The sequence below is a fragment of the Priestia sp. TRM10 genome (assembly GCF_057808375.1).
The window spans coordinates 230,687-288,357 of record NZ_JBJZOT010000011.1 but is presented as its reverse complement, the minus strand read 5'-3'; the positions used below and the strand labels follow the sequence as shown (position 1 = coordinate 288,357).

General features: G+C 36.8%; 55 protein-coding genes and 1 riboswitch (2 of these 56 running past the window's edge). Of the genes, 8 read left to right on the top strand and 47 right to left on the bottom strand.

What is annotated here, in order from left to right; translation table 11 throughout:
- The 9 genes from ACK3CR_RS09770 to ACK3CR_RS09730 form a co-directional block, all read right to left on the bottom strand.
- Positions 1 to 58 carry the start of a phage holin family protein gene (locus ACK3CR_RS09770; protein WP_019394915.1) on the bottom strand. It extends 302 nt beyond the left edge of the window, so the window shows 58 of its 360 coding nt (coding positions 1-58); its start codon is at positions 56 to 58; its stop codon lies beyond the left edge, outside the window.
- A gap of 3 nt (positions 59 to 61) precedes the next feature.
- Positions 62 to 253, bottom strand: a complete 192-nt coding sequence (locus tag ACK3CR_RS09765) for a PspC domain-containing protein (RefSeq protein WP_019394914.1) — start codon at positions 251 to 253, stop codon at positions 62 to 64.
- 3 nt (positions 254 to 256) lie between these two features.
- The gene (locus ACK3CR_RS09760) at positions 257 to 1,351 is read right to left on the bottom strand and encodes a DUF4097 family beta strand repeat-containing protein (protein ID WP_488975306.1); all 1,095 of its coding nucleotides are present in this window, start codon (positions 1,349 to 1,351) and stop codon (positions 257 to 259) included.
- A gap of 15 nt (positions 1,352 to 1,366) precedes the next feature.
- On the bottom strand, positions 1,367 to 1,681 hold the full coding sequence (locus ACK3CR_RS09755; protein WP_243516572.1) for a magnetosome magnetite crystal formation protein family: 315 nt from the start codon (positions 1,679 to 1,681) through the stop codon (positions 1,367 to 1,369).
- Positions 1,682 to 1,809: 128 nt separating this feature from the next.
- Entirely contained in the window at positions 1,810 to 4,686 is a 2,877-nt protein-coding gene (gene uvrA / locus ACK3CR_RS09750) for an excinuclease ABC subunit UvrA (protein WP_488975305.1), read from the bottom strand.
- A 7-nt stretch (positions 4,687 to 4,693) separates the two neighbouring features.
- Positions 4,694 to 6,673, bottom strand: a complete 1,980-nt coding sequence (uvrB, locus tag ACK3CR_RS09745) for an excinuclease ABC subunit UvrB (RefSeq protein WP_243516568.1) — start codon at positions 6,671 to 6,673, stop codon at positions 4,694 to 4,696.
- Positions 6,674 to 6,872: 199 nt separating this feature from the next.
- Positions 6,873 to 7,838 (bottom strand): tripartite tricarboxylate transporter substrate binding protein, encoded by a 966-nt coding sequence (locus tag ACK3CR_RS09740; protein WP_243516566.1) that lies wholly within the window; start codon positions 7,836 to 7,838, stop codon positions 6,873 to 6,875.
- Between the two features lie 13 nt (positions 7,839 to 7,851).
- Positions 7,852 to 8,538 (bottom strand): response regulator, encoded by a 687-nt coding sequence (locus ACK3CR_RS09735; RefSeq protein ID WP_243516564.1) that lies wholly within the window; start codon positions 8,536 to 8,538, stop codon positions 7,852 to 7,854.
- A gap of 14 nt (positions 8,539 to 8,552) precedes the next feature.
- On the bottom strand, positions 8,553 to 10,151 hold the full coding sequence (locus ACK3CR_RS09730) for a sensor histidine kinase (protein WP_328122124.1): 1,599 nt from the start codon (positions 10,149 to 10,151) through the stop codon (positions 8,553 to 8,555).
- A gap of 226 nt (positions 10,152 to 10,377) precedes the next feature.
- Between ACK3CR_RS09730 and ACK3CR_RS09725 the strand changes: the two genes are divergently transcribed.
- On the top strand, positions 10,378 to 10,563 hold the full coding sequence (locus ACK3CR_RS09725; protein WP_019394906.1) for a PspC domain-containing protein: 186 nt from the start codon (positions 10,378 to 10,380) through the stop codon (positions 10,561 to 10,563).
- Between the two features lie 33 nt (positions 10,564 to 10,596).
- On the opposite strand, the gene ACK3CR_RS09720 is transcribed toward ACK3CR_RS09725, so the two are convergent.
- The 3 genes from ACK3CR_RS09720 to ACK3CR_RS09710 form a co-directional block, all read right to left on the bottom strand.
- The gene (locus tag ACK3CR_RS09720) at positions 10,597 to 10,917 is read right to left on the bottom strand and encodes a four-helix bundle copper-binding protein (RefSeq protein ID WP_243516560.1); all 321 of its coding nucleotides are present in this window, start codon (positions 10,915 to 10,917) and stop codon (positions 10,597 to 10,599) included.
- A gap of 56 nt (positions 10,918 to 10,973) precedes the next feature.
- Positions 10,974 to 12,272, bottom strand: coding sequence for an MFS transporter (locus tag ACK3CR_RS09715; RefSeq protein ID WP_488975304.1), 1,299 nt, complete (start codon positions 12,270 to 12,272; stop codon positions 10,974 to 10,976).
- 152 nt (positions 12,273 to 12,424) lie between these two features.
- Positions 12,425 to 15,499 (bottom strand): efflux RND transporter permease subunit, encoded by a 3,075-nt coding sequence (locus tag ACK3CR_RS09710; protein ID WP_488975303.1) that lies wholly within the window; start codon positions 15,497 to 15,499, stop codon positions 12,425 to 12,427.
- Between the two features lie 257 nt (positions 15,500 to 15,756).
- Between ACK3CR_RS09710 and ACK3CR_RS09705 the strand changes: the two genes are divergently transcribed.
- Complete coding sequence (locus tag ACK3CR_RS09705) at positions 15,757 to 16,635, top strand: TetR/AcrR family transcriptional regulator (protein WP_488975302.1); 879 nt, start codon at positions 15,757 to 15,759, stop codon at positions 16,633 to 16,635.
- A gap of 32 nt (positions 16,636 to 16,667) precedes the next feature.
- On the opposite strand, the gene ACK3CR_RS09700 is transcribed toward ACK3CR_RS09705, so the two are convergent.
- The 10 genes from ACK3CR_RS09700 to ACK3CR_RS09655 form a co-directional block, all read right to left on the bottom strand.
- Positions 16,668 to 17,843, bottom strand: coding sequence for a PDZ domain-containing protein (locus ACK3CR_RS09700; RefSeq protein ID WP_243516551.1), 1,176 nt, complete (start codon positions 17,841 to 17,843; stop codon positions 16,668 to 16,670).
- A 148-nt stretch (positions 17,844 to 17,991) separates the two neighbouring features.
- Complete coding sequence (locus tag ACK3CR_RS09695; protein WP_243520682.1) at positions 17,992 to 19,410, bottom strand: S41 family peptidase; 1,419 nt, start codon at positions 19,408 to 19,410, stop codon at positions 17,992 to 17,994.
- Between the two features lie 188 nt (positions 19,411 to 19,598).
- A complete protein-coding gene (locus tag ACK3CR_RS09690) occupies positions 19,599 to 20,876 on the bottom strand; it encodes a murein hydrolase activator EnvC family protein (protein ID WP_243516549.1) in 1,278 nt (425 codons plus the stop codon).
- 130 nt (positions 20,877 to 21,006) lie between these two features.
- Positions 21,007 to 21,906, bottom strand: coding sequence for a permease-like cell division protein FtsX (gene ftsX, locus ACK3CR_RS09685; protein WP_111924039.1), 900 nt, complete (start codon positions 21,904 to 21,906; stop codon positions 21,007 to 21,009).
- Positions 21,896 to 22,582, bottom strand: coding sequence for a cell division ATP-binding protein FtsE (gene ftsE, locus ACK3CR_RS09680; RefSeq protein ID WP_243516547.1), 687 nt, complete (start codon positions 22,580 to 22,582; stop codon positions 21,896 to 21,898). Before ftsE ends, ftsX begins: the two co-directional genes overlap by 11 nt.
- 307 nt (positions 22,583 to 22,889) lie before the next feature.
- The gene (gene cccB / locus ACK3CR_RS09675) at positions 22,890 to 23,219 is read right to left on the bottom strand and encodes a cytochrome c551 (protein WP_243516545.1); all 330 of its coding nucleotides are present in this window, start codon (positions 23,217 to 23,219) and stop codon (positions 22,890 to 22,892) included.
- 271 nt (positions 23,220 to 23,490) lie between these two features.
- Positions 23,491 to 24,592 (bottom strand): peptide chain release factor 2 gene (gene prfB / locus ACK3CR_RS09670; protein ID WP_243516543.1). Its coding sequence is split into 2 segments (ribosomal slippage): positions 23,491 to 24,519 and positions 24,521 to 24,592, totalling 1,101 coding nucleotides; the frame shifts between segments, so codons are not numbered across the junction.
- A gap of 71 nt (positions 24,593 to 24,663) precedes the next feature.
- Positions 24,664 to 27,180 (bottom strand): preprotein translocase subunit SecA, encoded by a 2,517-nt coding sequence (gene secA / locus ACK3CR_RS09665; protein ID WP_243516541.1) that lies wholly within the window; start codon positions 27,178 to 27,180, stop codon positions 24,664 to 24,666.
- Between the two features lie 198 nt (positions 27,181 to 27,378).
- Entirely contained in the window at positions 27,379 to 27,909 is a 531-nt protein-coding gene (locus tag ACK3CR_RS09660; RefSeq protein ID WP_243516533.1) for a chromate transporter, read from the bottom strand.
- Positions 27,906 to 28,472, bottom strand: coding sequence for a chromate transporter (locus ACK3CR_RS09655; protein WP_243516531.1), 567 nt, complete (start codon positions 28,470 to 28,472; stop codon positions 27,906 to 27,908). The genes ACK3CR_RS09660 and ACK3CR_RS09655 overlap by 4 nt, the downstream gene beginning before the upstream one ends.
- A gap of 244 nt (positions 28,473 to 28,716) precedes the next feature.
- Here ACK3CR_RS09655 and ACK3CR_RS09650 point away from each other — a divergent pair, with 244 nt between their 5' ends.
- Positions 28,717 to 28,935, top strand: coding sequence for a hypothetical protein (locus tag ACK3CR_RS09650; RefSeq protein ID WP_243516529.1), 219 nt, complete (start codon positions 28,717 to 28,719; stop codon positions 28,933 to 28,935).
- A 31-nt stretch (positions 28,936 to 28,966) separates the two neighbouring features.
- On the opposite strand, the gene ACK3CR_RS09645 is transcribed toward ACK3CR_RS09650, so the two are convergent.
- Positions 28,967 to 30,100: an AbrB family transcriptional regulator gene (locus ACK3CR_RS09645; RefSeq protein ID WP_243516527.1), complete on the bottom strand. Its 1,134-nt coding sequence runs from the start codon at positions 30,098 to 30,100 to the stop codon at positions 28,967 to 28,969.
- 168 nt (positions 30,101 to 30,268) lie between these two features.
- Here ACK3CR_RS09645 and ACK3CR_RS09640 point away from each other — a divergent pair, with 168 nt between their 5' ends.
- The gene (locus ACK3CR_RS09640) at positions 30,269 to 31,138 is read left to right on the top strand and encodes a LysR family transcriptional regulator (RefSeq protein ID WP_243516525.1); all 870 of its coding nucleotides are present in this window, start codon (positions 30,269 to 30,271) and stop codon (positions 31,136 to 31,138) included.
- Between the two features lie 43 nt (positions 31,139 to 31,181).
- Here ACK3CR_RS09640 and hpf read toward each other — a convergent pair whose 3' ends face one another.
- The 6 genes from hpf to brnQ form a co-directional block, all read right to left on the bottom strand.
- Entirely contained in the window at positions 31,182 to 31,745 is a 564-nt protein-coding gene (gene hpf, locus ACK3CR_RS09635) for a ribosome hibernation-promoting factor, HPF/YfiA family (protein ID WP_243516523.1), read from the bottom strand.
- Positions 31,746 to 31,944: 199 nt separating this feature from the next.
- Positions 31,945 to 32,289 (bottom strand): flagellar protein FliT, encoded by a 345-nt coding sequence (gene fliT / locus ACK3CR_RS09630; RefSeq protein ID WP_243516520.1) that lies wholly within the window; start codon positions 32,287 to 32,289, stop codon positions 31,945 to 31,947.
- Positions 32,286 to 32,681 carry a flagellar export chaperone FliS gene (gene fliS, locus ACK3CR_RS09625; RefSeq protein WP_328122175.1) on the bottom strand — a complete coding sequence of 132 codons (396 nt, stop codon included), beginning with the start codon at positions 32,679 to 32,681 and terminating at the stop codon, positions 32,286 to 32,288. Before fliS ends, fliT begins: the two co-directional genes overlap by 4 nt.
- Positions 32,682 to 32,688: 7 nt before the next feature.
- Positions 32,689 to 34,176: a flagellar hook-associated protein 2 gene (locus tag ACK3CR_RS09620; RefSeq protein WP_488975301.1), complete on the bottom strand. Its 1,488-nt coding sequence runs from the start codon at positions 34,174 to 34,176 to the stop codon at positions 32,689 to 32,691.
- 131 nt (positions 34,177 to 34,307) lie between these two features.
- Positions 34,308 to 36,161, bottom strand: coding sequence for an acyltransferase family protein (locus ACK3CR_RS09615; RefSeq protein WP_488975300.1), 1,854 nt, complete (start codon positions 36,159 to 36,161; stop codon positions 34,308 to 34,310).
- A 410-nt stretch (positions 36,162 to 36,571) separates the two neighbouring features.
- Positions 36,572 to 37,927 carry a branched-chain amino acid transport system II carrier protein gene (gene brnQ, locus ACK3CR_RS09610; RefSeq protein ID WP_243516515.1) on the bottom strand — a complete coding sequence of 452 codons (1,356 nt, stop codon included), beginning with the start codon at positions 37,925 to 37,927 and terminating at the stop codon, positions 36,572 to 36,574.
- A 624-nt stretch (positions 37,928 to 38,551) separates the two neighbouring features.
- On the opposite strand from brnQ, the gene ACK3CR_RS09605 reads away from it, so the two are divergent.
- Positions 38,552 to 39,361 (top strand): MBL fold metallo-hydrolase, encoded by an 810-nt coding sequence (locus ACK3CR_RS09605; protein ID WP_488975337.1) that lies wholly within the window; start codon positions 38,552 to 38,554, stop codon positions 39,359 to 39,361.
- Positions 39,362 to 39,399: 38 nt separating this feature from the next.
- Here the strand turns inward: ACK3CR_RS09605 and ACK3CR_RS09600 are convergent, their stop codons facing one another.
- Positions 39,400 to 39,654 carry a GlsB/YeaQ/YmgE family stress response membrane protein gene (locus ACK3CR_RS09600; protein WP_019394882.1) on the bottom strand — a complete coding sequence of 85 codons (255 nt, stop codon included), beginning with the start codon at positions 39,652 to 39,654 and terminating at the stop codon, positions 39,400 to 39,402.
- 354 nt (positions 39,655 to 40,008) lie between these two features.
- Between ACK3CR_RS09600 and ACK3CR_RS09595 the strand changes: the two genes are divergently transcribed.
- Positions 40,009 to 40,176 (top strand): hypothetical protein, encoded by a 168-nt coding sequence (locus tag ACK3CR_RS09595; protein WP_019394881.1) that lies wholly within the window; start codon positions 40,009 to 40,011, stop codon positions 40,174 to 40,176.
- Positions 40,177 to 40,372: 196 nt separating this feature from the next.
- Here ACK3CR_RS09595 and tenA read toward each other — a convergent pair whose 3' ends face one another.
- The 15 genes from tenA to ACK3CR_RS09520 all read right to left on the bottom strand — a co-directional run bounded on the left by tenA (position 40,373) and on the right by ACK3CR_RS09520 (position 52,516).
- Positions 40,373 to 41,050: a thiaminase II gene (gene tenA / locus ACK3CR_RS09590; RefSeq protein WP_243516512.1), complete on the bottom strand. Its 678-nt coding sequence runs from the start codon at positions 41,048 to 41,050 to the stop codon at positions 40,373 to 40,375.
- A complete protein-coding gene (locus ACK3CR_RS09585) occupies positions 41,047 to 42,330 on the bottom strand; it encodes an acetylornithine deacetylase (protein ID WP_488975299.1) in 1,284 nt (427 codons plus the stop codon). Before ACK3CR_RS09585 ends, tenA begins: the two co-directional genes overlap by 4 nt.
- A gap of 85 nt (positions 42,331 to 42,415) precedes the next feature.
- A riboswitch (TPP riboswitch) is annotated at positions 42,416 to 42,517 on the bottom strand.
- A gap of 41 nt (positions 42,518 to 42,558) precedes the next feature.
- Positions 42,559 to 42,816, bottom strand: a complete 258-nt coding sequence (locus tag ACK3CR_RS09580) for a hypothetical protein (protein WP_243516508.1) — start codon at positions 42,814 to 42,816, stop codon at positions 42,559 to 42,561.
- A gap of 83 nt (positions 42,817 to 42,899) precedes the next feature.
- On the bottom strand, positions 42,900 to 43,127 hold the full coding sequence (gene csrA, locus ACK3CR_RS09575) for a carbon storage regulator CsrA (protein WP_243516506.1): 228 nt from the start codon (positions 43,125 to 43,127) through the stop codon (positions 42,900 to 42,902).
- 11 nt (positions 43,128 to 43,138) lie between these two features.
- Positions 43,139 to 43,573 carry a flagellar assembly protein FliW gene (gene fliW, locus ACK3CR_RS09570; protein ID WP_243516504.1) on the bottom strand — a complete coding sequence of 145 codons (435 nt, stop codon included), beginning with the start codon at positions 43,571 to 43,573 and terminating at the stop codon, positions 43,139 to 43,141.
- Between the two features lie 81 nt (positions 43,574 to 43,654).
- Positions 43,655 to 44,536: a flagellar hook-associated protein FlgL gene (gene flgL, locus ACK3CR_RS09565; protein WP_410914490.1), complete on the bottom strand. Its 882-nt coding sequence runs from the start codon at positions 44,534 to 44,536 to the stop codon at positions 43,655 to 43,657.
- A 13-nt stretch (positions 44,537 to 44,549) separates the two neighbouring features.
- A complete protein-coding gene (flgK, locus tag ACK3CR_RS09560) occupies positions 44,550 to 45,983 on the bottom strand; it encodes a flagellar hook-associated protein FlgK (RefSeq protein WP_243516493.1) in 1,434 nt (477 codons plus the stop codon).
- A gap of 20 nt (positions 45,984 to 46,003) precedes the next feature.
- The gene (locus ACK3CR_RS09555; protein ID WP_488975297.1) at positions 46,004 to 46,477 is read right to left on the bottom strand and encodes a flagellar protein FlgN; all 474 of its coding nucleotides are present in this window, start codon (positions 46,475 to 46,477) and stop codon (positions 46,004 to 46,006) included.
- Positions 46,478 to 46,480: 3 nt separating this feature from the next.
- Positions 46,481 to 46,759, bottom strand: coding sequence for a flagellar biosynthesis anti-sigma factor FlgM (flgM, locus tag ACK3CR_RS09550; protein WP_243516478.1), 279 nt, complete (start codon positions 46,757 to 46,759; stop codon positions 46,481 to 46,483).
- A gap of 172 nt (positions 46,760 to 46,931) precedes the next feature.
- A complete protein-coding gene (locus ACK3CR_RS09545) occupies positions 46,932 to 47,300 on the bottom strand; it encodes a hypothetical protein (protein ID WP_243516476.1) in 369 nt (122 codons plus the stop codon).
- Positions 47,301 to 47,392: 92 nt separating this feature from the next.
- Positions 47,393 to 48,094, bottom strand: coding sequence for a ComF family protein (locus ACK3CR_RS09540; protein ID WP_488975296.1), 702 nt, complete (start codon positions 48,092 to 48,094; stop codon positions 47,393 to 47,395).
- Positions 48,091 to 49,563, bottom strand: a complete 1,473-nt coding sequence (locus ACK3CR_RS09535; protein ID WP_488975295.1) for an ATP-dependent helicase ComFA — start codon at positions 49,561 to 49,563, stop codon at positions 48,091 to 48,093. The genes ACK3CR_RS09540 and ACK3CR_RS09535 overlap by 4 nt, the downstream gene beginning before the upstream one ends.
- Positions 49,564 to 49,663: 100 nt before the next feature.
- Positions 49,664 to 50,506 carry a DegV family protein gene (locus ACK3CR_RS09530; RefSeq protein ID WP_243516470.1) on the bottom strand — a complete coding sequence of 281 codons (843 nt, stop codon included), beginning with the start codon at positions 50,504 to 50,506 and terminating at the stop codon, positions 49,664 to 49,666.
- Between the two features lie 130 nt (positions 50,507 to 50,636).
- Entirely contained in the window at positions 50,637 to 51,323 is a 687-nt protein-coding gene (locus tag ACK3CR_RS09525; protein WP_061804744.1) for a response regulator, read from the bottom strand.
- A gap of 35 nt (positions 51,324 to 51,358) precedes the next feature.
- Positions 51,359 to 52,516 carry a sensor histidine kinase gene (locus ACK3CR_RS09520; RefSeq protein WP_243516467.1) on the bottom strand — a complete coding sequence of 386 codons (1,158 nt, stop codon included), beginning with the start codon at positions 52,514 to 52,516 and terminating at the stop codon, positions 51,359 to 51,361.
- 468 nt (positions 52,517 to 52,984) lie between these two features.
- Between ACK3CR_RS09520 and ACK3CR_RS09515 the strand changes: the two genes are divergently transcribed.
- Both ACK3CR_RS09515 and ACK3CR_RS09510 read left to right on the top strand, forming a co-directional pair.
- A complete protein-coding gene (locus tag ACK3CR_RS09515) occupies positions 52,985 to 53,620 on the top strand; it encodes a YigZ family protein (RefSeq protein ID WP_328122108.1) in 636 nt (211 codons plus the stop codon).
- 169 nt (positions 53,621 to 53,789) lie between these two features.
- A complete protein-coding gene (locus ACK3CR_RS09510; RefSeq protein WP_243516463.1) occupies positions 53,790 to 54,782 on the top strand; it encodes an LCP family protein in 993 nt (330 codons plus the stop codon).
- Between the two features lie 72 nt (positions 54,783 to 54,854).
- On the opposite strand, the gene ACK3CR_RS09505 is transcribed toward ACK3CR_RS09510, so the two are convergent.
- Positions 54,855 to 55,904 (bottom strand): glycosyltransferase family 4 protein, encoded by a 1,050-nt coding sequence (locus tag ACK3CR_RS09505; protein ID WP_019394862.1) that lies wholly within the window; start codon positions 55,902 to 55,904, stop codon positions 54,855 to 54,857.
- Positions 55,905 to 56,390: 486 nt separating this feature from the next.
- On the bottom strand, positions 56,391 to 57,671 hold the 3' portion of the coding sequence (gene murJ / locus ACK3CR_RS09500) for a murein biosynthesis integral membrane protein MurJ (protein WP_488975294.1). It continues 243 nt past the right edge of the window; the window shows 1,281 of its 1,524 coding nt (coding positions 244-1,524); its start codon lies beyond the right edge, outside the window; its stop codon occupies positions 56,391 to 56,393.

Below are 57,671 nucleotides of genomic sequence, written 5' to 3'. Positions count from 1 at the left end.
ATACAATCATGAGGCTTAATGCATTCACAACAATGCTAATAACCCATCTTTTCCACATACGTTATTCTCCTTCATTTGGAACGATGAAAATCCATATTAGGTAAATCCACCCAATCGATCCTACTCCACCAATAAATGCAACAATAAAAATAATACGAAGAAGGCTGCTGTCCATATTTAAATAGTCAGCAAGTCCACCGAGTACTCCACCTAACTTACGGTCCTTTACAGAACGATACAGCTTTGTCTTCAATTGCTACACTTCCCTTTCATACAGTCCGATAGCTCCTGTTCTAGACTCAGCCACTATTTTCGTGACGCTTTCCCCACTATTAATAGAGCGGAACTTTAAAACCTTTTGGATTTTCTCATTCTTTTCTTCTAATATATGAACATTTGGAAGGTTACATGTAAGGTTGCCAAAGTTTGAGCGAATACTTCCATCAATAAAAGCTCCAGGTGCAAAGAAAGTTTTGATGCTTCCTGCTGTTGATTTTAGAAATACGTATTGAGAAGGCTGTATTAAATACTGTTCAATACTTCCATTGAACGTCTGCAAATCAACATGTCTTGCTTCTCCCCTTAGATTAATAGCTCCATTGATTGTCTCTCCTTCACACTTATTGAGTGAAATATTTTGTAGTGAAAGAGCTCCGTGTACTGTCTCAAACTCCCCTTTTTCTCCGCGTATATTCTTAAATGATAAGCTGCCGTTCGCCGTTTTAGCTTTTAAATTTCCTATTTTTAAATCTTTCCCAACGATAGGACCGTTAAACGTGCGCAATATGATTTCATTATACTCTACATTTGGAATAAACAGGTGCGCTTTGACTTTAATCCCTTTATTTTGAACATTGAAACGAATCTTTCCTTCTTCAGTAGAAAATATTGTTTCTTGAGAGAAAAGTTTTTTGGCTTCTTCTTGGCTATTTACTTTATAAACTTTTGCTGAACATTCAATACGAACCTCATTTTGTGACCAAGGCTCAATTTTTACATTTCCGTTTGCAATATCAAGGTCAAGGCTACGAGCTTCCACATCACTATGTTGAAAAATTTGATTAACATCGTAAGAAGTACCAAAGTTAAAATCTAAATCTGTATCTTTAATCTTCTTTACAGTTTGATCTAAAAATGAAAACACTTTTTTCTTTAAATCACGTTCACGAGGAGGCTCTTCCTTTTGAAAAGCTTTCTCGTCTAAAAAAGGAGAAACTTCTACTGCTTTTTCTTCCTTCTGTTTTGCTTCTTTTTCTTCTCTTTCCATTGCTTCAAGTAATTTAAATGCTTCATCAGCAGAAATTCGACCTTCTTCAATCATTTTCAGAAGCTGTTTACGTTGGTTTTCCATTATATTTCCTCCTTATTAACGATCAATGATGACTTTAATTCCTTTGACAACATTCCAAATTGCAACTCCAAACGAGAGAACAAGACACAGGATAGCAACAAAAATAATCCATACGGCTGATAAGCCATAGTGACCTGAGAAATATGGGATAAGGTAAAGGAAAAATAAAGGTATTGATAACACTGGTAATATATGAGAGAACAATGCCCATTTTGCATCATCCTTAACTCTTTTATCTTGGGTAACAAAGTAGATGATAATTGGCAAGAGAAAGGGAGCAAAGAAAAGACTAAAATAAGAAAGGGCTGACAAGACTTTATTAGACTCCATGTTTGTTTTTTCATCTCCTTTATCTGTATTACGTTTTTATGTTGAAGTAAGTTTCAACATTCGAAAAACTTTCCTTAGCTCTATAAAAAAAGGATAAGCCACTTTTTAGTAGACTTACCCTTTTCACATTATGATTTAACCGTTTCTGCTCCTTTTAAACGATCTTCCATTCTTTTACGATCTCGCTCAAGAATAGGCGCAAGATAACGGCCTGTATAAGATCCTTCAACATTTGCAACTTCTTCTGGTACTCCTGTTGCTACAATTTGTCCACCTTTATCCCCACCATCAGGACCAAGATCAATAATATAATCAGCAGTCTTAATAACATCTAAGTTATGTTCAATAACAAGCACAGTGTCTCCATTGCCAACTAAGCGCTGAAGAACTTTTAGTAAACGAGCAATATCATCAACATGCAAACCTGTTGTTGGTTCATCTAAAATATACATTGTACGTCCTGTTGAACGACGGTGAAGTTCTGATGCAAGCTTCACACGCTGTGCTTCGCCTCCTGAGAGAGTTGTAGCAGGTTGACCAAGTGTAATGTAACCTAGGCCAACATCTTCAATTGTTTGAAGCTTACGCTTGATTTTAGGAATATTTTCAAAGAATTCAATTGCATCTTCAACAGTCATTTCTAAAACATCTGCAATGTTCTTTCCTTTATATTTCACCTCAAGCGTTTCACGATTATATCGCTTCCCATGGCAAACCTCGCATGGAACATACACATCTGGAAGGAAGTGCATTTCGATTTTGATAATTCCATCTCCTCGGCACGCTTCACAACGTCCTCCCTTTACATTAAAGCTAAAACGTCCTTTCTGATATCCGCGTGTTTTTGCTTCATTTGTTTGAGCAAATAAGTCACGAATATGATCAAACACACCTGTATATGTTGCCGGATTTGAGCGAGGCGTTCTACCAATAGGTGATTGATCAATATCAACAATTTTATCAAGGTGATTAATTCCCTTAATTTCTTTATGCTCCCCTGGCTTCTGTTTCGCATTATTCAACTTTTGTGACAGTGATTTCCTTAGCACCTCATTGATAAGCGTACTCTTCCCTGAACCTGATACGCCTGTTACAGCAAGAAATAAACCTAGTGGAAGCTTTACTTTTACATTTTTTAAGTTATTTTCTTTTGCCCCTACAATTTCAAGCATTCGCTCTTTATCAACAGCTCTTCGCTCTGTCGGAAGTGGGATGAATTTCTTTCCTGATAAATATTGACCTGTTAAAGAGTTTTCGTCATGCATTACTTCTTCAGGCGTGCCTGCTGAAACAACTTTTCCTCCATGAATCCCTGCTCCAGGTCCAATATCAATAAGATAATCAGCTGCCATCATGGTATCTTCATCATGTTCAACAACAATAAGTGTATTTCCTAAGTCGCGCATGCTCTGCATTGTTTCGATAAGACGATCGTTGTCACGTTGATGAAGTCCGATTGATGGTTCATCTAAAATATATAAAACGCCTGATAAACGAGAACCAATCTGAGTTGCCAAACGGATGCGCTGTGCCTCGCCTCCTGAAAGCGTTCCTGCAGATCTATTCAACGTTAAATAATCAAGACCAACGTTGTTTAAAAATCCTAGACGCTCTGTAATTTCTCTTAAAATCATTTGAGCAATTTGCATCTCTTTTTCAGAAAGACTAAGGGTTGCAAAAAACTCATATGCTTCTTGTACAGAAAAACTCGTTACCTTCCCAATATGCTTACCATCAATTAAAACAGCAAGCGTTTCTTTCTTAAGACGGTTTCCTTTACATTTTGGGCAAGGCTGTTCTCCCATATATTTTTCCATCTGCTCCCGAATGTAGTCTGAGCTTGTTTCACGATAACGACGCTCAATGTTTGGGACAACCCCTTCGAACTCAATATCGTTTTCACGAATTTGTCCAAAATCATTTTCATAGCGAAAATGAATGCGCTCTTTATCACTCCCATAGAGCACTTTGTCTAACAAATGCTTAGGAATATCGCGAACAGGAATGTCCATATCGATTCCATAATGTACACAAACAGCTTTTAAAAGCTGTGGATAATACTGTGAGCTTGTTGGCTCCCAAGGGGCAATTGCATGTTCTTTGAGCGATAAATCATAGTTTGGAATCACAAGATCTAAATCAACTTCAAGCCGAACCCCTAATCCATCACAGCTTGTACAAGCTCCAAATGGGCTGTTAAACGAAAACATTCTTGGCTCAAGTTCACCGATTGAGAAACCACAATATGGACATGCGTGATGTTCACTGAAAAGAAGCTCTTCTTCTCCGATAACATCAATAACGACTTTTCCTTCCCCTAACCGAAGTGCCGTTTCAAGAGAGTCTGCTAACCTTGTTTCTACTCCTTCTTTTACAACAATACGGTCCACAACTACTTGAATCGTATGTTTTTTATTTTTTTCAAGGTTAATGTCATCGCCAAGATCATACATTTCTCCATCAATTCGAACGCGTACGAAGCCTTGCTTTTTAATATCTTCAAGCACTTTTACATGCATACCTTTACGTCCATCAATAACAGGAGCGAGCACCTGAAGCTTCGTGCGCTCTGGATATTCTAAAATGCGGTCAACCATCTGTTCAATTGTTTGAGATGTAATTTCAATACCGTGATTTGGACACGTTGGACGTCCAACGCGCGCAAACAGCAAGCGTAGATAATCATAAATTTCTGTGACTGTCCCAACTGTTGAGCGCGGATTACGACTTGTTGTTTTTTGGTCAATTGAAATTGCTGGTGACAGACCTTCAATAGAATCCACATCAGGCTTATCCATCTGCCCCAAAAACTGACGAGCGTACGCTGATAAAGACTCAACGTAACGACGCTGTCCTTCCGCGTAAATCGTATCAAAAGCTAATGAAGATTTCCCTGAACCAGATAAACCCGTCATTACGACGAGTTTATCTCTAGGAATTGTAACATCAAGATTATTTAAATTATTGGCTCTAGCTCCTTTTACAACAATGCGATCTGTTGCCATAAGACAATCATCCCTCCGCTTTCAACTCTAAAATAGTATCACGAAGCTGTGCGGCACGTTCGAAATCAAGCGCTTTTGCAGCTTCTTTCATTTCTCTTTCCATGTTCTCAATAACTTCTGCACGCTCTCGTTTCGTCATCTTCTTCAAGTCTGGACGATTTTCATACTGTTCTTCATCTTCTGCAACCATTGTTGCTCGAATAGAATCACGTACTTTTTTCTGAATCGTCTGCGGAGTTATACCATGTTCTTCGTTGTAAGCTATTTGCGTTTCACGACGACGTTTTGTCTCGTTAATAGCAATGTCCATTGATTTTGTAATTTTGTCAGCATACATGATAACATGACCATTTTCGTTCCTTGCAGCACGACCAATCGTTTGAATAAGAGAACGTTCTGAACGTAAAAATCCTTCTTTATCTGCATCAAGGATAGCTACAAGAGAAACTTCTGGAATATCTAGCCCTTCTCTTAATAAGTTAATCCCAACAAGCACATCATATGTGCCAATGCGAAGCTCACGAATTGTTTCAATACGTTCTAATGTTTTTATTTCTGAATGAAGGTAGTTGACTTTAATACCAAGCTCTTTTAAGTAGTCTGTTAAATCTTCCGACATTTTTTTCGTTAACGTTGTTATAAGTACCCGCTCATTTCGTTCAGTACGCTGACGAATTTCGTCTACGAGATCATCAATTTGTCCTTTAATTGGACGCACGTCAATTGTTGGATCAAGCAACCCTGTCGGTCTAATAATCTGCTCAATGAATTCTGGTGCTTTTTCCATTTCATAAGGTCCTGGCGTTGCTGAAACATAAACCATTTGAGAAATATGTTTCTCGTATTCTTCAAAGCGAAGCGGACGGTTGTCAAGAGCAGAGGGCAACCGAAATCCGTGATCAACGAGAACCTGTTTACGTGCTTGGTCACCGTTGTACATGCCCCGTATTTGTGGCATTGTTACATGTGACTCATCCACAATCATTAAAAAGTCATCTGGAAAGAAATCTAAAAGCGTATACGGAGTTGATCCTGGTGGACGAAGCGTTAAATGACGAGAGTAGTTTTCAATCCCTGAACAAAATCCCATTTCGCGCATCATTTCGAGATCGTAGCGCGTACGTTGTTCTAGTCGCTGCGCTTCTAGCAACTTGCCGTTATCCTTTAATACTTTAAGACGATCTTCCAACTCTTTTTCGATATTTTGAATAGCAACACGCATTTTTTCTTCACGAGTAACGAAGTGGGAAGCAGGATAAATTGCTACATGGTTACGGTCACCGATAATTTCCCCTGTCAAAGCATCCACTTCTCGGATACGATCAATTTCATCTCCAAAAAATTCAACGCGTATACAATGTTCATCCCTTGAAACTGGGAAAATTTCAACTACATCACCACGAACGCGAAACGTACCGCGTTTAAAATCAATATCATTTCGTTCATACTGAATATCCACGAGATTGCGCAAAAGCTCATTTCGTTCTCTTTCCATGCCCACTCTTAATGATAGAACCATTTCTTTATATTCTTCAGGCGAACCTAGACCATAAATACAAGAAACGCTGGCAATGATAATAACGTCATTTCTTTCAAACAAAGAAGACGTTGCCGAGTGACGAAGCTTATCAATTTCATCATTAATACTCGCATCTTTCTCAATAAATGTATCTGTTTGAGGAACATACGCCTCTGGTTGATAGTAATCATAATAACTAACAAAATACTCCACAGCATTGTTTGGGAAGAATTCCTTAAACTCGCTGTAGAGCTGTCCAGCTAGTGTTTTGTTATGAGCAATAACAAGCGTTGGCTTGTTAATTTCTTTAATTACATTTGAAACAGTGAACGTTTTGCCTGTGCCTGTTGCTCCAAGCAATACTTGATGCTGTTTACCTTCTTTAATCCCTTGGACAAGCTTATCAATAGCCTTAGGCTGATCACCTTGAGGTTGATAAGAAGAAACAAGTTCAAACTGATTGTCCACACTAAACACCCCGCTCTTACACAAATTATAGAAATATCTTATCACAATAAATGAAGAAAAACCAAAAATATGTTCGCATTTTCTTGTAATTTTTTACCGAACTTTTTTCTGTTTGTAGTACACACTTTTCCCTTTTTCCCTTTAAAACATGCAAAAAAACGAAGGGGCTGTTTCCCTTCGTCCTCAAAATATACAAATATTAAAATCCATTTACTAGTTTTTTGTAGAATAAGGCCTCTTCTTGCAAAAATACTTTTGTTTCTTCATGATTTTTATAGAAAGATTCCCACTCGTTCTCTTTCAGAATTTGTTGCCATTCCTCTGTCTCTACCATTTCTTTAATCTTCTCATCCCAATATTTTATTTGCTCATCTGTCATACCCTTTGGTCCCATTACTCCTCTCCAATGTGAAAAAACAACATTAAGACCTTGTTCTTTCCATGTTGGAACTTCTTTAAAGTTTTCAATCCGTTTCTCAGATGAAATAGCAAGCATTTTTATTTTTCCTTCTCTATAATATGGCTTTGCTTCAGAAAGAGGCATAATTGTCACATCAAGCTTCCTCTTAAGTAATGCTGAGAGAAGTGACGAACGATCTTCATACACACTGAAATCAAGCTTTGCGCCATTGATTCCATACTGATTGATGCCTTGAATAAAAGATAGATGATCGTCATTTCCGATGCCAGGGGAAATACCCAATTTTAATGAGGCAGGATCTTCCTGCAGCTTTTTAATAATATCTTTCACTTCTTTAATATCACTGTTTTTGCTCACAACAATAACTTCCCATTCCGTGGAAAGCATTGCAATTGGTGTAAAATCACGATAAGTTAGAGCACTTTGCCCAATAAGGTTATTTGTTAAAAGAAGACTTGAATTCATTGCGACAGAATGACCATCTTGTGATTGAAGATACTTCCATCCCTTCTCCCCATTTCCGCCTAAAAGAGAAGTAAGCACAACAGATTGATCTGTAATGCTTTCGTTTGTTAGAATGGACTGCATCCCTTTAGCTGTCTGTCCCCATCCTCCCGTAGAGGCGCCTGGTATGACAATTTCTAACTCACGCGTTGGAAAAGCTTCTTTGTCGTTTTCTTTCTCGGCACAGCCTGATATATAAACGAGCATAAACAAACTGATAAACAGCATTATTTTTCTCATTTAATACCTCCACTCATTCTTCACTCACAATCAAGTAGTATTTCCGCTCCGGTCTTCCCACAATGCCGTATTCTAATTCTGCTCTTAGCCGTTGAATGGATACAAGGTATTCTAAATAACGTCGAGCTGTTGTACGAGAAGCCCCCATTGCTTCACTTACTTCTTCAATTGAAGCCCCCTTATGAAATTGATTCATAACTTTAGTGATTTTCTCTAGCGTCAGTGGATCAATTCCAGAAGGAAGCTGCTTCTCAGCTACTGAAGCTTCGTGGATACCTTGGAAGAAAAGTTCTACAAACGTTTGATCAATCTCTTCAGCAGATTGAAGCATTTCTTTCTTCTTTTTATATTTTTTAATTGCCTCTGTAAACTTTTCAGCACTTACAGGTTTGATTAAATAGTTCTCAACCCCTATTTTTAAAGCTCTTTCTAATAACTCTTTTTCCCTTGCTGCTGTGATCAAGATCACATCTAAGTCTCTAAACTCCTGCTTTAAATTAGGCAGAAGATCAATTCCTGTTTGATCTGGAAGGTAGATATCAAGTAAAAGCAAATCAGCTTCATTCTCTCTCAAAAGCTCCATTGTTTGTTCTGCATTAAATGCTTTTCCTACAACCTCTGTTTCTTCTATTTTTAAAAGAAATTTCTCTTGAATATCAGCGATTCGGAAATCGTCTTCTGCAATTGCTACTCGTAACATGTTTGACTCCCCTTTTATGCCCCTTTAATTTCTTTTGGTAGATAGACTGTAAAAATAGTCCTCTTTCCTTTCTCACTTTGAACTTCAATTTCCCCATGAAGGTGAGCAACAGCTCTCTTCACATTTGTTAATCCATATCCCCTATCTTTTCCTTTCGTAGAGAAAGCTGATTGAAAAATAACTGAAATCTGTTCATCAGATATTCCTTCTCCATTATCCTCTACTTCAATAATAATGTCCTGTCCAAGGTCAGTGATAAAAAAACTCACCTTTTTTTCCCTATCCATGCTTCTAACAGCTTCAAAAGCATTATCAATTAGGTTCCCAATAATCACCGTCAGCTCAGGAGTTTCAATATGTTCTGGAATCTGATGCAATGAACTGTTTTCATCAATTGTAAAGTGAATTTTTTTCTCAGATGCCTTACCAATTTTCCCAAGTAACATACCTTGGACTTTGTGATCCACTATTTTTTGAAAAAGAGCCTCATTTTGAGATTTTTGAAACCCATATTCCTCCTCAATAAAAGCAATTGCTTCATCATAGTAGCCTAACTGAAGCAATCCGAGGAGAAGGTGGAGCTTGTTTGCAAACTCATGGGTTTGAGCTCTTAGATCTTCAGAGTACTTTTTCACTTCAGAAAGCTTATCAACTAGTTTCTTAAGCTCTGTTTTGTCTCGAAAACTAGCAACTCCTCCGATGATTTTCTCTTTTCGCATAATTGGCGTTACATTTATAATAAGAAGCTTATCATTTATTAAACACTCTTCATTGCTTTTACTTTCTCCTGTCATAAGCACATCCTTCATCCCAATTTGAGGGTAGATATGCTCTAGTAGCTGACCTGAATCCGCTTCTTCCAGTCCAAGTAATTCTTTTGCTGATTGATTAAACGTTGTAATATAGCCCTCTCTATCGATTGACACAATTCCTTCTTTAATGGATTGAATAACAGCCTGCCTTTCTCTATATAAAGAAGAGATTTCAGCTGGTTCTAAACCTAATGTGTCTTTTCGAATGCTTTTGGTTAAGAGGATACCTCCCCAAATGCCCAATAGCACAACAACTAGAGAAGAAAATAATACAACATGAAGTTTATTCCAAATTTCTTTGTATATAGATTTCTTTGAAAACTCCGCTGTAACAACACCAATGATTTTTTCACTATCCTCATTTTCTTGTACAATTGGTGCCTTTGCGATATAAGACGGGCCATTAACGCCTTTTCCCTCTTTTAAATAGTAACCTCCAAAAGTTAGTGCTTTATAATTTATAGGATCATAAACATTAGATATCGTAGAACCTCTTGTAGGGTATGAATAAGACTTTCCTTCTTTACTTGTAATCCTCAGCGCATCTGCTCCAACTTGAGTTCTCATCTGCTGAAGAATGATTTTTGCATCTTCAGGTGAATGTTCGAATGCATGTTGAATAGGAGGTAAAAAAGAAAGCGTTTTCACCACTTGCAATGAGAGCTTTTCAACCTTATCGCGTTCATCTTGAATTTCATTGTAAATATAGATTGTTGTTAAAAGAAGAACAATCCCTAAAATAAGCCCAATAATAAGAGTTAGAATTTTAGTTTTTAGCGATATAAACGATTTCTGTTTCATTATTAACTCCTCATTCACTTCCACTTATATTCTAATCTAGACGTATTAAACCTATTTTTCAATACTAAATGTTTGGAATTTATAGAATAATGAAAAGTTAATGGCTTGTTGGAGAATGTTCACTTTTTAACTTTTACGATTGTTAATAGAAGGGTATACATATAGTAGCTGAATAAATAACCATTCCTTTTCACTAATTATAGCTATATACGAAAGGAGAAAAAACTTGAATTCATTATATCGATCTAAGAGAAGAAAAGTATTGCTTGGTGTTTGTGGAGGACTATCAGAAAAGTTCGGTATTAGTGCTTCACTCATCCGAATTTTAGTTGTCATTCTATGTTTTGTTACAGCTTTTCTACCTGTTGCGCTTGTATACGGTGTGTTAGGCGCTGTTCTCCCGAAGCAGTAAATAAAAAAGCCCTCATTTTATATGAGGGCTTTTTTAGGCTATCAGTTCTCTGCAAGCTGCTGCACAAACCTTACATGCTTGAGCACATTCCTTACAATGAGGATGGTCATGTTTTTCACACTCTTTTGCACATTGATTACAAACCATGGCACAAAGCTCACATGTTTCCTTAATAAATGAACCTTCAAGCTCAATTGTTTTCATTGTTAGAGAGACAATCATTGCACATTGGCGGTCTAGTTTAATACATTCTCGCATATGATTGATATCTTCTTCTTTTAAACACTCTATATAACAGGTATTACACGCTGCTAAACATTGCCCGAGTGCTTTTAAACATTCTTGCTTTGTCATTTGATTCCCCTCCTGATTTATAGAGAGTTTTTCTACAACGTCTTTAAGATCCATGTTTATCTCTCTTCTGTCAGATTAATTTTCTTAATATCACCAAGCACAAAGAGATAGAAAAGAAGCCCAATAAGCAACACAGCACCTGCTACAAGAAAACTAGAGTCAAATGAGCCTGTTAGATCAAAAAGATAACCTGTTAGAGCTGCTGCTATAATACCACCAAATAAGTTGTTCGCAAGGTTGACAATTGAACTCAACAGTGCAGTTGTACCTGGAGGAGCTATTTCAGCAGAAATGGACCAGCCAACAGGAGCTGTAGCTGATATACCTGCTAATCCAATTGAAATACACACGATAGAAACAATTGCACTGCTTGTAAAAATAGAGCCTAGAAAAACAAAACCAAGCAGCATCCCGCACAAAATAATTCGACGGTACACTTTAGCTGGTTCATGCCCTTTCTTCACAAAGTAATCCACAAGCCATCCACCTACTAATATTCCCGAAACGGTTGAAATCAGCCATGGAATGGCTGTATAAAGCCCAGAAGACATCAGATCTAAATTAAACTCTTCTTTAAAAAAAGTAGGCATCCAAGTTAAAAGCAAGTTGAACGTATAACCATATCCAGTGAAGCCAATCATCAGCCCCCATACTTTGCGGTGACGAAACAGCTTACTTAATACCTTCCTTGTCCCATAGGGCATTTTATCTTCAGTAATTGCATTGTACTTTTGAATATAGTTAAGCTCTTCCGAAGAAATTCGCTTATGGCGATTAGGCTGCTCATAGTACCACCAAAAAACTAAGGTAAATAAAACGTTAATAATTCCAATTGTAAGAAACGTTATTCGCCAATCAAATCTTGTAATCATAAAAGCTACAAAAGGAGCTCCAAGTACGTTGGCGAACTTAGCAGCAGAGTCAAAAAAGGAATTGGCTAAGCTTCGCTCACTTGGTGGAAACCACATTGCCGTTGCTTTCGATGCAGCTGGAAAAGCAGAGGCTCCTGTTAATCCAATTAGAAATCTTATTGTATACAATAAAAGTTTCCCTTGTAAGAAAGCCATCGTAATGGTTAACAAACTCCAAAGTACCATTCCAATTCTTGTCACCCAAGAGACACCGAACCGATCAAGAAGGCTTCCAACTGGAAGCTGCATCATGGTATATGAATACGTATAAATAGAGAATACAAGCCCAATCTCTGTAGCGCTTAGATGGAATGACTCTTGAATAGCTGGTGCTGCAACAGAAATGGCTACACGATCAAAATAGTTTAAAATAATTAAGCTGCTTAAAAGTGAAGAAATTAGCCAGCGTGTACGACCAGGTCGTTCAATCTTATCAACTCCCATATTAACGTTCACCTCCTTTTTCTTAGAATGTTCTTTTTTAAAACACATGATTCTTTAAAATACTTGTGAAAATATTCACCAAGTGTAAAAAGGAGCGTAACATAAAAAAGCCTGTTCAAAAAAATTTGAACAGGCTCTCAATATGCTATATTTTATTTTCTTCTTCTTCTCGTTAATTTCATTAATGCTTCATAAACGATTGGAACAATTAGAAGAGTAATAAGTGTTGAACTTGTTAATCCTCCAATAACTGTAACAGCTAATCCTTTTGAAATAAGACCACTGCTTTCCATTCCAAATGCCATTGGAATAAGAGCTCCAATTGTGGCAATAGCCGTCATTAAAATTGGACGAAGGCGGGTTGAAGCTGCTTCTAAAAGGGCTTCTCTTGTTGTAATGCCTTCTTTCTCTTTCTCAATAACTCGGTCAATTAACACAATTGCATTTGTTACAACAATTCCAATTAGCATGAGCATTCCAATCATCGCTGATACGCTAATTGTTTCTCCTGCGATAAAGAGACCAAGCAGACCACCAATAATAGTGAAAGGTAGAGAGAATAGAATAGCAAATGGCGCTAATCCTCCTCCAAATGTTAAGACGAGTACAAAATAAACAATTCCAATTGCAGCAAGCATAGCTAGCCCTAATTGTGTAAATGAATCGTTAATTTGCTCAGTAACACCACCCATTTCAACACTTACGTTTTTCGGAAGATCTAACTTATCAACTTCTTTTTGGATAGCTGTAGACTCTGCTCCAACATCCTGACCCTTAAACTCTCCACTTACTGTTGCATACATTTTTCCGTCAAGCTTCGAAATCGTTGCTGGCGCTTTGCCTTCTTCAACTTCCACAACATCGCTTAGTGGAACTTCCTGACCTAGTGGAGACGTGATAGTCTCTTCTTCAAGCTCATTTATTGAACTATAGTCTTGCTTATCTGTTTGAATATAAACATTAAGGTCTTTTCCATCCTTATTAAGAGTTGTTAAGACTGGGCGTTCCCCAAGCTGACTAAGCTTCATTCCAATTTGACCTGCGCTAAGTCCACGCTTTGCTAGTTCTTCTTGGTTAGCTACAAGCGTATATTGGTCGTTCTGTTCCGAAAGACTTGATTCTACTTTATCTAAATCTTTGCGGTCATCCATAATATTTTGGACTTTTTCTGTGGCAGCTTGTAAATCTTCGGTATTTTCTCCATAAACACGAAGTTCAATTGAGTTATTTCCCATCCCTGAAATATCAAGGGAATTCCACTCACCAATCGACTGCCCTTTATTTAAGTCTTCAACAATCTGCTCTTTTTCATCATTGAAGTTTGGTGTATCTTCTTTATACTCCACATAGAAAAGTGCTTGATTTTGAGCACCTGGATCAAAAGGATTTCCACCGCCAATAGAGTATTGAACAGTTTTAACATTCTTTTTATCTAAGAAATATTTCTCAGCCTCTGCTGCCTCTTCTTTCACATCTTCTTCAAGCTCACCTGGATTTGGGTTAAAGGTTACGTTAACCGTTTTAATTTCTTGCTCAGGCAAAAAGCTTGTGCCAACAAGTGGTGCTAAAAATAAGCTGGCAATAAGAATGATGATAGAAAGACCTGAAACGATCCATTTATGGTTAAGAGACCATTGAAGAACGCTCTTATAGAATGAAGATAAGCGTCCAGCATTTTCTTCATGATTTTTGCTTTTAACTCCTTTTTTAAATAAAGAATGAGCAAGCATCGGAACAATTGTAATCGCAATAATTAATGAAGATAAAAGGGCGAATACAATGGTTAAAGCAAATGGTAAAAATAGCTCCCCAACAGGTCCTGTTACAGTGCCTAATGGTAAGAAAACGGCGATTGTAACAATTGTAGAGGAAAGAATTGGCTTAAACATCTCTTTTGTTGCTTCACGAATTAAATCTTTTCCTCTTAACTTCTCTTCTTTTAAAGCCATTCGTCTGTAGATATTTTCAATAACAACGATAGAATCATCCACAACACGCCCGATAGCAACAGTCATAGCCCCAAGCGTCATGATGTTAAGTGATATATCCATCTGCTTTAAGAAAATCATGGCCATTAAAAGTGACAGTGGAATGGAGATAATTGAAATAATTGTTGAACGAATATCACGTAAAAACAGTAAGATAATGATTACAGCGAATAAGGCTCCAAATAACGCTTTCTCAATCATTGTTGAAACAGACTTATTAATCTCAACAGATTGATCAAGGGTTGTTGCAATCTTCAAACCGCTGTTATCTTCCTTAATATCTTTTAAAGCATCCATTACGGCATTTGTTACGTCAACTGTGTTTCCTTCAGACGTTTTTACAACTTGCACACCAATAGAACGCTCACCATTTGTTTTAGATAGTGATTCAGTTATTTGAGCTACTTTAATATCTGCGATATCTCTTAACTTAACGGTTGGAATTCCTGAAGAAACTGACCCAGCAGTCATTTCACCTGAAGGAGCTGATTGAGATGGAGTAACTGGAATCTCAAGGTTTTTTAAATCCTCAACAGTTTCAATATTTCCGTCTAGTACAATTGTTTTTTCTTTTTCTTCCATATTGAAAGTGCCTAATGGATAAGAGACTTTCGCTCCTTTAATAAGGTTTTCGACAGTTTCTTTATCTAAACCATATTCCTTTAGTTTATCTTCTTTGTAAGTAAACTGAACTTCTTGCTTTTGCTCTCCAGCAGTTTCAATAGAGGAGACTCCTTCAACTCCTTCGAGTACAGGAACAATCTCTTCTTCTGTTAATGTTGTTAACTCTTCTACTGATTTCTTATCATCTGAAATACTTAAACTTAAAATTGGAAAGTCATCAATACTTTGCTGAGCAATTGATGGCTCTTCAATATTCTCGCCAAGATCAAGGGTGTTAACAGCTTCCTTCGCCTCATCAAGAGCTTTGTCCATATCTTTATCAAATGCATATTGAACTTGAATGATAGACATGTTTTCCCTTGAAGAAGAACTTACTGTATCAACCCCAGATAAATTTGATACTGCTTGCTCAACAGGATCTGTTACTTTCTTTGAGACTTCTTCTGGTGAGGCTCCTGGATATGTAGTTGTAATAGACAACACAGGATTTGTAATACTTGGTATTGTCTCAAGCTTCATACTTGTGCCCGCATATAAGCCTGCAATTGTTACAAGAATGGTTAAAATCCATAAAGCAAACTTATTTTTTAACGAAAAGTTAATAATGTGCTTCATTTAAGGCGCTCATTCCTTCCCTTTTTCATTATACAAATGATTCTCTCTCTAATGACTATATGGTCATTCCTTCAAAAGTATATAATTTACTGACCTGTGAGTCAATTATAATCCCCTTAACTCTTTCTTAATTCATAAACCTTACTTATCAAGAATAAGATGTTGTCCTCTTTACATCACTATTAACGTAACGTAATATAATAGGAAGGAAAATTGCTTGGCCATTGACTCTTTGGTCAAAACAGGGAGTTGTATACATGAACGAGAAAAAACTAAAAATTATTCAAGAAGCAAGCATGCTTTTTGCGGAAAAAGGATTTCATTCAACTTCCGTCCAGGAAATTGCAGAGAAGAGTGGAATCTCTAAAGGTGCTTTTTATTTATATTTTCAATCAAAAGAAGAACTTGTTACTTCTCTTATTGACTACTATATAAACCAGTTAGAACAGTCTTTAGAATCTCTTGAATCAGGAAATCTCTCCCCCAAGGATAAGCTTATTAGTCAAATTAAATTTCAATATGAGTTTGTCCATCAAAATAAACAACTCATCATAGGACAATTCGATCAATTGATGATGTTTGGTGAGGATATGAAAGACCGTATTTACTCTTTTAAAACACGCCTCTTTCACTGGGTAGAGAGCCTTTTATATGAAATTTATGGTGAGAGCATCCATCTTCTTGTTTATGATATTTATTACTTGCTAGAAGGTATCCAAAGCTCCTACTATCGCTTAATTTTCATTGAAGATTTTTCAATAGACTCAGACCGGTTATCAACCTTTATATTCCATAGAATTGACGACATTGTTCAAGCTATGATGGAGAAAAACATCGACCCACTCATTGAGGAAGATACTCTTCATCAAGTTTTTGATCGTATACGTGCTCGAAAAAAGGAACGAATCTTTCCACTTTTGTCAGCAATTGAACATGAAATCAAAGCACTAGATGCCTCTCCTAAAACTAAGAGTCATCTACTAGAGATTGTGAACTACCTTACTGAAGAAGCTAAAAATGATGAAATCAAAGGAGTTATCTTCAAAGGAATGCTTGCAAACTTCACAGATTATGATTCCCTTCGCCCTTACTGTGAGAAGCTTGCGAGAGAACTTGATATTGAGCTTTTAATGTAAAAAAGACCAATCATAATTGATTGGTCTTTTATTTATCCTACAGATGTTTCGTGGTCTTCAACAAACAGGATGCCTAGCTCATGATGCTCTCCATCATACAAAGCTCGCTGAACAAGGCGAACTTCGTTATTGAGATCAAGCACTTCTAATTTACAGAGCGCTCGATTTTTTTGTAACGCTTGATAAAAGTCTTGTTCTCCTGCAATGTCTTCTCCATTCACCTTTACAATAACCTCGCCAACTTTAATTCCCATTGCTTCTGCAGGTGATTTCGGTAGCACTCCAAGAACAATGCTTCCATTTTTCCGCTGTGTAAAAAAGAACGGAAGACGTGCATCTTCCAAGCGCTGAGAAATACTAATCCACTCTCGGCCAATAATAGCAACGAGAACAATGAAAACAGTGAAGACTGGAAAGAAGCTAGCAGGAATAGCAAGGACGGCTGTCACAACCCCTAGGCCTAGTACTCGCTTTCCTGTAAACTCTACTGATTGCTTTGGATGCATTGCTTTCATTCGCTGGAAGAATCCAATGCTAAATGGGACAAAGAAAAAGTAGAACTCCCGTCCGTTAATGTTAAGAAGCGGCCACCAAGAAAATGGGGCACTAAATCCTTCACTAGGGATAAGCAAAAATAAAGGCACAAGCCAAAGACGCTGGGATATATGAGACCCAACTGGAAGACCTCGTTTGCTTTTAAAAATTTCAGGCGACGTTGCCCGACTTCCATATTTCCAAATCAGATAACCTTCTGCAAGCACAAGAAGGGCAAGCAAGATTGCAAGAGAAGAAAGGTTTGTCTCTCCCGCTTCACGCATCCATCTTGTAAACGTATTATTCCCAGCTTCTTTTGGTAAAAATAAAGAAACGACTACAGCTAGTCCAATAATAGATGAAGGAGTAAGCCATCTAAACGTCCACGGTCCGCTCAGTATAAATGTTAGCACTCCGATAAGTACAATCATCCCAATAGGAACGACTACACCGACTGCTATTGTAATAATAGAAAGAAGCAATCCAATTGCAAGTCCTGGCCAAAATAAGAAACGCAGTTCATAAATAAAATCAAAAACCCGAATACGAAAATGCTTCCGTTCTCTTTTCACACGAGCTAACCCAATAAAATATGTTACTAAAATCGCAATATATGTAAGTGGATGAAGAAACAGACGACAAAGCCCAAGCAAAATCTCTTGAAGTATTTCCACGTTCTTTCCCCCCTTTTCTTTCTCTTTTTCAACTAACTAGCACACTTTCTTTTATTTTAGCAAAAATCCACTCTCCTGACATAGCAAGAGCCGTTTTTTATGTGACAAAATAAAAAAACCCTCCGTTTTATAAAACGGAGGGTTTTTCTTATTCAGCTACTTCTTTTAACGCAGCTTGAAGCTGTTTGTCACTCTGATGAGAATCAATCTTTTCAAGAAGTCTTGTTTGAATGAGAGAAGCTGTGTTTTCATCAACCTCACCTGTTTGTTTCACATCATTTTTCCCTTGAAATTCTTTGACTGCTTTCTCTGTTTGTTCACTAAAGTAACCATCTTCACGACCTGGATCAAATCCAAGTCCTTTTAACATCACTTGTGTATTCTTCACTTGAGCACCGTTAGAATCCTTTTTTAACGTTTCTTCAATTTGAATTGGATTTGCATAATAATACTCTGGTTGCTCTACTTTAATTGTTGGCTGAATTCCTTTCTCGTGAATCCAGTTACCATCTGGTGTTAGCCACTTGTGTGTTGTCATCTTTAAGTTACTTCCATCTTCAAGCGGCAATGCCTGTTGAACGGTTCCTTTACCAAAGGACTTCTCACCAACAAGTGGATATCCTCCAGCTTCTTTTAATGCCCCTGCTAAAATTTCAGAAGCTGAAGCACTTCCTCTATCAATAAGCACGGAGATTGGATAATCTTTTTTATCTCCATTTTTGGAGTAGACTCCTTCCTTTTCCCCATCCCGTTGTTCAATTTGAACGTATGGCTTATCTTTTGTAACAAGTCCATCTAGAATCTTTTCGACGCTTTCTAAGTAACCACCAGGGTTACCTCTTACATCAATTACAAGCCCCTCAATTCCTTTTTTCTCAAGTTTCTTTAGATTGCTATTAAATTCATCTGCTGTATTTTCAGAGAATGAGGTAATTTCTAAATATCCAATTTTCTTTCCATTTTCTTCTTTCAATGAAGAATATACTGTTTCAATTGGAATGTCGTCACGAACTACTTTGAATGTTAGCGGCTCTTTCACACCTGGGCGCTGCACTTGAATGTTGACTGTTGAGCCTTTTTTGCCCCGAATTTTCAAAACAGCTTGTGAAAGATCAAGCCCCTCAACGCTTTTTCCGTTGATTTGCAAAATCTGATCGTTTGCTTTAATTCCAGCCTTTTCAGCTGGTGAGCCTTTAAATGGAGAAATAATCGTCACTTTTTCGTTTACCATACTCACTTCTGCCCCAATTCCTTGGAAAGACGAATCAAGTGATTGTGTAAACTGCTCTGCCGTTTTTTTATCCATATAAGTAGAATATGGATCATCAAGAGACTTCACCATACCGTCGATAGCCCCTTCAAGCAGCTTGTCTTCATCAACGTCTTTATAATACTTCTCAGAAAGCGTGTTATACACTTTCTCAATCTTTTCAAATTCTGCTTTTGTTGAAGCTGATTCTTGTCCACTATCTGATATGCTAGCTACTGATAAGCTACTGTTTCCATCATTGAAAAACTGAAGGCCTGCATAAGTACCAGCTCCTCCTGCTATCAAACACAAAATCATTAGGAAGACAATGAATATGCGATTGTTTTTCAAAACTTATTCCTCCTCAAAACATACATCTTCTTTTAGTATGCCATATTTTATGGAAACTATGTACCTTTTCATATGTAAGAAAAGACATCACACCGTCAATTCGTGTGATGTCTTTTAAAAAGTATATGAAAATAAAATAAGCTTTATACTTCTTCTTAGAAATTAATATATTTACGTGGATCAACAGCATTTGTTTTCTCTAAATTCCACGGTCCTTCATGCATTTCAAAATGCAGATGGGCTCCATAAGAGCGTCCCGTATTCCCCATATAGCCGATAACTTGTCCTTTTTTCACCGTTTCATTTCCACTAACGTTACGAGATTCCATGTGAGCATAAACTGTTGTATATACTTTTCCGTTTACATTATGAGTAATGAATATAGCATTCCCATACGTAGAAGAATAGTAAGAGCGGAAAACCTGTCCATCAGCTGCTGCAACAATTGGTACGCTTGCACCTCGTTTTCCAATATCTATTCCTTTATGATCTCCTAAGCTTCTTATCCCGAACTCGGACGTTACAGGACCTGCAGCTGGTCTTGTAAATGTTCCGCTTGCTACAGGAGGTGTCTCTCCCCCACCTGTTGATGTATCTCCACCACTTGTTGACGTAGACTTCACTGGTTGTGCTGAAGATACTTGCTTCTCAGCCTCTTCTTTTTGCTTTTTCATCTGTTCTTGAATTGCTTTTTCTTGCTCTGAAAGAAGCTCATCTTCATTTTCTAATTTTGAAGATTTATCTTCTGCGGTTTGTTGGCTTTCTTTAAGTTTTGCCATAAACGCATCTTTTTCGGCTGCTTGCTTTTCTTGGTCTGCTTTCAATGTCTCTAATTCTTTTAAACTCGTTTCTAGAGAGCTTAAATCTTCTTTCACTTTATCTTCTTTTTCTTTTTTAACTTTTTTATCTTCTTCATGTGCTTCTAAAATATCACGGTCAGCACTTGAAATTGTGCTTACTGCATTGACACGATTTAATAGATCACTAAAATCTTGTGACCCTAGTAAAACTTCGATATAATCAACAGAACCTCCACTCGTTTGCATCGCACGAGCACGTTCTTTTAAAATCTCATTTCGCTTTTTAATACGCTTATCTAGCTTCTTAATATCTTTTTTCAAATTTTCAATCTGCTGACGCGTTTTGTCAATTTCATCGTTTTTATCGCGAATTTTCTCACTTGTTTTTGTTACTGCTTCATCCAATTGTTTAATTTCTTCATCAATCTTCTTCTGCTCTGCTTCTAAGCTCTCAATCTCTTTCTTGCTTTCACTAAGAGACTTAGAGACATCTGAACGCTTTTCTTTAACCGTATCCATGCGCTCTTCTAGACTCTCGGCTTCTGCAGTACCTTGTTGAAAAGAGAACCCTATAAAGGATATACCAAGCATTGCGGCAGTTGACCATGATAGTACTTTTTTCTTCACTTCCATTTCCTCCTCTATTCTCCTAAACATTTAACCTATGTAAGACAGGGAACAGGTTCTACGAGCAGTCTATTTCCCTTTTGTTCTAAAAAAAATCCAAAGAGACGTAGGAAAAAGCCCCTTTGGACGAGAAAAACTATTTTTTAAGAAACTTGCGCATTGAAATCATACTTCCCCAAACCCCAATACAAGCCCCAATCAAGACAAGTAGAAGTGAAAGTTGTAATGTGAATGGGAATACTGGTAGCAATTCAAACGTTTTATACGTTTTTGCTAAATCTGGCTGTACGGAATCAAACAGTAAAGCATACGTGCTTACAACGATAGCAATTGGGATAATAGAACCAAGTACGCCAAGGAACAATCCTTCTAAGAAGAATGGCCATCGAATAAATGAGTTGGTAGCTCCTACAAGTCTCATAATCTCTATTTCAGATCTTCGAGCGATAATTGTAATTTTAATTGTATTTGAGATAAGGAACATGGCTGTAAATACAAGCCCAACAATAAGGACAATTCCAATGTTACGTGCTACGCTCACAACATCGAACAATTTATCAACGTATTCTTGGCCATATTCTACTTTCTCAATGTAATCTAACTTTTCAACTTTTTTGGCAACAGATTCTACATCTTTAGGCGAGTTAGGCTTAATAATATAAGCGGCATTTAATGGATTTTGCTGTTCAAAAGGTTCAAAAACCTTACCTTCTTCTCCCAATCCATCAATAAGCTTTCGCAACTCTTCTTCCTTAGAAGAAAATTCGACAGTACCAACCTTCGGCACATTATTAAGCTGTTTTTCTAGGTCTTTAATGTTATCTGCTGTTGCTGTACGTTCGATATATGCGTTAATCTCCACATCGTTTTCGACTGATTTCGCAAAATGGTTAAGGTTTAACATTACAACTAAAAACACACCAACAAGCAGTAACGTAACCGTTACAGCACTTACAGATGCAAATGTCATCCACCCGTTTCGCCCAATGTTGCGGAATCCTTCACGAAAATGACGGGAAAGTGTCCTACCCTTCATAACCGTATTCCCCCCGCACTTCATCACGAATAATCTTACCGCCTTCAACTGCAATTACTCGTTTTTTCATAGTGTTTACAATGTCTCTATTATGTGTAGCCATGACAATGGTTGTTCCGTTCTTATTAATTTTCTCAAGAACGTCCATAATTCCCCAAGATGTCTCAGGGTCAAGATTTCCAGTCGGTTCATCCGCAATTAAGACTTTTGGATTGTTTATAATTGCGCGCGCAATTGAAAGTCGCTGTTGTTCTCCTCCTGATAGCTCAGCTGGAAGAGCGTCTTCACGACCTTGGATTCCTACTAATTCAAGTACTTCTTTTACACGTTGTTTAATAACATCTTTCTCTGCTTCAATTACTTCTAACGCAAATGCTACATTTTCAAATGCTGTTAGCTTGGGAAGAAGCTTAAAGTCTTGGAACACAACGCCGATATTACGTCTAAAAACAGGGACTTCCCTATTTTTTAGCTCTCCTACGTTCTGTCCATTCACCATAATGTATCCTGATGATGCTTTTTCTTCTCTATACATCATCTTAATAAAAGTGGATTTTCCTGCACCACTTGGGCCGACAACGTATACAAATTCACCTTTATTAACCTTAACTGTTAACCCATCGATAGCTTTAACACCATTAGGGTATGTTTTATATACATCCTTCATTTCGATCATATATTTATACCACCTGCATTCCGTATTTTGTCGAAAGCCTATATAAATCTACAAAATATGAGGAGTTTTGTCAAAATACAAGGGATTTCAACATAAATTCGCTCTAGACACGTGCCCCCTCATTATAACACCAAAAATTCATCTGATAAGACTCAAAAATATTACATTTTCTTTTCAAATATGTCAAAGGTACGATAAAACTATGTAAAAAATAGTAATTAACCCAATTCTTTAGACCTATTTTATTTCTCTTATTTCGACATAAAAAAACTATCTGAATTCATATCAGATAGTTTGGAAATCATATTTATTTCATTGTCGAAAGCCATTCCGCTACTTTATCTGCCTCTCCTTTCTCAAGAAGCCCTTTCGGCATCGATCCTCTACCATTTACAATAATCTCACTAAGTTCCTCTTTGGAGTATTTCTTCCCTACTTGCTGTAAGTTCGGGCCATTGTTTCCTTGAAGGTTATCGCCATGACAGCCAAGACAACTTTGCTTATAAAGCTTTCCTGCTTCTCCTGCTTCATCAACGTTAATCTTCTCTTCCTTTGAAGAAGATTTCTCTTCACTGTTCCCACATCCGCTCATAATAAGAGTTGCTCCAATGATAAGTGCCCATGCTGCTTTTTTCACTGTCTTCACCTCTTCGCCTTTATATATTCTCTACTATTATACTCGTTCTGTTTGCTATTAAATCATATATTTATGACGATTTATGCAGAAACTTGTTTCTTCTCCACATAATAGCAAAAATAACCTCGAAGATAAAATGGTTCTTTCTTCAGCCTTTTACACAAGATCGTTTTGTTACAGGGTTGTTATTCCTATGTAATATTTCACCTTTCCTTTACGTTTCTATACAAAATACCCGCATTCTTCAAAAAGAAAGCGGGCATTTTCATTTTTAATTCATAAGCGAACGAAGATATGAATCAATAAACGGATCAAGATCTCCATCCATGACGCCTTGGACATTTCCAATTTCCGTATTTGTACGATGATCTTTTACCATTGAATATGGATGGAACACATATGAGCGAATTTGGCTTCCCCATCCAATGTCTTTTTGCTCTCCGCGAATTTCATCTAACTCTGCTTGCTGTTCTTCGATTTTACGCTGCAAAAGTTTCGATTTCAGCATTTTCATAGCACGCTCGCGGTTTTTAATTTGAGAACGCTCTGTTTGACATGTAACAACAATATTTGTTGGAATATGAGTGATCCGTATAGCTGAATCTGTTGTGTTAACGTGCTGGCCACCAGCTCCACTTGCTCGATACGTATCTACTTTTAAATCTTCAGTGCGGATATCAATTTCAATATCATCACTAAGTTCCGGCATAATTTCGCATGATACAAATGAGGTATGACGACGACCTGATGAGTCGAAAGGTGAAATACGCACTAAACGATGTACACCTTTTTCTGCTCTTAAGTAACCATATGCGTTATGACCTTTAATGGAAAGTGTTACGCTTTTAATCCCAGCTTCATCACCTGGAAGGTAGTCTAGTGTTTCTACTTTAAATCCTTTAGCTTCTGCCCAGCGTGTATACATGCGAAGAAGCATTGAGCCCCAGTCTTGTGACTCTGTTCCTCCCGCACCTGGATGAAGTTCTAAGATAGCATTGTTTTTGTCGTAAGGTCCATTTAAAAGAAGCTGCAATTCAAACTTGTTTAGAGAATCTGTCAACTCTTTCAATTCTGGTTCTACTTCGCCTGCTAAATCTTCATCAAACTCTTCTTTTAACAGTTCATAAGATACTTGTAAGTTTTCATATGATTCATTTAAGTTATTAAACGTTGTGACTGTCTCTTTTAATGAATTTGCTTCATTGATGACCGTTTGGGCACTTTGCTGATCATTCCAAAAGTCTGGGTCTGCCATGATTTCATCTAGCTCAGCAATGCGCGCTTCCTTTTGATCAAGGTCAAAGAGACCCCCTAAAGTCCGCCAAGCGATTGGCTGTTTTATCTAACTCTTGTTTCATTTCTACTAATTCCATTATTCTACACCTCATCATTTATATTGTTACATAAGAGTGCTTGGTGACAAAGCCACCAAGCACTGTTTATTTTATCTTCCACAACATTGCTTATACTTTTTACCGCTTCCGCACGGACAAGGTGCATTACGACCAATATCAACAACGTTTGTTTTTGGTTTTTTCTTTACAGCTTTTTCATCAGATTCCTCTTTTGGATGAACAGCACTTTGACCTTGAGCTACTTCTTGACGTTCAAGATTGTTACGGATTTCTGCTTTCATGATGTATTTTGTTACATCTTCTTCAATTGCAGCAATCATGCTTTCAAACATTGAGAAACCTTCCATTTGATACTCACGAAGCGGATCATTCTGACCATATGCACGTAGATGAATACCTTGACGAAGCTGATCCATTGCATCAATATGGTCCATCCATTTAGAATCTACTGCACGAAGAACGATAACTTTCTCGAACTCACGCATTTGTTCTTCGGCTAACTGTGCTTCTTTTTCATTGTAAAGCATTTTCACTTTTTCAAAGATAAGGTCAATCATCTCTTCTGGATCTTTCATTTTCAGCTCTTTTACATCAAGCTGACCTTCTGATAAAACATTGCTGTTCATATAATCAACAATTGCTTTTAAGTCCCAATCTTCTTCAAGCTCTGCTTTTGGTGTATGTGTTGCCACAACTCGTTCGATTGTAGAACGAATCATACCTTCTACAATATCACGTAAACTTTCAGAGTCTAACACTTCGTTTCTTTGTTTATAAATAACCTCACGTTGCTGACGAAGAACATCATCATATTGAAGAAGCTGTTTACGAGAGTCAAAGTTATTTCCTTCTACTCGTTTTTGAGCTGATTCAACTGCTCGAGTAACCATTTTACTTTGAATTGGCTGTGAGTCATCCATTCCAAGACGATCCATCATACTACGCATTCCTTCAGAACCGAAACGACGCATAAGTTCATCTTCCATTGAAAGATAAAATTGAGTTACCCCTGGATCACCTTGACGTCCAGAACGACCACGCAGCTGGTTATCAATCCGACGTGACTCGTGACGCTCTGTTCCAATTACTGCAAGACCACCAAGTTCTCGTACACCTTCACCAAGTTTAATATCTGTACCACGTCCAGCCATGTTTGTTGCAATTGTCACAGCACCCTGTTCACCAGCATGTTTAATAATATCTGCTTCGCGTTCATGCTGCTTTGCATTTAAGACGCTATGTGGTACATTTCGTTTCTTTAGAAGCTGACTTAAATGCTCAGATGTTTCGATGGCAACTGTTCCGACTAGAACTGGCTGTTTCTTTTTATAACGCTCTGCAATATCATCTGCAACAGCACGGAATTTTCCTTCAATTGATTTATAAATCAAATCAGCACGGTCATCACGAGCAACCGGTTTGTTCGTTGGAATCACAACTACTTGCATGTTATAAATATTGCGGAATTCCTCTTCCTCTGTTTTCGCTGTACCTGTCATACCTGAAAGTTTTTCATACATACGGAAATAGTTTTGGAACGTAATCGTTGCAAGTGTCATGCTTTCATTTTGAATTTCAACGCCTTCTTTTGCTTCAATTGCTTGGTGAAGGCCATCACTGAAGCGGCGCCCTTTCATAAGACGTCCAGTAAATTGGTCAACAATCACAATTTTACCGTCATCTACAACATAATCCACATCATTTTGCATCGCAACATGGGCTTTTAATGCTTGATTAATATGGTGATTTAATGTTACGTGTTGAATATCAAATAAGTTTTCAATATGGAAAGCACGCTCAGCTTTGCTCATTCCTTCTTCTGTGAGCTGCACTCCTTTTGTTTTCACATCATACGTATAATCTCTTTCTTGTTCCAGCGTACGCACAAAAGCGTTTGTTTGTACATAAAGAGAAGTTGATTTTTGAGCCGTCCCTGAGATGATAAGCGGTGTACGTGCTTCATCAACAAGAATAGAATCGACTTCATCGATAATGGCATAGTTAAGCGGACGCTGTACTCGTTGATTGCGATAAAGCACCATGTTATCACGCAAATAGTCAAATCCAAGCTCATTATTTGTACTATAGGTGATATCCGCATTGTATGCTTCAATTTTCTCTTCACGAGAAAGACTATTTACGTTCAAACCAACGGTTAAGTCTAGAAATCGATAAAGTTCACCCATTTCCTCAGCATCACGACTTGCTAAGTATTCATTGACCGTTACAACATGAACACCCTTTCCAGAAAGAGAGTTAAGGTAAACAGGCATTGTTGCTGTTAAGGTTTTACCTTCCCCTGTCTTCATTTCCGAAATGTTTCCCTCATGAAGTGAGATTGCCCCCATAATTTGTACTTTATAAGGGTAAAGACCAAGTACACGCTTAGCTGCTTCACGAACAACAGCAAATGCTTCTACAAGCAAATCATCAAGCGTTTCTCCCTTGCTGTAGCGTGTTCTGAATTCAGCTGTTTTAGCTCGCAATTTTTCATCACTTAAGGCAGCCATCTCGTCTGCAAGCTGCTCTACTTGATTCGCTACTTTTTCTAACTTACTAACTTGGCGCCCACTTCCATCAAATACTTTTTTAAACAGTCCAAGCATGTAAAACGCTCCTCTATATTAAAATATAATCGATTGTTAAAAGTTTTATTTCTTCTATTATAAAATCGTGCTTGTCCTTTCCATTCTAGGAAAACAAGTCCCATACTTCTTCATTATTATAAACGATTCTACCTCAAATTGTAACATTCAGTACTGAAAAGTGCCAATGAACCGCAAATAGATTGTTTTTACTCTTTATTAACGTAAAAAGACAGCTCCATACGCTAAAGCTAATATAATCACATAAGGAGCATTCACTTTAAATTTTTCTAAAAGCAAAAAACTTACAACTGCAAGGCCTATTGTTTGAAATGAACCATTTGCTTCATATGAAGAAAAGAAAAAGTCGTATGCCATCACTCCAAGAAGAACCGCAATTGTAGGACGTACATAACTTGTTAAACGTTTCACTTTTGGTGATTCCTTATATTTCATTAAAATCTTTAAAAGAATAAGCATAAGCAATAAGGAAGGTGCAACTGTTGCAAAAAGACCAACAACAGATCCCAAAACGCCTCCAACTTCATAGCCAATATATCCTGCTATTTTAGTGGCAATTGGTCCTGGAAGTGCATTTCCAAATGCTATTGCTTCACTAAACTCTTGATTCGTAACCCATTTATAGCGATCAACAACTTCATTTTGGATGAGAGGAATTGATGCAGGACCACCACCATAACCAAGAATACCTGGAATAAAAAAAGCTAAAAAAAGCTTAACATAAATCATCTTGAACGCTCCTTCTCTTCATCTTCTTTTTTACCACCTTTCTTAGTGAAAGCAGCTATTAGTAGGATTACAATAACGATAGCCGGATGAATATGAAGAAGTTCTGTTGCAATAAAACTTGCAATAATAAGAAAACCACCACCTAATAAACCAAGCGATTCTTTTGATTTTTTCCAAAAGCTCCATGTTAAAGTTAACATCATAACTCCTACAACAGGAAGCACCGCATTTGATAATCCTTTTACCCATGGCTGGTCTTTATAAGCATATAAAAGATTAAGAAAAAGTATCATTAAAATAATAGTTGGAACTGAAGTAGCAATTACTGCGTTAATCATCCCGAAGACGCCGCCAATTCGATATCCAATATATCCTGCCATCTTTGTATTGATTGGCCCGGGAAGCGCATTTCCAAGTGCTAATACATCTGAGAATTCTTCGTCAGACATCCATTTATATTTTTTCACTACTTCATCATGAACAAGAGGAATTGATGATGGTCCACCACCATACCCTAAAATGCTTGAGCGAAAGAAAGCGATGAAAATATCTCGCTGCTTCATAATTCTCTCTCCTTTCTGGCTAAAACCTTATATTTATCACAGCTTATTAACGAACTTAGAAGGCTGCTTGTTTCATTTTATAAAGTAAGAAACGCTTTGAACATACACTATCCTATCAACTTTCTCAAACTCTTTTTATGTTCCCCTTCTTTTTATAATACTTTTACAAAATAAGAAGGAACTTCCCCTCTATGCTCTCGTATATAACAATAAAGAACAATTTGTCAGGAAGAAGGGATGTAATATGAATTTAAAAAAAGAAGAGGATGTTCAAGCAGAACTAGAAAAACTTAGAGGAAAAGTAAAAGAACTAGAAAATGTTACCCAAACACTTTATGAAGAAATTCAGACTCTCCAAACTTCAGCACCTGCAAATACTCCCCGCGCCTCATCTCCATTAGTTGGACAAATTGGCGGGCTTGTATTAGGAGCCATCGCGCTTATCGGACTATTTTGGTTTTAAGAACAAAAAAAGCTAGGGAAATCCTAGCTTTTTAGGCTGATGCATGTGAACTTTTTGCTTTTCTTGCATCCCAATGATTTAGAAGTCTAAAGATAGGCGGCAGCATAATACAAACAATAATGATACGAAACACTTGAACAGCTACAACAAGGGTAGAATCAGCATGGAGGACAACAGATGTTGTAGCCATTTCTGCAATTCCTCCTGGAGCAAAAGCAAGCGCAGCAGTCACAAGGGAAATGCCTGTTAGTTCAGAAACAAAAAAGGCACAAACAAGCATTGCTACAATCAGTCCAATAGTGCTTACAAAAGCAACAAATATCGTTCTTTTTAGTCCTTGGAACATTCTTTTATGAAAACGAGAGCCAATACTTCCTGCTATAGCGAGTTGAGACAAAATCATCATGCTATGCGGCCAATAAGCAACAAGATCATAGCCAGCATACATAGAGGAAAGAGCTTGAACAAGAGCTACCGTTACCATTCCACCAACGAGCCATGGAGCCGGAAATCTAAGAATTTTACCGATGTAGTATCCTCCCCACGCTGCTAAAACAAGAACTAAAGACCAAATGATATGTGGAAGTGTAAAACTTCCTCCGGCTGAAGCTGTTTCGGTTAAATGTGAAACAGGCTCTGAATAAGAAGAAAACCAAGAGGAAACAATCATTGGTATAGTCAAGACAACAAGAAAAACCCGCATTGTTTGAATGATGCTTACAACGCCAGTATTTGCTCCAACTTCTTCCGCAATCCCAGGCATTGCACTCAATCCACCAGGTGCCGTCCCAAAAAAGCTTGTTAACATATCTGTGCTGCTACATTTCCACAATATAAATCCAGAAAGAAGAGCAAAGAAGATTGATAAAACAAGCACAACAATAATAGTGAACCAATTCTCGGCGAAAATTTCAATAATGGACAAATTGATTTTTTGACCAAGCTCAATAGCTAAAATACATTGGCCAATTCTAAGCCAGTATGGAGCAATCCCTTTCCCTTCTTGTAATTTCAAAAATTTCGGTCGAAAGAGAGAAAGTACAGCTGCTAAAATAAGCGTACCAAGCATCCAACCGATAGAAAGACCCGTTAATGAAAGGAGCAGTCCCCCTACTCCACTTATCAGAATAAATACTATGCTATAAAAGAATCTCTCATTTCTCATAGCTACTCCTTCTTTCTACACATCACTACCCCTTATAAATTACAAGAGCACCGTACATTTAATAAGAGATGTTATATCAAACTATAGTATAATAAGAGATATAAATAAAATATTATATTTTTATATTTAACCATAACTAATATCTATGACTTATATCGAGGTGATGACATGGATGAAAGAGACTGGCTTATTTTACGTACGCTTTACATCCAAAAAAATATTACCAAAGCAGCTAAGAGTTTATACATCTCACAGCCTGCACTGACAAATCGCCTCCAGCAAATTGAAAAAGAATTTGGAGTTCAAGTTGTTATAAGAGGAAGACGAGGCGTCCAATTCACGCCACAAGGGGAGTATTTAGCTCATTGCAGTGAAGACATGCTGTTACGCATTCAAAGTATAAAGGAAAATGTGCTCAACATGGAAGATGACTTCACAGGAACACTTAAGCTTGGGGTTTCAAACCTTTTTGCACAGTATTTGCTTCCTGATTTACTCAAAATGTTCAAAGATCAATATCCTAAAATTGAATTTAAAGTAACAACAGATCAAAGCAGTTCTATAACAAATCTTGTTCATAATGGCAGTGTACATGTTGGATTTGTTAAAGGGGATTATAGCTGGAATGATAGAAAACATCTGTTATTTCAAGAAGAAGTATGTATTGCATCAAAAGAGAAAATGGAGTTGGAAAATTTACCAATAATGCCTCGGATTGATTACAGAGCGGACCCGTTATTAAGAACACTTGTCGAAAACTGGTGGGTTGAAAATTATCCTCAGCCTCCTAATGTAAGCATTGAAGTTGATAAGGCAGATACTGCAAAGAAAATGATTATAAATGGCCTTGGTTACGCAATTTTACCTACAATGACTCTTAACGATGTTCCAATGCTTCATAAAATTCCTCTTCAAAACAAACAAGGAGAACTTATCTTAAGAAACACGTGGATGTTTTATCATGAGGAGTCTATGCAACTTAATATGGTTAAAGCTTTCGTGAATTTTGTAGAAAAAATGACATTTAAAGCTTCATAAATTTAAAAAGGACATAGCCTAGTAGGCTATGTCCTTTCTTATTTTAAGCTTGCGGCTCAATTAATCCATATCTTCCATCTTTTCTTCGATAAACTACATTTGTCGCATCTGTTTCAGCATTCGTATAAACGAAGAAACTATGTCCTAGCATATTCATTTGTAAAATGGCTTCTTCACTATCCATTGGTTTAAGGTCAAAACTCTTTGTGCGGACAACTTCGAATTCATCATCATCTTCTTGTTCGTCGAGAATCGTTGTGGAAGTTGTTCCTTCCATTTCAGCGAAAGCATATTTTGCTCCGCCCTTCTCTCGTGATTTTCGATTCACTCTTGTTTTATGCTTGCGAATTTGACGCTCAAGCTTACTTACAACAAGATCGATAGCTGCATACATATCATCGTTTGTTTCCTCGGCTCTTAAGACAAGAGAATGAAGCGGAATAGTAACCTCTATTCTTTGGCCATCACTGTAAACTTTTAAGTTCACACTAGCTTCGGAATTGGGCACTTCTTCAAAATAGCGCTCAAGTTTGCTAATTTTCTTTTCCACATATTCTCGTAGTGCTGGAGTGACTTCAATGTTTTCCCCTCTAATGTTGTAAATCATGGGAATTCCTCCTTTTGATCCAAGGTATGCCTCTACTATTTCTTTTCCCGACAAATTGTTTCTTAAACCTACAAAATAGTTAGAAAATTTAGTTTTCTTGTTATATAGATTATCATACCTCTTCTCCCTTTGCAAAAGAAATGAATGGGAGACACAAAAAATTCATAAAGAAAATGAAGTGGTCCTTAAAGAAACCCCTTCATTTTCTCTTATCATAAAATGTGCCATCATGGCTTGTTGTGCCATATGGATTAACATAGCGATTCTGTCCACGTTCCCGGTTTTTCAACGCTTTAATATCCTTTGAAATGTTAAAGCGAATCTCACGTAGTTTTTCATCAATAGAGTCATTAAGCTTGATCATCGCTCTTCCAAGATCCTTCTCTTCTTCTGAAAACGGTGGTTTAATAAGCTTTATAGCAATATCTCTATCATTTAACAGCTGTTCAATATTCTGAATATGCTTATCCCGATCATGCTCTTTTTGTGAAAGTTCTTGCTGCAGTTTTAATGTTAACTTATATGCTTCTTTTACAGCATTCATTCATGATCATATCCTTTTGATGATCTTGTCTTTTGAATAACTTCTTTCCATGTATCTCTAAATTCCATAACATAAGATTCAACTTCTTCTAAAATGTCTACACTGCTTTCAATATTAGCCTTCATTAGACGTTGATTCATATAATCATACATTGTTCTCATCTGATCTGATAATTCACTTCCTGTTCGTAGTGTAACCATCAGTTCTGTAATAATATTTTGAGCTTTAATTAAGTTTTTGTTTTTTTCTTCTACTTCCCCATTTTCAATTGCTGTCTTTGCTCTACGAATAAACTTTAAGCAACCATTATAGAGCATAAGTGTCAACTCTCCAGGGGTTGCTGTATTAACAGCGCCTTGCTGATAAGCTTGATAAGCATTGTTCATGGTTATTTCTCCTTTACTGCATGAAGTATTGTGATAAATAAGAAGACTGAGAGTTTGCTTTTTGGATAGCTTGCTCCATTGCTGTAAACTGACTCCAATAGCGATTTTCAATCATTTTCAAACGGTCGTTAAAATTATTAATACGCTCATCAAGATCATTAAGGCTTTTCCCAATTGTATATTGAGTATCAGACTGTCCTGTATTTCCTGCTCGTTTTTCAATTGTTGTAATGGTATCCTTTATTGTATTACGAAGACGCACTGCAATTCCTTGGGTATCATATGTATTACCGTTTTTTGAGAAAAACTCTGAAATGGCTTGTGGGTTCTCCTCAATTTGTTTCTTGAGCTTTGCTTCATCAATTTCTAAGATACCACCAAGACGATACTGCTTTGTTGTTGTGATTCCAATCTCAGATAAGTGATCAATGCCAAAAGATCCACCTTGTACTGATGTATAAAAATCAGACCTCATACTATTTAAAGCATTCGACAATATACTATCACTACGAAGAAGTCCACTTTTTGCTTTTTCTTCCCACAGTTCAACCTCTTTATCAGACATCTCTTTCTTTTGATCACTTGTAAGTGGTGCATAGTCACGATAACGAGTTTCTCCCACTTTTTCATTAATCTTAGTAATTGTTTCATTGTACTCCGTAATAAATTCTTTAATTTTATCAAAAATACCATCAACATCTGTAGATGTGGAAATGGTAACAGGAGTGTTAGTCACTCCTTTTAAAGTGTACTTCATTCCATTCATTTCGAAAGTATTTGTTGTTTTTTGCATTTCAAACCCATCTATGATAACGATTGCATCCTTACCTTTTTCACTTTGTTGAAGTACTGTACCGTTTAGTTGAAACCCTAGATTATCAGACATATATGAACTTGTGGAACTATCTGCAGCCCTAATTTCTCCGCCAGTTCCTGTCTTATTGTTTACAAATACAAGTGTTTCAACGTACTGACCAATTGTTGTATCTAGAATTCGTTCATTCATAGCTCTTACGCCCAAACTTGAACTATTAATTGCTTTTACAACATCATCAGCTGTTGCTCCTGCTTTAATAGAAAGTGAAACCTCTCGGGATTCTGTATTTCCTGGATCTTTTACTGTGAATTTTAATTCCTGGGCAGCTGATGAAGAAGTAAAACCACTTGATTTGAATCGACTAGAAGTCGCAAGCTGTTTAACTTCTAGTTGAGTAGAGATATTCTGGCTAGCGTTTACTGCTGTTGCTGTAACCTTTTCTTCCTCAGAAGAAGTAACTACTTTCTTGTTAAATGTACTACTTAGGATCATATTATCAAAAGTATAGTTACTTAATTCATTTAATGAGGTATTAATCTCTCTGTACTGATCACGTTGCCATTCTAAAGTTTGCTTCTGCCCTGTTAATTTATTAAGTGGAACACGCTCAGCCGTCATTAATTTCTCAATCATACTCTCCGTATCAATCCCACTTGCTAATCCACTGATCCTCATTCCAGTCATCTCCTCACCGCCTAGGTATTTTTATTTATATCGGCTTTTCTTTTTTCTTTTTAATAGGAAGTTAGCTCGAATTATAATCCGTATTTTCCCAAAAAAAATAAAAACCAAGACCACTCTTATGGCCTTGGTTTTCATTCATTCACAGCATCCTGAATAAGTTCAGTTAATGCCTCTGATCCTTTTTGGGTAAGATGAACTCCATCTCCCCCAAAATACTCGGGGTGCTCTAGGGATTCTTTATACCAATTTATTAATTTTACGTTCTTATACTCCTTGGCTTTTTTAGCTAGTGTTTTATTAACTTGATCTTCCCATGAACGTGGAACACGTGTGTTTACAAGATAAACATTCGCTTCATCGAAATATGATAGTAATTTATCAATCTGTTCATCTGTAAAATAACCATTTGTTCCAAGCTCAATAACAACAACAGAATCTTTATTATTAAATGATGCATATGAAGGGGCTATTTCAATTGCCTCATAAAGCTGTCTTCCAACCTTCCCATCAATTGTGATATTTGGATATTTTTCATGGAGATTTCCTGCAATATCAAGCATAACAGAGTCTCCAATTGCAAATATCTTCTCAGGGGGATTTGATGACTTCTCTTGCTCATCCGCTGTAGAGGATTCTGATTCCTTCTCTTTTGAATCTGTGTCTTTTGATTGCTGAGATTCTTCTTTCTCTTTTACAGCGTGTTCCTCTTCATTTTGATTTGGAGAAACCTTAACGCTCGTTTTCTTTGGAGTTTCATGTCTTACTTCTCCCTTAGCTAGACCCGTTACACCAGCTGTAAATACAAGTACAATGAGAAAAATAGCTACTGTTGATAGTTTGCGAGTAATAGAAAGCTTTTTCCACGTTAGTGTTGTTGTTGGAATATAGCGTTTGAAAAATTGTCTAAACCCGTTTTTACGAATCGGCATCTCAATCATTCGATATGACCACTCTGCTACAACAAAAGTCACGAATAGCTGCAAAGCAATACGCCAATAATTTTGTGTACCAATCTCTTCTACAGGCGTTGTAAGTACAATAATTGGATAATGCCAGAGATAGATTCCATATGAACGTGAACCAATCCATCTTAATGGCTTCCAAGATAGCAATTTACCAAGAAGGCTGCTTGGATGGCAAATACATGCAACAAGAATTGCCGTATTTAAACAAAACAGTAGCATTCCACCTTGATATACAAACGTTTGATATTCACTAACAAAGAAGAAGCAAAGTATAATAATAAGGAAAGAAACAATACTTACTCCGTTAAATATTTTTCTCACTTTCACAGGAAGTTCTTTTGTTGAGAGCCTTTTCAATGGCCAAACAAGCGCTAACCAACAGCCAACCAAAAGCTCAAATGAACGTGTATCTGTACCATAGTAAACACGGCTAGGATCCATGCCTGGTTCGTAAAGCATTCCCATTGACATTGCTGAGATCAGAATCCCAACGAGAACAACGCATGATACTACACTTCTTCTTTTAAAAATATAGAAGCCAACCGCTAACAATATTGGCCATAGTAAATAAAATTGTTCTTCAATCGCTAAAGACCATAAATTCTTTAATGGTGAAGGAGATCCAAAGCTATCAAAGTATGAAAGCTTATGGAAAATAAACCACCAGTTGCTCGTATAAAATAAAGATGATACAGCATCTCCGCGTACAGTTGCTAACAGTTCTTCTTTAAATAAGACAACCCATACAACGGTTGCAATAATCATTACATATGCTGCAGGAAGTAATCGGCGAATTCGTCTTATCCAAAAGTCCCGAAAATCAAATGTTAGTCTGCTTCCATGTGAAGGTAAAATAATAGAAGTGATCAAGTACCCGGACAGCACGAAGAAAACATCAACTCCGAGAAATCCTCCCTTGGCCCAACTAAAATTCAGATGATAAGCAATAACTGATAACACGGCAAACGCTCGAAGTCCATCTAGTCCATAGACATATCGATGATGCGTTTTGTTGCTCAATATAAATTCCTCCAATAACCCTTTCTGTTTCTCCCTGTTGTGTACAAAAATTGTTCACATTAATGTAATAAAAAAAGAATTTTCATTTTAGCGTAAGTTATTTTAAGGAACGGAGATAAGGTCTGATGTGATTTTTAAATATATTCTGACTGACAATTATGTATACCTTTTACCCTTCTTCTACAAACTATATCAACAAAAAAGAGGTCTCAAAAAGACTCCTTTTCCATTATATATTTTCTGTAATTAAACTTCATCCCATTTTCAATAATAAGTCTTAAGCCCCACTCTTATTTACCATAATATAGGTAAAATTAACATTTGTCACTAATCAATTCACATAACAAAAAGACCTTTTTTTCCATAAAAAAGGCAGCTAGAAAATGTTCTAGCTGCTCTCTTATTGAACCTTAATTGCTTGTCTCTTCTTTATAGTAACTTTTAGATACAAGCAGACTTACAATATATCCAATTACCCCTCCAACAATTGCTGGAACAATCCATCCTAAACCAATTGAGTATAACGGTAAAATACTTCCGAAAAGATTGTCGATAAATGTAATATGAACCCCCGCATCTCCCAGCCCATCAAAAAGACTAACAATAAATGTTAAAATTAAACTACCTTGATAAATTTCTGTTCTCCCTTTGAATAAAGGATGTAAAAATGTTAAGAAAATAAGCACAATAGCTAGTGGATAAATAATCGTTAATACTGGAACTGAAATAGCAATAAGCTGAGTAAGACCAATATTAGCAATGATTGCACTGAATACAGATAAAGTAATTGCAATAGCTTTATATGAAACAGCCGGAAATAACTTATGGAAGAAAGCTGAACAAGCTGTAATTAAGCCAACGCTTGTTGTTAAGCAAGCTACAGTAATCATAAGTCCTAAAAGAATAGCGCCATAAGAACCGAAATAGTAATCTGAAACACGTGCTAATACTGTTCCACCATTATCTAAGTGACCAAGCTCTGAAACGCTTGATGCTCCCATATAAGAAAGTGCGGTATAAATTACAGCTAAAATCACGGCTGCAATAACGGTTGCCTGCACGCAGATTTTCATGATTTGCCCTTTTGTTTTAGCTCCCTTTTGTTTAATTGCATTAATAATAATGATCCCAAATACAAAAGATGCTAACGTATCCATTGTTAAGTACCCTTCTTGGAATCCTTTAGAAAAAGCATGTGTCATATATTCAGGACGCGGCGCTTGGAAAGGCCCAATAGGATTAATAAAAGCTACAAGAACCAAAATCCCAATAAAGGTTAACTTCAATGGAGTCAATATTTTTCCTACTAAATCGACAATTTTCGCAGGATTTAGTGAAAAAAAGCACGCAATGCTAAAGAAAATAACCGTAAAAACAAGAAGTGGCCAGAATCCTGCATCTTCACCTAAATATTGAAGTACAAATGGATGAACTCCAATCTCATATGACACTGTTCCTGCTCTTGGCATTGCAAATAGAGGCCCAATTGCTAAATAAAGAACAACCGTAAAAACAAGTCCAAAAACAGGATTTACGCGGCTTGCTAGTGACTGTAAATCATCCTTACCAGAAAAGCCAAGAGCAAGTACACCAAGTAACGGCAAACCAACGCCTGTTACAAGGAATCCAGCGTTTGCAGACCAAATGTGTTCTCCCGCTGTTTGACCTAACATGGCTGGGAATATTAAATTTCCTGCTCCAAAGAAGAGAGCAAAAAGCATAAGACCGATAACAACAACAAAGGAAGTCGGTACTCTAGTTGACATATTCAAAACCTCCGTGAGAATTAAAATTAATTATTGTAGAAAACAATTAAAATTTTCCGAAAATTATAATCGAACACAATTTTAAGAACTATTAACGTATTATATACGTATAATTTCGGTATTTCAATATATAATTTTAGTTTTATTTTTCCTTTTCCAAAAGAAAGCGCTTTAAATCTCACAAACAAAAGGACTAAAGAACCAGAATTTTTCATATATTTCTTTGCAGTTACTGAAAAAGAACCTCTCTTGTACTAAAACAAGCTCGCCTCTTTTCCCTTTCCATCTCATTTTATCATTCCCAATAATTCTTTATTTAGTAAAAAGGTTCTTGGTAAAACCTATTTTTTCAACTACAAATTAATACTTGTATGATTTTTTCAATGAATTTCTGATTCATAAAATGCTTTGTGTTGGAACGTCTTTCATTCTAAGAGATATTCTGTTTTTCTTGCACTGAGATGTTTATCCAAAAAACTATTTCAGTTTGAAATATGTAATAAGAACTGAAAGGAAGCAAGAGACTTATAACTACATAAATTTTACTTTTTTTCCTCTTTATTCTTAATTCTCCCTTCCTCTTCATGTAATATAAAAGTATAGATAAAAAAGGAGGTTATTCACATTACGTTTTATATATGTACGACATGTGGTGTTCAATATGACAATATTCAACAACCTAAAAAGTGTATAATCTGCAACGATGAAAGACAGTATGTGAATCCTAATGGACAATCGTGGACAACACTTGAAGAGCTAAAGGACTCTTCATACCGAAATATCTTCTCTCAAGCTGAAGAAGGCCTTTATAGTATTAAAACAAGTCCCGCGTTTGCCATTGGCCAAACCGCTTATCTTCTTCAAGGAAAAGAGGTGAATATTTTGTGGGACTGTATTTCCTATCTTGATGAAGAAACTATAGAGCACGTTAAGAGCCTAGGAGGAATTCATGCTATTGCCTTGTCCCATCCTCATTATTATTCAACTCAAGTAGAGTGGGCAGAGGCATTTAATGTTCCCCTTTATATTCATCGTGATGACAAACAGTGGGTTATGAGGGATAGTGAACATATCGTTTTTTGGGAAGGTTCGATGTTAAAGATTAGTCAGGATATTACGCTTTACCGCTTAGGAGGACATTTTAAAGGAGGCGCTGTACTGCATTGGGAAAATGAAGATGGTGTCTTACTTACAGGAGATATTGTTCAAGTTGTAGCAGATCAACGCTGGGTTAGCTTTATGTATAGCTATCCAAATCTAATCCCTCTCCCAGCCTCTAAAGTGAGCGAAATGGTAGAACAATTAAAGCCTTTACATTTTGATCGACTTTACAATGCTTTCCACCGAAGTGTAAAGGAAGATGCCAATAGAGCTGTACAACGATCAGCCGAGCGCTACATTAAGGCTTTAGATGGCTCACTATTAAATATATAAATAAAAAAGAGTTTCCCTTTAAGGGAAACTCTTTTTTATTATGATGCGTGTCGCATCTTTCTCATAACAAAGCTAACAATTAGAACTAGGATGACGGCACCGATAATTGCAGGGATAAGGGCAAAACCGCCAACAGTCGGGCCAAAGCTACCAAAGATAAGTGAACCTAACCAGGCTCCGATAAAACCAGCAATAATATTTCCAATAATTCCACCTGGGACATCACGACCTGTTAAAATTCCTGCAAGCCAACCGATAATGCCACCAACAATAATTGTCCATAACCACGACATGTCTTATCTCCTCCTTTATCAAGATTGTTTTCGTTGCTTAGTTAAAGTATACCCAGAAGGAAAATTTAAAAACATCATTGAGCACATAGAAATTAAACCTATAGTAAAATTGAAAGTTTTTCTTTTTCTTCAACTTTAATTCTATTTAAACTTCTTTGTAATGAGAACTTTTTTCACATTCATCGTGACTCTCTTTGACATTCTTTTTACTATAAATATAATGACCAAAATGAATTTATGAACTTTTATAGAAAGATTGTTTTTATGGTTTACATTAATTACTAAAGGGCGTATGATAGCATCAAAAGGTAAACAATTTATCTTTTAAATTCAAAAAAGGGAGGAAAACAAAACGTGTGGGTAATTACTGTTTATGCAGACCAAGACGTAAAAATGTACGAGTTTGACGATGAACATGAGGCAAAGGAAGCGCTAGGAAAGTTAGAGAACTGCTCTTGCAAGATTCTCTCTCAAGTTATTTATTATAATGACGAATTCATCGTTGAAAAGGCGGCTGTTTAATTTTAGGACATGGGCCCCTTTAAAGGTATAAACTTTACATTACCCTTATGGAGTTCCATCAATTGAAACTTTTGAAAATTTAAAAATGTAATTTTGAAACGAATTGTAGAGATAGTAGATTATTAACGCTATTTACTCTTAATAATATATTTCGCTCACGCCAAAGTTTAGCACCGTTCAATGAACGGTGCCTTTTTTATTGAATATCTTCAGGCCACGTTTCTCCGCGATAAGCCATATCCCAAAAAAGAAATTCAAATCGACTTGTATTTAGAAAAATTTCCTCTAGTTTCTTTCTTTCTTCCTCTGATTTTCCTATTGCTAATTTATTCATTAAGTCTTTTAACCAATTTGAAAGTTCACCAAATTCCTTTGAACTGTACATCTCTACCCATTCTCCGTAAAATTCATGTTCAAGAGCTCCTGGAATTTTAGCCAATTCCCTTCCAATTTCGTTATAGCTCCACATGCAAGGAAGAAGAGCTGCTACAAGGTCGGCAAGTGTACCATTTTGCGCAACTTGCAGCATATAATGTGTGTAGGCAAGTGTTGAGGAAGCAGGCTGAGCATTTTCAAGCTCTTCCTCTGAAATAGCAAATTTTTTCGCATATTGCCGATGAAGATCCATTTCGACATTTAACGTAGAATGCAAGATCTCTCCAAATTTACCCATTGTTTCAACATCAGTCGCTTTCACACTTCCAAGTGCAAAAAGTTTTGCATAGTCAATGAGATAGAGATAGTCCTGAATCATATAATGACGAAAACTTTCTTTTGGAAGAGTACCATGACCGATCCCTTGAACAAATGGATGCTTATGATTTGCGTCCCAAATGTGTTTGGCTTTTGCATAAAGTTCTTCACAGAATATCATTTGTTTTCCCCCTTTTTTGTATGACACCAGTTATAAATAAATTCAATTAATACTTTTGTGAAATCTACTAAACTCTCAATTGATACTCGCTCATTTATAGCATGTGCATACTTTGTTTCCCCTGGTCCATAAATAACGGTTGGGATTCCTGCTTCCCCTAACCATCCTCCGTCTGTGACAGAGGTAGACATTTCTATTTCAACTTGTTTTTTCAAAACCTCTTTGTGGATATGCTGAAGCATTTTCACTCCATCATGAGTTTCATCAATTTCAAGTGCAGGAAATATTTCTCCTCTTTCCTCGATCATTGATGCTCCCCCCCACCTAAAGCTTGGGGGATGATTCCTTAACCATAGGTCACCATGAGACATTCTTAAAATATAATCTTCAATTTCTTTTGTTACACTCTCGTAGGTTTCATTTGGATAGAAATGCACTGTAATCCATAGACGACACTCATCAGCTACAAAAGCAGGATGTCTTCCTCCTTCAATAACAGCAGGATTAATTGTTGTTGTTCCAGGGAGAAAACCATTATAAGTTTTTGTGACCATCCAATGTCTTTCGAGTTCATTGAGCCAGTTAATAATTTTCATCATTTTCTCAATTGCGCTCGCTCCGACCGTTTCCCCTCCCGCTGCAATCATATGTCGTCTTGTTCCATCATGAAACGTTTGATCACTTTTTACCGTAATCCATCCTGTAATTACGCCGCCCTGACCACGAATAACCATTTCACTTGTATCTACAACAAGTGCAAAATCAGCACTATACCCTCTTTCACAGCACTGTTTTGTTCCTGCTTCTCCTACTTCCTCTCCAATCACAGATTGAAAAATTACATCACCAGGGAGTTCTATCCCGTGAGTTTCCAATAATTCTAATGCAAAAAGAGCGCACCCTAATCCACCTTTCATATCGGAAGTTCCCCTGCCGAAGAGATATCCATCTCGTACAAAAGGAAGGAATGGATCACGTTCCCACTGCTCGTTTTCATCCACTTGAGCCACATCTATATGGCCGTTAATAATTAAACTTTTATACTCTTCACTATCCTTCCCCTTTTTAACTCCCACGACATTTGGATCGTTTTCATAAACATCCCACATTTCAACTGCGAATTTATTTTGTTTAAGCTTTTTTGCCACAAATTCTTGTGCTTCCTTTGTATTACGGGCAGGAGGGGCAGGCGTTTTAAATTTTACGAGTTTCTCAATAAGTGAGATTAACTCTTCTTTTCTTAACTCTACTTCCCCTAAAATCTTTTCTATATGTTCCATACTTTCACTCCTTATTAGAGCGAAGGAAACGAAAAAACCCCTTCACAATGTGAAGGGGTGTGATTATGTACGAATGCTAAATAAAACAATTCGCCAACCACTTCCCTTCGCTAGCATTACCTAGATCAGGTGTAAGGGTCAAGACACTTGTCTCTCTCAGCCTTTCACGGCACCCCTAGCAGTCTTACTTCTCTATTATTATCATAATACTTTTTTTATTGCAAACGTTCATGGCAACAGCTTAATCATAAGAAAGATAAAAATAGCTCCTCCAATTAAAATGCGTCTAAGTCCTTTTCCCTTTGAACTTTTCAGTTTATGTAAACCCCAAATGATAAGAGAAATTCCTAGTGTCACACCCATCAAGTCTAAAAAAAGTTCCCTCGACGTTATAAGCGCAAGAAGGGGAAACAAAACGGTCAAGAAAGCAAAAAATAAACCTATAACGAAAAGTGATAGATTTCGTTCGTAATTTCCATAAGACATTGCGTTCCTCCTTTATAGAAATACTAACAAAAAGAGATTTAGGATGATATAGGAACGTCGCCTCGTTTTATTAAAAAAGCCTTTTAAGGAGTGTTCATATTCTTAAATATATTCATAACATTTTCTTTAAGACTTGCAGCTTGCTCATTTTCCGTTTGGATTGCTTCGTACACTTCTTGCCTATGAACTTCAATATGTTTGGGAGCATTGATCCCTAGTTTAATTTGTTCCCCATCAATATCTACAATTTTCAGTTCAATATCTTCTCCAATGCGGATACTTTCGCCAACTTTCCTTGTTAAGACAAGCAAAAAGATTCCCCCTACTTCACCATCTTCTGAAAGAGTGGATGTTTAGTTTTATAATCCGTGCCTGTTAAAATAATTTGTCTTCCTCTTTTTTGTTCACGATTTAAAATAAGCGGTGCTTGTAAATTGATAGTAGACTCCAGGAATGGGTCCATCATTGTTACAAAAGCATAGACCATTACATTTTTCTCTGAGGTAATATCAAGTTCTGTCATATAGTGAGAAGCTAAGTTGAAGTCATATTCTTTATAAAAAGCAAACGGATCTGCAATCACAAAAGCTAAATCTGGTGTTTTTAAAGACTGAAGTAAAAAGAAGACATCTTCATCATTGAGAGGTAAAAGAGTAAATTTCTTTTCTCCTAAGAAACCAGGAATACCTTTCGAAAAAGTAATCACCTCTTCTCGATTCACTTCTATTTCCCCATGATATTTCGTTGCTATTTTCATCTTTTCACCACTTTATAGTATTGTTATTTTTGACATTTCTAAACAGAAAGCTCGGCGAATGCCGAGCTTTTTTATTGTCTATTATGCTAGAAAGTCTACTAAACTTGGCTGCATAATTTTAGCTCCCACAGCTAATGCTGCCCGCTGAACAGTCTCCTGCATTTGTAGGTCCATAATTGCTTTTTCAAAATCTATATCTTCTACATCTGAAAGTTTCTTTTCAAGAAGTTCTCCTTGCTCGTTTAAACGTGTTTCCATAATTTCCAGACGGTTTGTACGAGCTCCGATGAGAGTTCTAGCACTTATAATAGCGTTAATATTTTCATCCATTGCAGAAAGTTGATCACCAATTTCCTCCCCTGATGAACCTTCTGCTAAACTTTTTTCAAGCTTTGTGAGATTATCAAAGAAAGCTTGACTAAAAACGCCCGTTCCATCAGTACTAACATCAATTGAAAGACCTTTAGACAGTTCAATCGATATTGGTTTCTCACTAGTTCCTACAACAATTGTTCCACTCTTATTATCTACTGGCGCTTGTCCAGTATTTATTCCGTTAAAAAGAAACTTTCCTTCAATGTTTTTATTCGCAATTGAAACAAGATGTTCTTTTAGTCCGCTCACTTCGAGTCTAATAGCTTCTCGCTCGTCTTCAAGTTTTGTTCCATTTGAAGCACTCACTGTAAGCTCTCGTATTCGTTGCATCACTTTATTTGCTTCTTCTAGAGAACCATCGCTGTTATCAAGCCACTTGTAGGCTTCTGTAAAATTTTCTTTATATTGGTTATTCTCGTTTAAATTTGTTCGGTAATTTAAGCTTTTAACAGTACCGATTGGGTCATCAGATGGACGGTTCAACTTCTTACCACTTGTTGCTTGTTCTTGTAAATTCATTAGTTTCTCATAGCTGTTGCTCATATTACGCAACGTATGTTGAGAAATCATGGACTGTGTTACTCTCATCGTTTTCCCTCCACTAGCGGCCAACAACGCCCATATTGTTAATGATTCGGTCAAGCATCTCATCCATGACCGTCATACTCCTTGCTGCTGCATTATATGCATGTTGAAACTTAATCATATTTGTCATTTCCTCATCTAAAGAAACCGAGCTAACACTGTCTCGCTTTGCTGAAAGAAGATCTCTGATATTTTCACTATTTTCCCTTAGTCTATTAGCATTTTGGACTTTTACACCAATCTCCCCAACCATTTCACTATAGGCAGACCTAATCGTTCCATTTCCAACATTGGGATTTAAAAGTTCAGCAAGTTTTGCTGCATTTCCTCCATCACTTTTCTTATTTCCGTCAGCTCCAACTGCTATATTATCCGTACTCTTCATAATGTCATCTGAAAGTGTAATTGTGCTTGAAGCATTTTCTGATGAAAACGTAAAAAAGTCGCTCCCTTTTTCTCCATCTTGTTTGTAGCCATTTCCATGAATATTATTAAATTCTGTTGCAAGAGTTAGTGCAAGCTGATCAAGCTGATCAATCGTTGTTTTATAGATACTTTGATCTGTGCCAAAGTTACGAATTAAACTTTGAAAACTTCCTGTTGGAGACAAAGTTGTACCATTAACCTGGATTTCTAGCTCCCTTCCGTTAGAAACTGTCTCAATCTTATTTGCTATATTCCCTTGTACGAGTGCTTCACTGCTTCCAGCTATCTTAATCATATAGATACCTGCAGCGGCTCTATTAGCTCCGCTGCCTGACGAAGTGCGCTCAACTTTAATATCTATATAACTTGAAAGCTTATCAACAAGCAAATCACGTTGATCATAAAGATCATTTGGCAAGTAACCAGATGGCTCAAGTTCACCAATTTTCTGATTCAAAGCTGCAATCTGGGATGCAATAGAGTTAATATCATCTCTGGCTCCATCTACTTCTGCTTGAAGGTCTTTTTGTGCAGTTGTTAGTGCACTATTTAAATAATGGAATGTATCTGTTAAAGAAACGGCTTTTTCACGGACAACCGTTTTAATTCCTTCATCATTTGGGTTAATACTAAGATCTTGAAGAGAGCTCCAAAATTCATCCATCGCTCCAGAAAGCCCTGACCCTTCTTGATCGTTCATAATTGCTTCAACAGTCTTAAGAATATTACTTTCCATGTCAGCATAACCAACTTGTGCCTCTCCGCTGCGATATTGAGCATCAAGATACTGATCACGAATTCGCTCAATTGAGCTTGCTTCTACCCCTGTTCCTATCGTTCCTGCTATTTGCGGCGAGTTCATCCCACCAGAAGGATATGGGGAAGTCGCTTGCAAATTTGCTCGTTGTCTTGTATAGCCAGCTGTATTGGCATTCGCCACATTCTGTCCGGTTGTTTGAAGTGCTGCTTGCTGAGCATGAAGAGCCCGCAGTGATGTTTCAATTCCTTGAAATGTAGAACGCATCAGTCTTTCCTCCGTTTCTTTTATGCTTTACTATCAAACATAGAACGACTAGGAGCTGAGGGACGCTCTTTCTGCGAACTATGATAATTCAAGTTTTTAGGCTGCTTTCCGAACATATCTATAGTCATATTCACAACTTGTAGGGAATAATAAAGAAGCTGCTGATTTAGTTCATTACGCTCTTTCAATGCTAGAAGATAAGTACTCAGCTCTTCCTTCAGCACCTCATATTTGGCTCTTTGAGGAAGCGGAAGTTTCTCGATAATCTCACCTAGTGTAAGGGGTTCCTCCCATATTAATAACACTTCTCGCTGGCGAGCTTCTTCTAGTTTTGTTATAGCTTTTATGTGAGACTGCTCCTCATTTATTAGCTTTGAGAGCACTTTTTCGTTCTCTTCCTTCAGGCATTCTGTTTTTTGTTGAGCTAAATGTAATAAACTTTTATGAAGTGACAAAAGCTTTTCCAATAATGCCTCTAACCGGTCTATGTTCATTATTTACTCACCTTTTGAAAATTTCTTATAATAGTCAACAAGTGAAGACGCTACTTTATGTGCATCAACCTTATACATTCCATTCTGGACCTGATTCTTTAATTGTTCAATCTTCTCTGCTCGTTCGCTTTGAAAATTATTTGTTTTCTGAAGTTCTTTTGCCTGAGTTGATATCTGAACTTCATCACGTCTTGTAACAGAAGTTCTTTCTACCTGTTTCTGTTTTTCAGTTTGGTTTTGATATGGATTCATTCCTGATGAATGAAAAGGATTAATCTTCATTTTCCTCACCTCACGAAATAATTACCGCTATATCTTATCTTTCTTTTATTATCGGTAAAAAAACAGAGGATTTAAAGGAATTTAAGAGAAATGATAAAAATAGTAATAATAACATATTTTTCTTCTTTTTTCTACATTTTATTTATTTTTTCATGACAAAAGAACTAGAACTTTATTCCTTTTTCAAAATTTGTTCTCGCTCATAAATCTCTAAATCTTTTCTAAAATCATAGCGACAAGAATTACAGATCCTTCCTTCACGCGTTTCTTGATGACAAACTTCACATTGGTAGTATACATTTGGTAAATATGAAAGCTGAAGCCACCCTTTACGAACAAACTTATAGAATAGCGGTATAGGCACCCCAGTAGCTTCTGTTATCTCTTCAAGTGTTAAGAGTCGGTTGTCTCTATTACGGATAAACTCTCCTATTTTTTCATAGTGAGCAATCTCTTCCTTATAGCACTCGTTACAAACACTAATAAAGCTATTCTGAATAAACAGACTTCCACACGTCGGACAGTTTAATAGTTGTGACATTCTTACCCTTTCGCTCCTTCATTCCGCTCTTCTTCCCAAAAGGAAGTCGCGCCGTTACCTTTCTTATCGGATAGTTCTTACAATTGTTTATCTTAACTTCTTGCTAATGTCATTGCTGAAATAAGACCCGCTCCGTTTTGTTTTAACACCTTACTTGCTTTATAAAGAGTTGCTCCTGTTGTATAAATATCGTCAATGAGGAGAACCTCTTCATTATTGAGTTTCCGAGAGAAAGAGAAGCTAAAAAGCTCTTCTTGTAGACGCTCTTGTTTATTCTTTTTGGACTGTTTTTCTGTATGAATACGAGAAAGGGGCGAGACAATCTGTCGAGGTAAAAGAGAAGCTAAAGCTTCAGATTGATTGAACCCTCTTTCACAATGGCGTTCTTCTGAGAGAGGAATAGGAATGATAAGGGAGCAAGTCTTAAAGTGTTGGTAGAAAAGGGAAAGCCATTCCTTTTTAAAAGATGGCAAAAGCGCATAGTCTCCTTGGAACTTAAAACGATTCATCCATTCTTTCATAAAATCATTATAGTGAAGTAAAGAGCGATTCTTTGTCATCATTCCCCTATATGAAGAAGTTTTCCAGACAGCACAATCCTTACAGATATCATGATCAATAAACCGTGAAGAAAGATGAAGAAGGCTACGTCCGCATAACAAACAATACGGTTCTTTAATAAATAAGCATTTCTTAAGACAAAGCTCACAAAGGCCAGTTTCTCCCCCTCCTAAAAAGTAAGAGAATGTAAACTGTGAGATATGTACTCCTTCACAATATAGACAGGCATTCATTCAACAAGCCCCATCTTACGAGCTTTCTCGTTTAGAGAAATAATCTGTTTTCTTGCCCGAACCATCTCTCGAGTGCGGCCAAAGTGGAAAAAGGTAACATCACCATTCGGATAATTAGCACTTCTACCCACTCTTCCTCCAATTTGCACGAGCGCACTTTCTGTAAAAATATCCTCCTCCGCGCCTAAAACAGCTACATCTGTATTAGGAACTGTTACTCCTCTTTCTAGAATAGTAGTTGTTACTAAAATGCGTGTTTCACCATTTCGGAACTGTAGCACCTTTTTCTCTCGCTCATGATCTTCTGCATGAACTCCTTCTGTTCGCTTTTCTCCTTTTTTTATAATTTCCACAATTTTAGGAATCACTTCAATCGATGGCACAAACAAAAAGACTTGTTTTTCTCTTCTTTCCTTCAACCACCTTTTAAGTTTCCATGGAAGGTCGTTTTTTAAGAGTTGTTTTTTCCAATTTCCACACCAAATCATATGTGGTACAGGTATCTCTCTTCGATGATAGCGCGCAGGTAGAACAAAGGCATCTCTCCTTCCTCTCCTTATTTCCCGCTGCCACTGACGATTCGGTGTTGCAGTGAGGAGGATTGTTGCACAACTCTGTTTTTTCACCTTTTCTACCGCTTGTTGAAGCATTTTGTCATATGAGAATGGAAAAGCGTCTACCTCGTCTACAATTACTACATCAAATGCTTTTTCATAACGAAGCATTTGATGAGTTGTAGAAATCGTAATAGCTCCACTTTTTCCTTTGTCTTCACTGCCTCCATATAAAGCGATAACAGAAGAGTAAGGAAATGCTTGCGCTATACGAGGTTTTAATTCACGTACAACATCTGCTCTCGGTGTAGCAATAAGAACATTCTCTCCTTGAGAGAGAGCATAATGAATTCCTTCAAAAAGCATTTCTGTTTTCCCTGCTCCGCAAACGGCCCAAACTAAGAGTTCTCCTTTTCCTCTGATTTTCTCTTTAATGGCCTCTGCTCCTTTTTGCTGCATCTCGGACAGTTTACCGTTCCATGCTAAGAAAGCTGAACGCTCCTTTTTCTTATAGATAGGGCCACTCCAAACAAAAAGCGGTGTGCACATGCTGATTCTTCCCATTCCAATGCAAGCACGACAATAGAAACACATCTCTTTACAGGTATAACAAGGAAATTCACTGAAATTTTGTAAGACAGTATTTCCACAACGATTACATTGACATCTATCATTTTTTTTATTAATTCCTTTTATAATCTGAACATATCCTTCTCTATAGTGCTCATAAAGTGTGACAAATGGAACTGAAAGTTCGGTAAGAAGCAACTTTCGTTGTGATAACTCTTCCTGAAGCTTCGGTGAAAAAGGGTAGGCATCATTTATGGGATAAAAAGTGTAGGTAGAGTGATAGGAAATCGGTTGACCCTCTTGAGGAGAGAAGACAAGCTTATTATCTTCAACAGTAAAAAGCATAAAACACCTCTTTTCTTTTTACTATATCAACTTCTCTTAACTTGTTATCAACGTCTTCATAGGGAAAATAAAAAAGAACGAGCCTAAAAGCTCGTTCTCTTTATTTACGGTACCATCCAAGCCCTAAAGCACCTTCACCTAAATGTGTACCTATTACAGGCCCAAAATAAGAAATATTAACATTTACATTAGGATATTTATTTTCAATCTCTTTACAAAGTTCTTCCGCCTCTTGAGGACGATTAGCATGAATAACTGTTGCTTCAATTGGCACCCCTTGAAAAGCATCTTCATGAAAAAGCTCTAACACTCGTTTTAAAGCTTTTTTTCTTGTGCGAATTTTTTCAAACGGAACAATTTTTGTATCTTCAAAATGAAGGATTGGCTTGACTTGAAGAACACTGCCAATTAGAGCTTGTGCAGCACTCAATCTTCCTCCTCTTTGAAGGTGTGATAAGTCGTCCACAATAAAGTAAGCCCTAATAAACGGTTTCATCTCATCAAAACGTTTAACAATTTCCGTTGCACTTTTGCCACGAACAGCCATATCTGCTCCTTCTAGAGCATAAAACCCTTCTACCATGCAGCTTATCTCTGAATCATACGGATAAACAGTCAGTCCTTCTACCATTCTCCCTGCAGACTGAACGGTTTGATAAGTACCGCTAATACCACTTGAGAGCGTAATAAATACTGCTTCATCATAATTAACTGCTATTTCTTTCAATAACTCTACAATCTCGCCAATTGGTGGCTGTGATGTTGTAGGAAAAATTTTTTCTTGTTTTACTTTCTCGTAAAACTCTTCTGCAGTTATATTCTCTTCTTCTCTATATTGCTTGTCATCAAAGATAATGCTTAATGGAATACTATATATGTTCTTTTCTTCTCTCAATGACTTTGGAATATATGCTGTACTATCAACAATAATTGCCGTTTTCACTCATGCTCCTCCTCAGATTTTTCCTATGTATAAAATCTTTCTAAAGAAAGAATACCCATTATTATGTATTTTTACTCCATGTGAAAGAAAAGGTGAGACAATGTGCCTCACCCTTTTGACTATTCTTCCTTTACAGAACGCTTACCCAGCCATTTTTAATAGCTACAACAACAGCTTGAGTTCGATCATTAACATTCATTTTTTGTAGAATATTACTTACATGGTTCTTAACTGTTTTTTCACTAATATATAATGTTTCACCAATTCCGCGGTTGCTTTTACCATCAGCTAAAAGCTGTAATACTTCACACTCACGACGAGTTAAAAGGTGAAGCGGACGGCGAATTTCAATTTCTCTTGCCGCATATTTACGTTCATTTTGAGCTTGTGAAGCTAGACGACGATACTCATTCACAAGGCTGTTTGTTACTTTTGGATGAAGATATGAACCACCTTCTGCTACAACGCGCACAGCTTGTACAAGAGCATCTGCATCCATCTCTTTTAATAGATATCCAAGAGCACCTGTTTGCAAAGCATGCGTTACATATGTTTCATCATCGTGAATAGATAAAATGATAACTTTTGTATCTGGATATTCTTCAATTAGCTGTTTTGTTGCTTCAACACCGTTCAATCCAGGCATATTAATGTCCATAATTACAACATCTGGATTATACTCTTCAACAAGCTTTACAGCTTCTTCTCCATCATCGCCTTCTGCCACAACATCAAAGTCTTGCTCAAAGTCTAAAATTCGTTTTACCCCTTCACGGAACAATTGATGGTCATCTATAATTACTATTTTCGTTTCCATATCTTCTTACCTCCTAAAATCTATGTGCCTACGTTTTATGATTGGAACAGCTGAGACTGAGGAACAATAATCATCACTTTTGTACCTTTGCCTATAGCTGAATTGATTTCTAGTTTTCCATCTAAAATTTCCACTCGTTCCTTCATTCCCATAATCCCGAATGATTGCTCTTTTTTCTCTGCTACTTCAAAACCTTTTCCATCGTCTTTTACAACAAGAGCGACTTGGCTATCACACACTTCAATTTTGACAGTCACATAGTTTGCATCGGCGTGTTTAATAGCATTTGTAATCGATTCTTGAGCGAGACGGAATAAAGCAACCTCAAGTTTTGGCGGCATCCTTTTATCAGACCCAAGTGACGTGAATGAAATCTGTGGTTTACCATCATTGTAATCTTCAACAGTACTAATATATTTTCTTAAAGTGGGAATGAGCCCTAAATCATCTAGTGCCATCGGTCTTAAATCATAAATAATTCGCCTTACTTCATAGAGAGCTGAGCGAACCATCTTCCGTAAGTCTCTAATTTCCTTCATTGCTTCATCAGGGCTTCTTTCACGATAGACTCGCTCAATTAGTTCTGAACGCATCATAACGTTAGCAAGCATTTGAGCAGGACCGTCGTGAATTTCGCGGGACAAACGTTTCCTCTCTTCTTCTTGAGCCTCAATAATTCGGAAACCAAAATACTCTTTTTGAATGGCATCCTCAACAATCTCTCCAACCTGTTGGAGATCGTCTGTTAAGTACGATAAAATCACCGAGATTTGCGACACAAGATGTTCAGCTCGTTCAATCGTCTCTGTTAACGTAAGAAGCCGTCTTTCAACTTCATCACGTCTTTGTTTAAGCTGATTTTCAAGCTGACGATTGACCATAAGCTTTGTTTGGAAATTGTGTGCTTTCTCATAGGCTTCCTTTACTTCCACTTCGTCATAAATTTTAAAATGGCGGCTCACATCAGAGAGTCTTGCTCTTGCAGCACGCACGTTTATTTCAAGACGATCACCTTCTGCAATAGTTTCAAGCACTTTTCTTTTTAACTGTTCAAGTTCGTGGTGCAATTGCTCGAATTCTTTGCGAGAATCTTCAGCAATACGGTGAATCTCACCTTTGCTGTTGTCAACTGTATAAATAATTCGTTCAAAAATTTCATCTAATACTCGGCTTGTCAATTTCTGTTTCGACATCTTTTCACCTCAAGACAAGCTTTTTTGGACAAATGTAACATGCGAATGTCACATTGTTTCATATAGTTAGGCAACACGCCTCTATCCTTCTAAACTTTTCACAACGTGAACTTCACGTTATAGCACGGAATGGGGATTCCGTCAGTTGTAGAGTTTCTTTATTAGTAAAATTATTACTAACTTAATAGGCACCTGTCAAAGTCCTGCTCTCTTACCACTACGCTTATGACATTTCGTGTTCCTTTTAATTTGCCGAGTACAATTTTTGTCATTATAATGAGAAAGTGAACATAGTGAAGTTGTTCAAATACGACACTATTTTCACACATCTTTCCCTATTTTTTTTTAAAAACATCAAAATGTAACATAGATTTAATAAAACGATAATACATAAAACATGACTATAGTTTTGGTGAATATGTATAGATTTCAAGCTAACCTATGATTTTAAAGGAGGGACTTTTCTCAGTGCTTACCGAATATTATACAGCAAAAGGGCAAGGAGAACATGAGATTATCATCCAAAAGTCACGCTTTATCTGTCATGTACAGCGCGTGAAAACAGAAGAAGAAGCACAAAACTTTATCCAAGACATAAAAAAAACGCATTGGAATGCTACCCATAACTGCTCTGCTTATCTTGTAGGAGAGCGCGATCAATTTCAAAAAGCTAACGATGATGGTGAACCGAGTGGAACAGCAGGTGTACCAATGCTTGAAGTATTAAAAAAACGCGGTTTAAAAGATACTGTTGTTGTTGTTACACGCTACTTTGGAGGTATCAAACTAGGTGCTGGCGGTTTAGTACGAGCATACAGCAAATCAACATCAGAAGGTCTTAATGCTGTAGGAATTGTTAAGCGAACCCTAATGAAAGTCATGCATATAAAAGTAGACTATACTTGGCTTGGCAAACTTGAAAATGAACTGCGCACATCTACTTATAAGCTTAAAAATATGAACTATGCGGAAAATGTTGAATTCGAGGTTTATGTTGAAGAACCTCGTATTGATTCCTTTGTCGAATGGATGACAGAATTAACAAATGCACAGGCAATAATTGAAGAAGGAGAAAATACCTACCTAGAAGAAGACGTTCTCTAAAGGCTTGTTTACGAATATGAAGAAACATTGTAAAATGAAATCTAACGCTTTGAGTGAACACAGTGAATTTCTCAAAACAACCAAAAAACTATTTAATGTTTTTCATGCGGGAAAACATTAAACTATTCTGTCTTAAAATTTTATTAATTTTGTTAAAAGGAGTCAAAGGATGTCTCAATACAGACGTTTTCAAAAGAAAGTAAACAAGCGCAAGCGAAGAAGACGACTATTCATCTTCCTTGTTTTACCTATTTTACTTGTTGTCGGAAGCGCCACCGCTTATGGATTTAACTTATTTGCTAAAGCAAAAACTGCAATGGATGAATCATTTGAAAAGATTGATCGTGCTCATTCTCCACTACGAGAAGGCGCAATTGATCCAAACGATGACAACATCTCTATTTTATTTATGGGAATTGATGAAACAGAACAGAGAAACTATGGAAATAACACAAGAACAGATGGTCTTATCCTTGCTACATTTAATAAAAAACAAAAGTCCGTCAAGCTTGTGAGTATCCCTCGTGACTCTTACGTGTACGTTCCTGAAGAAGGTAAGAAAAATAAGATTAACCATGCTCATGCCTCTGGTGGTTCAAAAGCTACAATGGAAACTGTTGAAGAACTATTTGATGTTCCTGTAGATTATTATGTGAAATTAAACTTCAAAGCATTCATGGAAGTTGTGGATTCTCTTGATGGGGTAAAAGTAAACGTACCTTATGAAATGTATGAGAAAAATTCAAAAGATGAGCATAATGCTATCCATCTTGAAAAAGGTGTTCAAACATTAAATGGTGAAGAAGCATTAGCCTTTGCAAGAACACGTAAGCAAGATAGTGATATTTACCGAGGACAGCGTCAGCAAGAAGTGATGAAAGCCATTGTTAATAAAGCTTCTTCTGTTGGATCAATCAACAAATATGAAGGTGTAATTAAAGCAATTGGGGACAACATGAAAACAAACTTGACTTTTAATGATATGCTTTCGTTTTATGATTATGCAACAAAAGGAACAAAGCTTGATATTGAAACATTAACGCTTGAAGGTGAAGATTACCAACCTGGAGGCACATATTATTACAAGCTCAATGATGATTCTGTTGAAAAGATATCTAAAAAGTTGAAGAAACATTTGGAGATTGACTCTTCAAACAACTAACTAAAAGAACGCCTTCTAGAAGGCGTTCTTTTTATACAAAAAAGCACTGACTATCTAGTCAGTGCTTTTTCTTTACGCGTTTTTTCGCATTCCGCGTACCATATTTAAAATTGGACGGTAACTTTGATGTACAAGACCAATTTTTTCAACGATAATTTCAATTGTAATAAGCAAAATTCCTATAACAAGAACAGAGGCCCACATATCCACTTTTGATAAGATAATGGCTGCTAGACCAAAAACGGCGCTCATTGCATAAATAATGAGTACTGTTTGACGATGGCTATAGCCGACTCTTATTAAACAGTGGTGAAGATGGGATTTATCCGGTGCTGATAATGGCTGCTTTTTCACAATACGACGCACAATTGCGAAAAATGTATCAGAAATTGGTACACCGAGAACAATAATTGGAAGGATAAAAGATATTACCGTTACTCCTTTAAAACCAAGAAGAGATAAAACGGAAATAATATATCCTAAAAATAAGGCTCCTGTATCCCCCATAAAAATCTTAGCTGGGTGGAAATTGTACAGTAAAAAGCCTAATGTACTTCCAAGGGTAATAACACCCATTGTTACAACAAATGGATCATTCATCATAATAGCCACACCAGAGACAGTAATTAAACAAATAGATGAGACACCTGCAGCCAGCCCATCTAGTCCGTCAATCAAGTTTATGGCGTTTGTAATTCCTACAATCCATAAGATTGTGATTGGAATACTTAGAAACCCAAAGTGGAGCATTCCATCAAACGGGAGGTTTATGGATACAACTTTTACATCTCCATAAATAACAACAACAGCCGCTGCTAAAAGCTGGCCCGCTAACTTATATTTTGCAGATAGCTCAATAATATCATCTAAAACCCCTGTGATAATGATGATGATACTTCCTAAAACAATCGGCCAAGCAAATTTATTATCTGGTTGCATAATCAAAAAGCCGATGATAAAGCTAAAGAATATTGCTAATCCTCCCAAACGAGGCATAATGCGCTGATGAACTTTTCGTTTATTTGGTTTATCTGTAGCCCCTACGACGAAAGCTAACTTCTTTACAAGAGGTGTTAGTAAAATCGAAGAGATAAAACAGATAAACAAGGTCAAGTACAACATGTAGACCCTCCTCAGGCTTATCTTAACCAAATCAATTCTTAATCAATACTTAACATCTTCAATTGGTTAGTATTACAAGACACTTTTTTGTCTTTTTATGCAGGTTTTGTAACTTCTTTGTAGCTACAGAGCATTTTTGACCAATAAAAAGGTCTAACAATGAAGATTTTCAGTTACCAAAAGGATTATACCACATAGAATCTATGACTTAAATAAGATTTTTAGCTCTAAAAATTTAAAAATTCTATGACATTATAAAACTAACGTAACTAAAATCCTTTTTAATTAGACTTTTGGATCTTACCGCTGTTTTTATAGGAATTTATTCTCTCTACAAAACTATAATCTTTTTCTCTTAATCTGTCAAAATTCTATCTTTTTTTTCTGAATAATAGAATCATAATAAAGCTCACTTAGATCATCATTTTTACAGCTATTCTTGCCGAAGACATTTTTTCATAAAAAATAACCGAAGAAAATCTCCGGCTATTTTATCACTTTGCGCTTCATTTTATTAAAGAAAGAAGAAATCTCAGGGATTTTAGTAACTGCACCAGCTAACAACACAGTGATGACAAAAAGGATTCCTCCTATAATAAGACGTCCTATGCTGTTTTCAATAGGTAATCCCCACCCTATAAGAACTGTAACAACTGTAAGCAACAGAAGAAAAATCCAAATAGAACCGCTTAATAGAGAGCTGCGTATACTAAGCCCTAGTTTCCCTTTTCCAACAATAATAAGAGCCATAAATTGAACAAATGCACTGATAGTTGTTGCTAAAGCAACACCACTAGCTCCCATGCTTTCCATAAACAGATAGATAAGGCTAACGTTGATTACAAAAACAGCAATAATCCCACTTACTACCGGGAAGAATGGACGCTCTAAAGCATAGAAAAAGCGCGTCACATAAACATTTGCTCCATGTGCGAACATTCCAATAACAAACCATTTCAAAAGCGTTGCTGTAAGCATTGTAGAATCTTCTGTGAAAGAACCATATTGAAATACAGCTTCAATAATTTCATGGGCATATACATAAACAAAAATTGTAGCCCCTCCAATGCATAAAAGAAGCGCTTTTAGTCCTTTTTCATACATCAGATTGACACCTTCACTATTTCCTTTAGATGCTTCACCTGCAAGTTTTGGATAAATAACGGTTGTAACAGCTGTCATTAGAACTACTTGTGGTAGCTGAACAAGCTTTGAAGCATAGTTTAAAGCTGCAATGACCCCTTCGTTTAAATCAGAAGCAAACATACGCTGAATTAAAAAATAAAACTGTAGTGTTGCTCCTCCTAACAAAATGGGAACCATCATTCTAAAAAACCGTTGGACATACGCTCCTTCTTTCATACTTAAGCGAAAGCGGAATGTCATGATATTATACTTTTTAATTTCAATAGCTAACAAAATACACATTACAATTGCGCCTGCAAGAGCTCCTACATTGTACGCATCGATCCCAAGGAAAGGGTACAGAATAAGTACGAGTACAACAAAACCAGCATTGTTAGCTAATGTTGAACATGCTGGCATAAAGAACCGATTATAAATATTTAGAATTCCTGTTAGCCACATTGACAACACAAGAAAAAGAGATGACGGAGCCATCCATCTAAATAGGTAAACAGTTGTCTCTTCCGTTTTTGCAGAAAGGCCTGGAAAAAGAACCTGTACAATTGGGCCTGCAAAAACAACAAGTAAAAGAGACAAAAAAGCCATACCAATACATGTATAAGTAAACAGCACTTCTTGAAA

Coding starts and splice junctions, on each gene's coding strand:
- ACK3CR_RS09760 (WP_488975306.1), bottom strand. CDS start 1,351: ATGGAAAACCAACGTAAACAGCTTCTGAAAATGATTGAAGAAGGTCGA.
- ACK3CR_RS09755 (WP_243516572.1), bottom strand. CDS start 1,681: ATGGAGTCTAATAAAGTCTTGTCAGCCCTTTCTTATTTTAGTCTTTTC.
- uvrA (WP_488975305.1), bottom strand. CDS start 4,686: ATGGCAACAGATCGCATTGTTGTAAAAGGAGCTAGAGCCAATAATTTA.
- ACK3CR_RS09740 (WP_243516566.1), bottom strand. CDS start 7,838: ATGAGAAAAATAATGCTGTTTATCAGTTTGTTTATGCTCGTTTATATA.
- ACK3CR_RS09735 (WP_243516564.1), bottom strand. CDS start 8,538: ATGTTACGAGTAGCAATTGCAGAAGACGATTTCCGAATCGCTGATATT.
- ACK3CR_RS09730 (WP_328122124.1), bottom strand. CDS start 10,151: ATGAAACAGAAATCGTTTATATCGCTAAAAACTAAAATTCTAACTCTT.
- ACK3CR_RS09720 (WP_243516560.1), bottom strand. CDS start 10,917: ATGACAAAGCAAGAATGTTTAAAAGCACTCGGGCAATGTTTAGCAGCG.
- ACK3CR_RS09715 (WP_488975304.1), bottom strand. CDS start 12,272: ATGGGAGTTGATAAGATTGAACGACCTGGTCGTACACGCTGGCTAATT.
- ACK3CR_RS09710 (WP_488975303.1), bottom strand. CDS start 15,499: ATGAAGCACATTATTAACTTTTCGTTAAAAAATAAGTTTGCTTTATGG.
- ACK3CR_RS09705 (WP_488975302.1), top strand. CDS start 15,757: ATGAACGAGAAAAAACTAAAAATTATTCAAGAAGCAAGCATGCTTTTT.
- ACK3CR_RS09695 (WP_243520682.1), bottom strand. CDS start 19,410: ATGATTTTGTGTTTGATAGCAGGAGGAGCTGGTACTTATGCAGGCCTT.
- ACK3CR_RS09690 (WP_243516549.1), bottom strand. CDS start 20,876: ATGGAAGTGAAGAAAAAAGTACTATCATGGTCAACTGCCGCAATGCTT.
- ftsX (WP_111924039.1), bottom strand. CDS start 21,906: ATGAAGGGTAGGACACTTTCCCGTCATTTTCGTGAAGGATTCCGCAAC.
- ftsE (WP_243516547.1), bottom strand. CDS start 22,582: ATGATCGAAATGAAGGATGTATATAAAACATACCCTAATGGTGTTAAA.
- secA (WP_243516541.1), bottom strand. CDS start 27,180: ATGCTTGGACTGTTTAAAAAAGTATTTGATGGAAGTGGGCGCCAAGTT.
- ACK3CR_RS09660 (WP_243516533.1), bottom strand. CDS start 27,909: ATGATTTATGTTAAGCTTTTTTTAGCTTTTTTTATTCCAGGTATTCTT.
- ACK3CR_RS09655 (WP_243516531.1), bottom strand. CDS start 28,472: ATGAAGCAGCGAGATATTTTCATCGCTTTCTTTCGCTCAAGCATTTTA.
- ACK3CR_RS09650 (WP_243516529.1), top strand. CDS start 28,717: ATGAATTTAAAAAAAGAAGAGGATGTTCAAGCAGAACTAGAAAAACTT.
- ACK3CR_RS09645 (WP_243516527.1), bottom strand. CDS start 30,100: ATGAGAAATGAGAGATTCTTTTATAGCATAGTATTTATTCTGATAAGT.
- ACK3CR_RS09640 (WP_243516525.1), top strand. CDS start 30,269: ATGGATGAAAGAGACTGGCTTATTTTACGTACGCTTTACATCCAAAAA.
- hpf (WP_243516523.1), bottom strand. CDS start 31,745: ATGATTTACAACATTAGAGGGGAAAACATTGAAGTCACTCCAGCACTA.
- fliT (WP_243516520.1), bottom strand. CDS start 32,289: ATGAATGCTGTAAAAGAAGCATATAAGTTAACATTAAAACTGCAGCAA.
- ACK3CR_RS09620 (WP_488975301.1), bottom strand. CDS start 34,176: ATGACTGGAATGAGGATCAGTGGATTAGCAAGTGGGATTGATACGGAG.
- brnQ (WP_243516515.1), bottom strand. CDS start 37,927: ATGTCAACTAGAGTACCGACTTCCTTTGTTGTTGTTATCGGTCTTATG.
- ACK3CR_RS09600 (WP_019394882.1), bottom strand. CDS start 39,654: ATGTCGTGGTTATGGACAATTATTGTTGGTGGCATTATCGGTTGGCTT.
- tenA (WP_243516512.1), bottom strand. CDS start 41,050: ATGATATTCTGTGAAGAACTTTATGCAAAAGCCAAACACATTTGGGAC.
- ACK3CR_RS09585 (WP_488975299.1), bottom strand. CDS start 42,330: ATGGAACATATAGAAAAGATTTTAGGGGAAGTAGAGTTAAGAAAAGAA.
- ACK3CR_RS09580 (WP_243516508.1), bottom strand. CDS start 42,816: ATGTCTTATGGAAATTACGAACGAAATCTATCACTTTTCGTTATAGGT.
- fliW (WP_243516504.1), bottom strand. CDS start 43,573: ATGAAAATAGCAACGAAATATCATGGGGAAATAGAAGTGAATCGAGAA.
- flgL (WP_410914490.1), bottom strand. CDS start 44,536: ATGAGAGTAACACAGTCCATGATTTCTCAACATACGTTGCGTAATATG.
- flgK (WP_243516493.1), bottom strand. CDS start 45,983: ATGCGTTCTACATTTCAAGGAATTGAAACATCACTGCGGGCTCTTCAT.
- ACK3CR_RS09555 (WP_488975297.1), bottom strand. CDS start 46,477: ATGAACATAGACCGGTTAGAGGCATTATTGGAAAAGCTTTTGTCACTT.
- flgM (WP_243516478.1), bottom strand. CDS start 46,759: ATGAAGATTAATCCTTTTCATTCATCAGGAATGAATCCATATCAAAAC.
- ACK3CR_RS09545 (WP_243516476.1), bottom strand. CDS start 47,300: ATGTCACAACTATTAAACTGTCCGACGTGTGGAAGTCTGTTTATTCAG.
- ACK3CR_RS09540 (WP_488975296.1), bottom strand. CDS start 48,094: ATGAATGCCTGTCTATATTGTGAAGGAGTACATATCTCACAGTTTACA.
- ACK3CR_RS09535 (WP_488975295.1), bottom strand. CDS start 49,563: ATGCTTTTTACTGTTGAAGATAATAAGCTTGTCTTCTCTCCTCAAGAG.
- ACK3CR_RS09525 (WP_061804744.1), bottom strand. CDS start 51,323: ATGGAAACGAAAATAGTAATTATAGATGACCATCAATTGTTCCGTGAA.
- ACK3CR_RS09520 (WP_243516467.1), bottom strand. CDS start 52,516: ATGTCGAAACAGAAATTGACAAGCCGAGTATTAGATGAAATTTTTGAA.
- ACK3CR_RS09510 (WP_243516463.1), top strand. CDS start 53,790: ATGTCTCAATACAGACGTTTTCAAAAGAAAGTAAACAAGCGCAAGCGA.
- ACK3CR_RS09505 (WP_019394862.1), bottom strand. CDS start 55,904: ATGTTGTACTTGACCTTGTTTATCTGTTTTATCTCTTCGATTTTACTA.